Source organism: Streptomyces sp. DvalAA-14 (assembly GCF_900091855.1).
Lineage (GTDB): Bacteria > Actinomycetota > Actinomycetes > Streptomycetales > Streptomycetaceae > Actinacidiphila.
Window position 1 is genome coordinate 1 of sequence record NZ_FMCH01000068.1, and the last position, 40,824, is coordinate 40,824.

The 40,824-nt window shown below is 72.9% G+C and carries 39 protein-coding genes and 1 pseudogene; 23 read left to right on the forward strand and 17 right to left on the reverse strand.

The annotated features are described in order from the left end of the window. Nucleotides 1–281: 281 nt before the first annotated feature. From GA0115240_RS03305 to GA0115240_RS03330, 6 genes are all read right to left on the reverse strand, one after another. The gene (locus GA0115240_RS03305) at nt 282–1,601 is read right to left on the reverse strand and encodes an acyltransferase family protein (protein WP_093735133.1); all 1,320 of its coding nucleotides are present in this window, start codon (nt 1,599–1,601) and stop codon (nt 282–284) included. Between the two features lie 117 nt (nt 1,602–1,718). Next, nucleotides 1,719–3,431 (reverse strand): dipeptide ABC transporter ATP-binding protein, encoded by a 1,713-nt coding sequence (locus tag GA0115240_RS03310; protein WP_093735134.1) that lies wholly within the window; start codon nt 3,429–3,431, stop codon nt 1,719–1,721. Beyond that, nucleotides 3,428–4,348 carry an ABC transporter permease gene (locus GA0115240_RS03315; RefSeq protein ID WP_093735135.1) on the reverse strand — a complete coding sequence of 307 codons (921 nt, stop codon included), beginning with the start codon at nt 4,346–4,348 and terminating at the stop codon, nt 3,428–3,430. The genes GA0115240_RS03310 and GA0115240_RS03315 overlap by 4 nt, the downstream gene beginning before the upstream one ends. Further along, complete coding sequence (locus GA0115240_RS03320; RefSeq protein ID WP_093735136.1) at nt 4,345–5,301, reverse strand: ABC transporter permease; 957 nt, start codon at nt 5,299–5,301, stop codon at nt 4,345–4,347. The genes GA0115240_RS03315 and GA0115240_RS03320 overlap by 4 nt, the downstream gene beginning before the upstream one ends. Nucleotides 5,302–5,385: 84 nt before the next feature. Then, on the reverse strand, nt 5,386–6,999 hold the full coding sequence (locus GA0115240_RS03325; protein ID WP_093735137.1) for an ABC transporter substrate-binding protein: 1,614 nt from the start codon (nt 6,997–6,999) through the stop codon (nt 5,386–5,388). A gap of 120 nt (nt 7,000–7,119) precedes the next feature. Beyond that, nucleotides 7,120–7,806, reverse strand: a complete 687-nt coding sequence (locus GA0115240_RS03330) for a response regulator transcription factor (protein ID WP_093735138.1) — start codon at nt 7,804–7,806, stop codon at nt 7,120–7,122. A gap of 468 nt (nt 7,807–8,274) precedes the next feature. Here GA0115240_RS03330 and GA0115240_RS03335 point away from each other — a divergent pair, with 468 nt between their 5' ends. From GA0115240_RS03335 to GA0115240_RS03400, 14 genes and pseudogenes are all read left to right on the forward strand, one after another. Then, nucleotides 8,275–9,768, forward strand: coding sequence for an FAD-dependent monooxygenase (locus GA0115240_RS03335; protein ID WP_093735139.1), 1,494 nt, complete (start codon nt 8,275–8,277; stop codon nt 9,766–9,768). 2 nt (nt 9,769–9,770) lie between these two features. Continuing rightward, nucleotides 9,771–10,097: a TcmI family type II polyketide cyclase gene (locus GA0115240_RS03340; protein WP_093735140.1), complete on the forward strand. Its 327-nt coding sequence runs from the start codon at nt 9,771–9,773 to the stop codon at nt 10,095–10,097. Continuing rightward, nucleotides 10,094–11,374 (forward strand): beta-ketoacyl-[acyl-carrier-protein] synthase family protein, encoded by a 1,281-nt coding sequence (locus tag GA0115240_RS03345; protein ID WP_093735141.1) that lies wholly within the window; start codon nt 10,094–10,096, stop codon nt 11,372–11,374. The genes GA0115240_RS03340 and GA0115240_RS03345 overlap by 4 nt, the downstream gene beginning before the upstream one ends. After that, a complete protein-coding gene (locus GA0115240_RS03350; protein WP_093735142.1) occupies nt 11,371–12,591 on the forward strand; it encodes a ketosynthase chain-length factor in 1,221 nt (406 codons plus the stop codon). The genes GA0115240_RS03345 and GA0115240_RS03350 overlap by 4 nt, the downstream gene beginning before the upstream one ends. Nucleotides 12,592–12,646: 55 nt before the next feature. After that, nucleotides 12,647–12,919: an acyl carrier protein gene (locus GA0115240_RS03355; protein ID WP_093735143.1), complete on the forward strand. Its 273-nt coding sequence runs from the start codon at nt 12,647–12,649 to the stop codon at nt 12,917–12,919. 10 nt (nt 12,920–12,929) lie between these two features. After that, complete coding sequence (gene fabG, locus GA0115240_RS03360) at nt 12,930–13,715, forward strand: 3-oxoacyl-ACP reductase FabG (protein ID WP_093735144.1); 786 nt, start codon at nt 12,930–12,932, stop codon at nt 13,713–13,715. Nucleotides 13,716–13,760: 45 nt separating this feature from the next. After that, nucleotides 13,761–14,699 carry an aromatase/cyclase gene (locus tag GA0115240_RS03365; RefSeq protein ID WP_093735145.1) on the forward strand — a complete coding sequence of 313 codons (939 nt, stop codon included), beginning with the start codon at nt 13,761–13,763 and terminating at the stop codon, nt 14,697–14,699. 2 nt (nt 14,700–14,701) lie between these two features. Next, a pseudogene (locus GA0115240_RS38990) lies at nt 14,702–16,710 on the forward strand (SDR family oxidoreductase). Between the two features lie 61 nt (nt 16,711–16,771). After that, nucleotides 16,772–18,343: an acyl-CoA carboxylase subunit beta gene (locus GA0115240_RS03375; protein ID WP_093735146.1), complete on the forward strand. Its 1,572-nt coding sequence runs from the start codon at nt 16,772–16,774 to the stop codon at nt 18,341–18,343. A gap of 13 nt (nt 18,344–18,356) precedes the next feature. Beyond that, nucleotides 18,357–19,319 (forward strand): LLM class flavin-dependent oxidoreductase, encoded by a 963-nt coding sequence (locus GA0115240_RS03380; RefSeq protein ID WP_093735147.1) that lies wholly within the window; start codon nt 18,357–18,359, stop codon nt 19,317–19,319. A 253-nt stretch (nt 19,320–19,572) separates the two neighbouring features. Further along, a complete protein-coding gene (locus GA0115240_RS03385) occupies nt 19,573–20,730 on the forward strand; it encodes an MFS transporter (protein ID WP_256069522.1) in 1,158 nt (385 codons plus the stop codon). Beyond that, the gene (locus GA0115240_RS03390) at nt 20,727–21,320 is read left to right on the forward strand and encodes an NADPH-dependent FMN reductase (RefSeq protein WP_093735148.1); all 594 of its coding nucleotides are present in this window, start codon (nt 20,727–20,729) and stop codon (nt 21,318–21,320) included. Before GA0115240_RS03385 ends, GA0115240_RS03390 begins: the two co-directional genes overlap by 4 nt. A 12-nt stretch (nt 21,321–21,332) precedes the next feature. Beyond that, entirely contained in the window at nt 21,333–21,977 is a 645-nt protein-coding gene (locus GA0115240_RS03395) for an antibiotic biosynthesis monooxygenase (RefSeq protein ID WP_093735149.1), read from the forward strand. A gap of 36 nt (nt 21,978–22,013) precedes the next feature. Further along, on the forward strand, nt 22,014–23,192 hold the full coding sequence (locus GA0115240_RS03400; protein WP_093735150.1) for an acyl-CoA dehydrogenase family protein: 1,179 nt from the start codon (nt 22,014–22,016) through the stop codon (nt 23,190–23,192). A gap of 79 nt (nt 23,193–23,271) precedes the next feature. On the opposite strand, the gene GA0115240_RS03405 is transcribed toward GA0115240_RS03400, so the two are convergent. Then, complete coding sequence (locus GA0115240_RS03405) at nt 23,272–23,955, reverse strand: response regulator transcription factor (protein WP_093735151.1); 684 nt, start codon at nt 23,953–23,955, stop codon at nt 23,272–23,274. Nucleotides 23,956–24,176: 221 nt separating this feature from the next. After that, a complete protein-coding gene (locus GA0115240_RS03410; protein ID WP_093735152.1) occupies nt 24,177–24,875 on the reverse strand; it encodes a TetR/AcrR family transcriptional regulator in 699 nt (232 codons plus the stop codon). 136 nt (nt 24,876–25,011) lie between these two features. On the opposite strand from GA0115240_RS03410, the gene GA0115240_RS03415 reads away from it, so the two are divergent. From GA0115240_RS03415 to GA0115240_RS03425, 3 genes are all read left to right on the forward strand, one after another. Further along, complete coding sequence (locus GA0115240_RS03415; RefSeq protein WP_093735153.1) at nt 25,012–26,496, forward strand: DHA2 family efflux MFS transporter permease subunit; 1,485 nt, start codon at nt 25,012–25,014, stop codon at nt 26,494–26,496. Then, on the forward strand, nt 26,493–27,350 hold the full coding sequence (locus GA0115240_RS03420; RefSeq protein ID WP_093735154.1) for an SDR family NAD(P)-dependent oxidoreductase: 858 nt from the start codon (nt 26,493–26,495) through the stop codon (nt 27,348–27,350). Before GA0115240_RS03415 ends, GA0115240_RS03420 begins: the two co-directional genes overlap by 4 nt. A gap of 143 nt (nt 27,351–27,493) precedes the next feature. Further along, on the forward strand, nt 27,494–28,153 hold the full coding sequence (locus tag GA0115240_RS03425; protein ID WP_093735155.1) for a hypothetical protein: 660 nt from the start codon (nt 27,494–27,496) through the stop codon (nt 28,151–28,153). A 52-nt stretch (nt 28,154–28,205) separates the two neighbouring features. On the opposite strand, the gene GA0115240_RS03430 is transcribed toward GA0115240_RS03425, so the two are convergent. The 4 genes from GA0115240_RS03430 to GA0115240_RS03445 form a co-directional block, all read right to left on the reverse strand. Beyond that, nucleotides 28,206–28,430, reverse strand: a complete 225-nt coding sequence (locus GA0115240_RS03430; protein ID WP_093735156.1) for an acyl-CoA carboxylase subunit epsilon — start codon at nt 28,428–28,430, stop codon at nt 28,206–28,208. A 242-nt stretch (nt 28,431–28,672) separates the two neighbouring features. Further along, nucleotides 28,673–29,605 (reverse strand): lysophospholipid acyltransferase family protein, encoded by a 933-nt coding sequence (locus tag GA0115240_RS03435; protein ID WP_093735157.1) that lies wholly within the window; start codon nt 29,603–29,605, stop codon nt 28,673–28,675. Continuing rightward, nucleotides 29,602–30,345, reverse strand: coding sequence for a GNAT family N-acetyltransferase (locus GA0115240_RS03440; protein ID WP_093735158.1), 744 nt, complete (start codon nt 30,343–30,345; stop codon nt 29,602–29,604). The genes GA0115240_RS03435 and GA0115240_RS03440 overlap by 4 nt, the downstream gene beginning before the upstream one ends. Nucleotides 30,346–30,587: 242 nt before the next feature. Further along, a complete protein-coding gene (locus GA0115240_RS03445; RefSeq protein ID WP_093735159.1) occupies nt 30,588–31,568 on the reverse strand; it encodes a helix-turn-helix transcriptional regulator in 981 nt (326 codons plus the stop codon). Nucleotides 31,569–31,867: 299 nt separating this feature from the next. On the opposite strand from GA0115240_RS03445, the gene GA0115240_RS03450 reads away from it, so the two are divergent. Beyond that, entirely contained in the window at nt 31,868–32,347 is a 480-nt protein-coding gene (locus GA0115240_RS03450; RefSeq protein WP_237554570.1) for a DinB family protein, read from the forward strand. A gap of 63 nt (nt 32,348–32,410) precedes the next feature. Here the strand turns inward: GA0115240_RS03450 and GA0115240_RS03455 are convergent, their stop codons facing one another. From GA0115240_RS03455 to GA0115240_RS03470, 4 genes are all read right to left on the reverse strand, one after another. Then, a complete protein-coding gene (locus GA0115240_RS03455; protein WP_237554565.1) occupies nt 32,411–33,298 on the reverse strand; it encodes a DUF427 domain-containing protein in 888 nt (295 codons plus the stop codon). A 22-nt stretch (nt 33,299–33,320) separates the two neighbouring features. Beyond that, nucleotides 33,321–34,091, reverse strand: coding sequence for an SDR family oxidoreductase (locus GA0115240_RS03460; protein WP_093735162.1), 771 nt, complete (start codon nt 34,089–34,091; stop codon nt 33,321–33,323). A gap of 47 nt (nt 34,092–34,138) precedes the next feature. Further along, nucleotides 34,139–34,993, reverse strand: coding sequence for an alpha/beta fold hydrolase (locus GA0115240_RS03465; RefSeq protein ID WP_093735163.1), 855 nt, complete (start codon nt 34,991–34,993; stop codon nt 34,139–34,141). A gap of 125 nt (nt 34,994–35,118) precedes the next feature. Continuing rightward, entirely contained in the window at nt 35,119–35,817 is a 699-nt protein-coding gene (locus tag GA0115240_RS03470; protein ID WP_093735164.1) for an alpha/beta fold hydrolase, read from the reverse strand. 169 nt (nt 35,818–35,986) lie between these two features. Between GA0115240_RS03470 and GA0115240_RS03475 the strand changes: the two genes are divergently transcribed. Further along, nucleotides 35,987–36,658: a CGNR zinc finger domain-containing protein gene (locus GA0115240_RS03475; protein ID WP_093735165.1), complete on the forward strand. Its 672-nt coding sequence runs from the start codon at nt 35,987–35,989 to the stop codon at nt 36,656–36,658. Nucleotides 36,659–36,756: 98 nt separating this feature from the next. Here the strand turns inward: GA0115240_RS03475 and GA0115240_RS03480 are convergent, their stop codons facing one another. Beyond that, entirely contained in the window at nt 36,757–37,026 is a 270-nt protein-coding gene (locus tag GA0115240_RS03480) for a hypothetical protein (protein ID WP_141708706.1), read from the reverse strand. A 232-nt stretch (nt 37,027–37,258) separates the two neighbouring features. On the opposite strand from GA0115240_RS03480, the gene GA0115240_RS03485 reads away from it, so the two are divergent. The 4 genes from GA0115240_RS03485 to GA0115240_RS03500 all read left to right on the forward strand — a co-directional run bounded on the left by GA0115240_RS03485 (nt 37,259) and on the right by GA0115240_RS03500 (nt 40,555). After that, complete coding sequence (locus GA0115240_RS03485; protein ID WP_093735167.1) at nt 37,259–38,329, forward strand: acyl-CoA dehydrogenase; 1,071 nt, start codon at nt 37,259–37,261, stop codon at nt 38,327–38,329. A 110-nt stretch (nt 38,330–38,439) separates the two neighbouring features. After that, entirely contained in the window at nt 38,440–39,168 is a 729-nt protein-coding gene (locus GA0115240_RS03490) for a PIG-L deacetylase family protein (RefSeq protein ID WP_256069524.1), read from the forward strand. After that, entirely contained in the window at nt 39,165–39,842 is a 678-nt protein-coding gene (locus GA0115240_RS03495) for a class I SAM-dependent methyltransferase (RefSeq protein WP_093735168.1), read from the forward strand. Before GA0115240_RS03490 ends, GA0115240_RS03495 begins: the two co-directional genes overlap by 4 nt. Continuing rightward, nucleotides 39,839–40,555 carry a glycosyltransferase gene (locus GA0115240_RS03500; protein WP_093735169.1) on the forward strand — a complete coding sequence of 239 codons (717 nt, stop codon included), beginning with the start codon at nt 39,839–39,841 and terminating at the stop codon, nt 40,553–40,555. Before GA0115240_RS03495 ends, GA0115240_RS03500 begins: the two co-directional genes overlap by 4 nt. Nucleotides 40,556–40,824: the final 269 nt, after the last annotated feature.

The window sequence follows — 40,824 nt, forward strand, 5'->3', positions numbered from 1 at the left end:
CGGCGACGAGGAAGCGCCTGCGGGGCATCGCGGTTCCATCAGCCATGGTGGTCCTCACCTGTGAGGCAGCGTCGAGCCGCTGCGTCGGACGGTCCCGGCCTGCCGGAGGGCATGGCCGGCGTTCGCTGATGTCCAGGGCCGGACGGGTCGTCACCAGAGGGGACCTGATCACTGCGCAGTGAGGCTAACCAGTCCTATTGATGCGCGCAAGAGATCGAAAGGAGGGCGTAACGAGCATCATCGATCATTTTCCGGCCGGTTCGGATCGCGGTGAGCCGCTGTCAGGCGGCCTCGCGCACCGCCTCGTCGAGCCTCTCGGGGCGTGGGCGCGCCGCCCTCCGACCGACACACATCACCAGCGCGGTACCCACCGCCAGACCCAGCGCGGGCGCCACCGGGAACCGGCCGCCGTACGCGAACCCGTGCACGGCGAAGCGGCTCAGCGCCGCCACGGCCACCGCGACACCGGGCCACAACAACCACGGGCGGCGCGGGCCGTCGTCCGGCCGGGTCCGCTCGTACACCCGGGCCAGCCCGCGCTCCAACGGCCGCAGCGCCCTGACGACACCGGCCAGCACCGCGGCGAGCAGCAGCAGCCAGGGCGCCCGCAGCCCCCACCAGCCGGCGGACCCGAACGCCGGCTCGGGCGCGAGCCCGGTCAGGTAGAAAGCAGCGGCGAGGACCAGCACCGGCAGCATGTGCCAGAGGTAGAGCGTCATGCTGGCACCCCCCACGGGGCGCACCGCCCGCCACACCCACCCGCGGTCCAGCAGCCGCCGTACCGCCGGCGCGAGCAGCAGACACAGCCCTATTTGGGCCACCGCCCACGCCAGCATCGCCGCCGACGGGGGATCGGTGTTGCTGGGATGCTGCCCGGTCACCAGGATCAGCCCGACCGGGAAGGGCCCGAAGGTGACCAGCGCCGCGAAGGCCAGCCCGCCGCCCGCCGCCATCGCGGCCGGTACCGCCCGGCGGCCGGTCAGCAGGCCGTCCCGCCAGCAGAAGCCCAACTGGTAGGCCACCCCCCACACCAGCGCGTAGTCGAGCAGCCCGACGTACCGCGCGTGCACCGTCACCACCAGCGCGTCGGCCGCCACCGCGAGAACGCCCATCGCCACCGGGACGAGCAGGCCCCAGCGCCGGTGCGCGGCGTGCAGCGCCGGCGTCAGCGCACTGAGCACCAGATACACCGGCAGGAACCAGAACTGCATCCCCATCGCCCATCCGGCCAGCGCCAGGGTGTCCCGGTCCACGCCGGCGGCCGAGCAGATCGCGACGGCGGTCAGCACCAGCGCGCTGTACACGGCTGCCGGAAGCAGCAGCCGCTGCGCCCGCCGCGCCACCCACCCCGCGGCCCCGCCGCCCGCGGCCCGGCCCCGCGCCCAGGAGCCGCCCGCCGCGTACCCCCCGGCCAGGAAGAACAGCGGCATGATCTGGAAGCCCAGGGTCAGCCACTGGGTCCAGGGAACGACCGCCAGCAGCTCCGGGGCGGTGATCTCCCCGCCGGGTGCCCGCACGAGAGCGGTGATCATCCAGTGGCCGAGCACCACCAGCACGATCGCCCAGGCGCGCAGGAAGTCCACGTAGCGGTCTCTGCTCATGCGTCGTCATGTTTCCGCAAGGTGTGCGGATTCGGGGCGCGGCGACGATGCCGCAACCGATTCGTGGCCGGTACGACATCGGCGCCGCACCGCGCGCGGCCGGCGGGACGCGGGCGCTCAGCGGGCCGGGCCGCCCGGGACGGAGGCCAGGAGCTCCTCGGTGTACGGATGGGCGGGCGAGCCGAAGACCTGTTCCACCGGGCCGGTCTCCACGATTCGTCCGCCGCGCATCACACCGACCCGGGCGGCGATCCGGCGGACGACCGCCAAGTCGTGCGAGATGAACAGGTAGCTCAGCCCCCGCGCGTCCTGGAGATCCGCCAGCAGGTCCAGGATCCGGGCCTGGGACGACACATCGAGGGCGGAGACGGGCTCGTCGCACACCACCAGGTCCGGGTCGAGCGCCAGCGCGCGGGCGATGGCGACGCGTTGGCGCTGGCCGCCGGACAGTTCGGCGGCCCGCCGGCCCAGCAGCGCGGCGGGCAGACGCACCTGGTCGAGCAGTTCGGCCGCCCGCCGGCCGCGTTCGGCGCGGCCGCCGATCCGGAAGGCGCGCAGCGGCTCCGCGATGATCTCGGCGACGGACAGCCGGGGGGACAGCGAGGCGTAGGGACTCTGGTGGACGATCTGCATCCGGCGCCGCAGCCGCCGCAGTTCGCCGCCGCCCAGCCGGGTGATGTCCTGCCCGTCGAAGGCGATCCGGCCGGAGGTCGGCTCGGTCAGGCGTACCAGCATCCGGGCGGTGGTGGACTTGCCCGACCCCGACTCGCCGACCAGGGCCAGCGTCTCGCCGCGTCCGATCCGCAGACCGACCCCGTCGACCGCCCGCGGCCCGGGGTGCCGCTCGCCCCGGTGGGCGGGATACTCCTTGACGAGATCCTCGGCCACGACCAGGTCCCCGGCGCCGGCTGCCGGAACCCGGGCGGCGGCGGCAGCGGGAGCACCGGCAACAGCGGCGGCAGTACCGGCAGTCGCGGCGCGGGCGGGCGGACGGACCGGCTCGGCCGCCGGCCTGCCCGTGCCCCTCGCCCGGGGCCCGGAAAGGCTCGGCGCCGCCGCCAGCAGGGCCCGGGTGTACGGGTGGGACGGGGTGTCGAGGATCCGCCGCACCGGACCGGTCTCCACGATCTCGCCGCGCGACATGACGGCCACCCGGTGCGCCCGGTCCGCGGCGACCGCGAGGTCGTGGGTGATCAGCAGGACGGCGACGCCGAGTTCGGCGGTCAGTGCCCCGATGTGGTCGAGGATCTTCCGCTGGACGGTGACATCCAGTGCGCTGGTGGGCTCGTCGGCGATGATCAGCCGGGGGCGGGCGGCGAGGGCGATGGCGATCAGCACCCGCTGCCGCATGCCTCCGGACAGTTCGTGGGGGTACTGGCGGGCGACCCGGTCCGGGTCGGGGAGTCCCGCCTCGCCGAGCAGTTCCCGGGCACGACGGTCCGCCGCCGGCCGGTCGGCGAGCCGGTGGATGAGCAGCACCTCGGCCACCTGGCGTCCCACCCGCTGCACCGGGTTGAGCGAGACCATCGGGTCCTGCGGGACCAGGCCGATCTCGCGGCCCCGCAGCCCGCGCAGGGCGCCCTGGCCGGCGCGGGCCAGATCGGCGCCCCCGAACAGGATCGAGCCCCCGTCCAGCGAGCCGCCGCGCGGCAGCAGGCCCGTCACCGCGTGCGCCGCCGTGCTCTTCCCGGAACCCGACTCGCCGACCAGGGCCAGCACCTCGCCCGGCAGCACGGTCAGGTCGATGTCCCGTACGGCGGGCACGGCGCCGGCCCGGGTCCGGTAGGAGATCCGCAGCCGGCGGATGTCCAGCAGCGGTGCGTCGGTCATCGGGTCTCCATGTCTTCACCGTCCAGGGAGCGGGCGATGCGGTTGGCGGCGAGCACGGTGGCGGCGATGACGAGCCCCGGCAGGGTGGTGAGCCACCACGCCGTGGCCAGGTAGTTGCGGCCGTCCGAGACGAGCGAGCCCCATTCGGGGGCCGGCGGCCGCGCGCCGTAGCCGAGGAAGGACAGCGAGGAGACCTGGAGGATCACCGCGCCGAAGTCGACGGCCGCGTAGACCAGTACGGGGCCGGCGGCATTGGGCAGCACATGCCGCAGCAGCACCGGCAGCCACCGGGTGCCGCAGGCCCGCGCCGCCTCCACGTAGGCCGACCGGCCGACTTTCATCACCTCGGCGCGCATGATCCTGGCGAAGGTCGACACGCTCGTCACCCCGACGGCGATCGCCACCTTGACGGTGCCGAAGCCCAGCGCGGTCACCAGTGCCAGCGACAGCAGCAGGCCGGGGATGGAGAGCAGCACGTCGGTCAGCCGCATCAGCACGTCGTCCACGGCGCCGCCGCGGTAGCCGGCGATCAGCCCCGCCAGCGAGCCCGCGACCAGGCCGACCCCCACCGCCAGCGCGGCCGCCTGCAAGGTGAGCAGGCAGCCGTGCACGACGCGGGCGAACAGGTCGCGGCCCAACTCGTCGGTGCCGAAGGGGTGGCCCGCGCCGGGCGGCAGCAGCTTGTCCCGCGGCGCCGCGGCCAGGGGATCGCGCGCGGTGAGCAGGTCCGGGAAGAACGCGGCCAGCAGCAGCGCCGCGACCAGCAGCACGGACAGCGCCAGGCCCGGCCGCCGCAGCCAGAACCGGACCTGGCGGCGGATCCGGGGCCGGCTGCCCGGCAGCGGCGCGGCGCCCGGTCGCGGAGCGTCCTGGCCGGGCCCCGGGACGCCGGCGCCGGGGATGCCCACATCGGTCATGCCCGTACCGCCGGCCGTGTCGTCGTGGTGATCCGCGGATCCAGCAGCGGATGGACCAGGTCGACGGCGAGGGTGGTCAGGACGAAGGTGACCGCGCCGAGGACGACCACCCCCTGGACGACCGGGATGTCCTGCGCGGTCACGGCGGCCGCCGTCTCGCGGCCGATGCCGGCTCGCGCGAAGACGGTCTCGACGACCACCGCGCCGGCCAGGACGTTGCCCGCCATGATGCCGACCAGGGTCAGCGGCGGAACCGCCGCGTTGCGCAGCGCGTGCCCGAACAGGACCCGGCGCCGGCTCGCGCCCTTGGCCAGCGCGGTCTGGACGTACGGCTCGGCCAGCGCGGTCCGCAGGCTCTTGGCGAGCACCTGCGCGATCAGCGCCGCGCCCGGCAGCGCAAGCGTGACCGCCGGCAGCACCAGTGCGGCAACTCCCCGGTCGCCGAAGGCCGGAAAGACGTGCCATCGGAACGACAGGAGCTGCACCAGCACCAGACCGACCCAGAAGGTCGGCGCCGACACCCCCAGCGACGGCAGCGACAGCAGGAGCTGACGCAGCCAGCCGCGCCGGGTCCAGCTGCCCAGCAGGGCGACGCCGCTGCCCAGCGCCACCGCCAGCAGCATCGCGGCGGTGGCGAGTTGGACGGTCGCCGGCAGGGCCCGCGCGAGCAGCCGGGTGACCGGGACGCCGCTCTGCACGGACCGTCCGAGATCGCCGTGGGCCGCGTGCAGCAACCGGGTGCCGTACTGCTCGGCGAGCGGCTGGTCGAGCCCGTACTGGTGGCGCAGCGCATCGGTCTGCGCCGGGGTGACGGTGCTGGCGTCGCCCCCGCCCGCGGCCATGATGGTCGCGGGGTCGCTGGGCAGCAGGTACAGCACGCCGAAGGACACCGTGTAGGCGGCCCACAGTACGAACACGGCCTGGAGCAGCCGCCGCAGGAGATAGGTCCTCATCTTCGCCTTCGGAACGCCGGGTCGGGACGAGGGCGGGGGCAGGGGGCAGGGGACGGGGTGGAGCCGGCACGACGGGCGGGCCGGTCAGGACAGCCAGGCGTCGTGGAACTGCGCCTGCGAGGAGGAACCGAGGGTGACGCCGTGCACCCTGCTGCTGAGCGCGAACACGCTGGTCATCTCGAACACCGGTATCTGGTAGGCCTGTTCGAGCACCCGGCGCTGCGCCGCGGCGACGACCGCGGCGCGCTTGGCCGGGTCGGCCGCGGCGGCCTGCGCGTCCAGCAGGCTCTCCAGCCCCGGATCCTGGATGCGGGAGAGGTTGAGCAGCTTGCTGGAGAAGGCGGTGCGCAGGATGTCGGGGTCGGCGCGGGTGCCGTTGCCCCAGGCGAGGTCGTAGTCGCCGCTCTTCTGGGCCAGTTGGTAGTCGGCGATGGTCAGGACCTTGAGCGTGAGGCCGATGCCGGCCTTCTTCAGCTGCTGCTGGATGAGCTCCAGCACCGACTGGTTGGGGCCGAAGTTGGGCGCGAGAATGACCTTCAGGTCCAGCCGCACGCCGTTCTTGGCGCGGATGCCGTCCGGACCGGTGGTCCAGCCGGCCGCGTCCAGGATCCGGCCGGCGGCCGCGGGGTCGTAGGCGAGGAGTTTCGCGTTGTCCCGGTAGTCGTCGGTGGTGCTGGACAGCGAGCTGGTGGCCGGGCGGTAGCTGCCGCTCAACACGGTGTCGACGACCTCCTTGCGGTCGACGGCGATCTCCAGCGCCCGGCGCACGGCGATGTCGCCGGACTCCGGGCGTGCGGCGTTGGCGCTCAGCGCCACCGGTACGCCGGGGTTCGGCCGGGACAGCAGCTTCTCGCCCTGGCCGGCGATTCCCGCCTCGTCCTGCGGTGCGACACCGGAGATGGCGTCGACCTGCCCGGACTCCAGGCTGCCGGTGCGTACTCCGGACTCCGGGACGACCGTGAAGGTGATCTTGTCCAGGTAGGCGGGGCCGGTGTGTCTCCACAGGGCCGAGCCGCCCTTGTAGTCCGCGCGCCGGCTCAGTTCGACCGATCGGCCCGGCGTGTAGCTGTCCAGGGTGAAGGGGCCGGAGCCGATCAGCGGTCCGGTGCACAGGCTCTGGGCGGACCGCTGGAGGCTGGCGGGGGCCAGCAGGCCGAGGGTGGTGGTGGACGTGGCCTGCAGGAACTGGGCGTTGGGGTGGTCGAAGGTGACTTCGGCGGTGTGGGCGTCGAGGACCTCGGTGCCGCGGTAGCCGCTGAGATAGCCGGAACCGAAGATCGACCTGGCGCCGAGTTTCACCACGGCGTCGAAGTTGTCCTTGACCGACCGCGCGTCGACGGGGGCGCCGTTGCTGAAGGTCAGGCCGTCGCGCAGGTGGAAGGTGAAGGCCGACGCGTCCGGGCTGACATCCCAGGAGGAGGCGAGCCAGGGGACGATCTTCCCGGTCGCGGGGTCCTGGTCGGTCAGCGAGTCCACCAGCCCGCGCGCGGCGTAGACCGCGTCGTTGGTGGCCGCCTGGTGCGGGTCGACGCAGATCGGGTCGGAGCCCAGCGCGAGGGTCAGGTGGCCGCCCGCGTGCGGCGCGGCGGCGGCCCCGCCGGCCGTCCGGGCGGGGGAGGCCGAGGAGCAGGCCGCCAGCGTCAGCGACAGGGCGACGGCGGAGGTGAGCAGGCTGGCGTGATGACGTGAGCCACGCATGGGGGTAGGCCTTTCCGGGCGAGGGGTGGTGGGCACTGGTGGGCCCGGGCAGGACCCGCCGCACCTCCCGGGGAGGTGGGCCGGTCAGGGGGTCGGCGGCCGTCCGGTCGCGGGAGCCGCTCAGCCGTGTCCCATCCGGAACCCGATCCCGCGCAGCGTGACGATCCAGCTCGGGTCGCCCAGCTTCTTGCGCAGCGCGCTGACATGGGTGTCGATGGTGCGGCTGGCCTTGATGCCCAGCGGCCGGCCGTCGTGCTGGTAGCCCCAGACGTCGGCCATCAACCGGTCGCGGGAGAACACGGTCTGCGGCTGCGAGGCGAGCTGGTGCAGCAGGCAGTACTCGATGCGGGTCAGCTCGATCAGCCGGCCGTTGATCCGCACCTCCCGGGTGTCCGGATCGATGCACAGGGAGCCGATCACGATCGGCTGCGACCGCAGCAGGGTGGCTGTGGCCGAGTTGGAGCGCCGCAGGACGGCCTCGATACGGGCGAGGAGTTCGCGAAATCCGAACGGCTTGGCCATGCAGTCGTCGCAGCCCGCCTGCAGGCACAGGATCCGGTCGAGATCGGTGCCGGGATCCGTAAAAGCGATGATGGGTATGTCACTCACGGCGCGCAGTAATCGGCAAACCTCCAGACCGTCCATGTCGGGCAGCGCGAGGTCGATCAGGAAGAAGTCGAACTTCGGGTACTTCGCCAGTGCCTCTGCCCCGGTGCCGCACTGCTCGGTATCGAATCCGTGGCGGTGCAGCGCGGCACTCAGGCTGTCGACCCCAATCGTGTCGGAATCCGCTACCAGTACCTGCATGACTCCCAAGCCTCTGTAGCCTCTGTGAAGATCCCTCGAATTTCCTTAGGCAGGTTAGCGGCCTCCCGACGCTGTTCAAAGATCCATCGGGACATTTCACACTCCTGCAAGGTTCCCGCAACCATCAGGCACATCAACCCAGTTGAGCGGGCTGACGGGTCGCGAAGCGTCAAGAAATCTGTAGTTCCCCTGACAATTCCTTAAGACTTCCGCCGTTCTCGGCGCGAGTCCCGGCGCGGGCCGCCGCAGGGGTGTGTCAAGTCCCGCCCGGGTCGGCTTGACGCTTCCCTGACAGGCATTTTCAGATAACCTTGACTTTTTTGCTTGAATTCTGCATGGGCGGTGCCGGAAGATATTCGTGTCCCACTGGAAATTCGGGCGGATCTTTCCAGGCCCCCGCCGGCCGCCGCGAACAGCAGTTCCCAGGAAGAGTTCGCACGCAATTGCCGCTTCAGACGGGAGAGGTGCATGAGCGCTTCGGTCATTATTACGGGAGCCGGGCCGGCCGGGCTCGCACTCGCCGGTGAACTTCGATTGGCGGGCATCGGCGTCGTCGTCCTGGAACGCCTTTCCGGACGGACCGCGGAATCACGCGGAATCGGATTGACGATCCGCACCGTCGAGACACTCGCCCAGCGCGGGCTGGTGCGCCGCTTCGGCGATCTGCACACCAGCGAGCAGGGGCACTTCGGCGGTGTCCCGCTCGACCTCGCGGTCCTGGACGGCGCGTACCGGTCCGCGAAGACCGTCCCCCAGTCCGTCACCGAGACCGTCCTGGAGAACTGGGCACGGGAACTGGGAGCCGACATCCGGCGCGGCCACGAGTTCCGCTCCTACCAGGACGACGGATCGTCCGTCGCCGTACGCGTCACGACACCCGCCGGGGAGCGGACCTTGCGGGCGGACTACCTCGTCGGCGCCGACGGCGGGCGCAGCAGCGTCCGCAAGGCCGGCGGCTTCGACTTCCCCGGCACCGCGGCCACCACCGAACTGCTGCTCGCCGACATCCGGGGCATCGAAGTGGCGCCCCGGATGACCGGCGAGCTGCTGTCCGGCGGAATGGTGATGTCCGCCCCGCTCGCCGGCGGTGTCCACCGCGTCATCGTCGGCGAGCGCGGCGCCCCACCGCGCCGGCGCGGCGGCCCGCCCTCCTACCAGGAGGTCGCCGACACCTGGAAACGGCTCACCGGGGACGACATCTCGCACGCCGAACCGGTGTGGGTCAGCGCCTTCACCGACGCCGCCCGCCAGGTCACCGACTACCGCCGCGGCCGCGTCCTGCTCACCGGCGACGCCGCCCACATCCACCTGCCGGCCGGCGGCCAGGGCATGAACACCGGCATCCAGGACTCGGTGAACCTCGGCTGGAAGCTCGCCTCGGTACTGCGCGGCGCCGCGCCGGAGTCCCTGCTGGACACCTACCACGGCGAGCGGCACCCGGTGGGCAGGGAACTGCTCGCCAACACCGCCGCCCAGAGCCAGCTGATCCTCGGCGGCGCCGAGGCGCAGCCGCTGCGCGACGTGCTGGCCGAGCTGATCCGCTACGAGGACGTCAGCCGCCACCTGGCGGCCAAGGTCAGCGGCCTGGCGATCCGATACGACGTCGGCCCCGGCCCCAACCCCCTGCTCGGCGCCCGGATGCCGCACCTGGAACTCACCGTCCCGGGGCGTGCGGGCCGTCCCACCAGCACGACCGCCCTGCTCCACGCCGGACGCGGCGTCCTGCTCGACCTGGCGGACAACCCGTATCCGCGCCGCCGCGCGGCCGGCTGGCGCGAGCGGATCGACATCGTCACCGCCACGCCCCGCGGCGACGGACGGGCCCGGCTCGACGGCACCACCGCGGTGCTGATCCGCCCCGACGGCTATGTCGCCTGGGCCGCACCCGGCAGCCACCACGACCTTCCCACGGCACTCGACCGCTGGTTCGGTCCCGTCCGACGCGCAACCCGAGAGAGGTAGACATGCACAGCACCCTGATCGTCGCCCGCATGCAACCGGGCTCCGCCCAGGAGGTGGCCGGCATCTTCGGCGCCTTCGACGGCACCGACATGCCGCACCTCATGGGCACGCGCCGCCGCGAGCTCTTCTCCTACCGCGGCCTGTACTTCCACCTCCAGGACTTCGACGAGGACAGCGGCGGCGAGCGGATCCGGACCGCCCGGACCGACCCCCGCTTCATCAAGATCAGCGACGACCTCAAGCCGTACATCGAGGCCTACGACCCGGCGACCTGGCGTTCGCCGGCCGACGCGATGGCCCAGCGCTTCTACCACTGGAGCGCGTCGTGAGCCAGCCGGCCAGCCGCCGGGTGGTGATCACCGGCGTCGGGGTGACCGCCCCCGGCGGTATCGGGGTCAAGGACTTCTGGCAGTTGCTGGCCGACGGACGCACCGCCACCCGGCGGATCTCGTTCTTCGACCCCGCACCGTTCCGCTCCCAGATCGCGGCCGAGGCCGATTTCGACGCCGAGCTGTCCGGCCTGTCCCCGCAGGAGATCCGCCGGATGGACCGCGCCGCCCAGTTCGCGGTGGTCACCGCCCGGGAGGCGGTCGCCGACAGCGGACTGGACTTCGCCGCCCTGGACCCGCACCGCGTAGGGGTGACCATCGGCAGCGCCGTCGGTGCGACCACCGGACTGGACCAGGAGTACCGCGCGGTCAGCGACGGCGGCCGGCTGGACCTCGTCGACCACCAGTACGCCGTGCCCCACCTGTACAACTTCCTGGTCCCCAGCTCCTTCGCCACCGAAGTCGCCTGGGCCGTCGGCGCGGAGGGCCCCGGCACCGTCGTGTCCACCGGGTGCACCTCCGGCCTGGACGCCGTCGGCTACGCCACCGACCTGATCAGGGACGGGGCCGCCGACGTGATCGTGGCCGGGGCCAGCGACGCCCCGATCTCCCCCATCACCGTCGCCTGCTTCGACGCGATCAAGGCCACCACCGCGCGCAACGACGACCCGGAGCACGCCTCGCGGCCGTTCGACGCCAGCCGCACCGGTTTCGTCCTCGGCGAAGGCGCTGCCGTGTTCGTCCTGGAGGAACTGGACAGCGCCCGCCGCCGGGGCGCCCACATCTACGCCGAGGTGGCCGGCTACGCGACCCGCTCCAATGCCTTCCACATGACCGGACTGCGCCCGGACGGCACCGAGATGGCCGAGGCGATCCGGGTGGCGCTCGACGAGGCCCGGCTCGCCCCGCAGGAGATCGACTACATCAACGCGCACGGCTCCGGCACCAAGCAGAACGACCGGCACGAGACCGCCGCCTTCAAGCGCAGCCTCGGCGACCACGCCTACCGGACACCGGTCAGCTCGATCAAGTCGATGGTGGGCCACTCGCTGGGCGCCATCGGATCGATAGAGATAGCGGCCTCCGTGCTGGCGATGGAGCACGGCGTGGTGCCGCCCACCGCCAATCTGCACACCCCCGACCCGGAGTGCGACCTCGACTACGTGCCGCTGACCGCGCGCGACTGGCGCACCGACGCGGTGCTGTCGGTCGGCAGCGGCTTCGGCGGATTCCAGAGCGCCGTGGTGCTCGCCCGGCCCGATCGCGGTGCCCGATGAACGCCCACCCGGTGGTGACCGGGCTCGGTGTCGCCGCCCCCAACGGCCTCGGCCTGGAGCAGTACTGGGCCGCCACGCTCGCCGGCCGCAGCGGCATCGGCCGGATCACCCGCTTCGACCCCTCGCACTACCCGTCGCGCCTCGCCGGTGAGATCGACGGATTCACCGCTGGCGAGCACCTGCCCAGCCGGCTGCTGCCGCAGACCGACCGGATGACCCAACTGGCCCTGGTCAGCGCGGACTGGTCCCTGCGCGACGCCGGGATCGACCCGGCCGAACTGCCCGACTACGCGGCCGGGGTGATCACCGCCGGCCACTCCGGCGGCTTCGAGTTCGGCCAGAACGAACTCAAGGCGCTGTGGAGCAAGGGCGGCCGGTATGTCTCCGCCTACCAGTCCTTCGCCTGGTTCTACGCCGTCAACAGCGGGCAGATCTCGATCCGGCACGGGCTGCGCGGTCCCAGCAGCGTGGTCATCAGCGACCAGGCCGGCGGCCTGGACGCACTCGCGCAGGCCCGGCGCCAGGTCCGCAAGGGGACCTCGCTGGTGGTGGCCGGCGCCGTCGACGCGTCCATCTGCTCCTGGGGATGGGTGGCCCAGTTGGCGAGCGGCCGGCTGGCCGCCGGGGACGACGCGGAACGCGCCTACCTGCCCTTCGACGTCGCCGCCCGCGGCCATGTCCCGGGCGAAGGTGGCGCGTTGCTCGTCGTCGAGGACGCGGAGCACGCACACGCGCGCGGCGCGCGGAAGATCTACGGCGAACTGGCGGGACACGCCGCCACCATGGATCCCCGGCCGGGCAGCGGACGGGCGCCGGGCATCGAGCGGGCGATCGACGGAGCACTGCGGGACGCCGGGATCGGCCCCGCCGACGTGGACGTGGTCTTCGCCGACGCCGCCGCCGTTCCCGAACTCGACCGCGTCGAGGCCGAAGCCATCACCACGACGTTCGGACCGCGGGGCGTCCCGGTGACGGCCCCCAAGACCATGACCGGCCGCCTCTACTCGGGCGCCGCGCCGCTGGATGTCGCCGCCGCCCTGCTCAGCATCCGCGACGGCGTCGTCCCGCCGACCATCGGCAGCGCGCCGGCCGAGGGGCTCGACATCGACCTGGTGACCGGCGCCCCGCGGCCGGCCCGGGTGCGCACCGCGCTGGTCCTGGCCCGCGGCCAGGGCGGATTCAACTCCGCGCTGGTGGTACGCGCCGCCGACCGCTGACGCCGGCCTGCGGAGCCCCGCCCCCGACACCACCCCTTCCACGAAAGGCCAGGACGTGCCCACCACCAGCCTGTTCACCCTCGACGACCTCCGCCGCATCCTGCTCGAGGCGGCCGGCGCCGACGAGGGCGTCGACCTGAGCGGCGACATCATCGACACCGAGTTCGAGGCCCTCGGCTACGAATCCCTCGCGCTGCTGGAGACCGGCAGCCGGATCGAGCGCGAGTACGACATCTCCCTGGACGACTCCGCCCTGACCGACGCGGTCACCCCCCGCGGCCTGATCGACACCGTCAACACGCAGCTGTCCGCTGCGACGAGCGCCTGAGGAGAAGGCCATGGCAGACAACGCCGGACGGGTCGCCCTGGTGACAGGTGCGACCAGCGGTATCGGACTGGCGGTCGCCCGGCAGCTGGCCGGCCAGGACCACCGGGTGTTCATCGGCGCCCGCAACGCCGAGAACGTCGCCGCGACCGTCAAGGAACTGCGCGGAGAGGGCCTCGACGTCCAGGGCGCGGCCGTCGACATCCGCGACGACGAGGAGGTCCGGTCGTTCGTCCGGGCCGCCGTCGACCGCTTCGGCACCATCGACGTGCTCGTCAACAACGCGGGGCGCAGCGGCGGCGGAGTGACCGCCGACCTCACCGACGAGCTGTGGTACGACGTGATCGAGACCAACCTCAACAGCGTCTTCCGGGTCACCCGGGAGGTACTGAACGCCGGCGGCCTGCGGACGAAGAGCCGCGGCCGGATCATCAACATCGCCTCCACCGCCGGCAAGCAGGGCGTGGTGCTGGGCGCCCCGTACTCGGCCTCCAAGCACGGCGTCGTCGGCTTCACCAAGGCGCTCGGCAACGAACTGGCCCCCACCGGGATCACCGTCAACGCCGTCTGCCCCGGCTACGTCGAGACACCGATGGCCCAGCGGGTGCGCCAGGGCTACGCGGCGGCGTACGACACCAGCGAGGAAGCGATCCGGGCGAAGTTCGAGGCCAAGATCCCGCTCGGCCGCTACTCCTCCGCCGAGGAGGTGGCCGGCCTGGTCGGCTACCTCGCCTCCGACACCGCCGCCTCCATCACCTCGCAGGCGCTCAACGTCTGCGGCGGCCTCGGGAACTTCTGACCGCCCGAGGCCCCGTGCCCCTCCCACCCCGATCGGAGCTGTGACATGACGACCCGTGAGGTCGAACACGAGATCACCGTGCGGGCGGACGCCGCCGACGTCTACCGGCTGCTCGCCGACGTCGAGAACTGGCCGAGGCTCTTCCCCCCGTCCGTCTACGTCGACTACCTCGAACGCGACGGGAACGAGGAACGCATCCGGATCTGGGCCACCGCCAACGGCGAGGCCAAGAACTGGAGTTCCCGGCGGACGCTGGATCCCGACGCGCTGCGCATCCGCTTCTGGCAGGAGGTCTCGGCGCCGCCGGTGGCCGAGATGACCGGAACCTGGATCATCGAACGGCTCGGTGCGCAGGAGTCGCGGGTGCGCCTGCTGCACTCCTACCGCGCGATCGACGACGACCCCGAGGGCCTGCGCTGGATCGACGAGGCGGTGGACCGCAACAGCAGGGCCGAACTGCCCGGCCTGAAGACCAATCTGGAACTGTCGGCCGACGACGCCGGACTCAGCCTGTCCTTCGAGGACAGCGTCCAGGTGCACGGCGCCGCCAAGGACGCCTACGACTTCGTCAACGAGGCGCAGCTGTGGACCGAGCGGCTGCCGCACGTCGCCGAGGTCGAGCTCACCGAGCACACCCCGGGCCTGCAGACGCTGCGGATGGACACCCTGACCAAGGACGGCGCCACCCACACCACGGAGTCGGTCCGGGTCTGCTTCCCGCACCACAAGATCGCCTACAAGCAGACCACGCTGCCCGCCCTGCTGGCACTGCACACCGGCTACTGGACCTTCGAGGAGGGCCCCGACGGCGTCACCACCGCCACCTCCCAGCACACCGTCGTGCTCAACGCCGACAGCATCGGCACGGTGCTCGGCCCGCAGGCGGGCATCCCCGAGGCACGCCGCTTCATCCGGGACGCGCTCGGCGGCAACAGCCGGGCCACGCTGGACCACGCCAAGCAGTACGCGCAAGAGCGGCGCTGACCGTGACGGGCCCACGGGACACCGACGTCATCGTGGTGGGGGCCGGCCCGGTCGGGCTGCTGCTCGCCGGTGAACTGCGGCTGGGCGGCGCCCGGGTGACCGTGCTGGAGCAGCTGACCGAGGCGACCACCGAGTCCCGGGCATCCACGTTGCACACCCGCACGATGGAGATCCTCGCCGAACGCGGGCTGCTGGAGCGTCTCGGCCCGCTGCCCAGCGGCGGGCCCGGCCACTTCGGCGGTATGCCGCTGGACCTGACGGCGGCGGCACCCGGCCACCGCTGGGCAGGCCAGTGGAAGTGCCCGCAGGCGCGACTCGAAGCCGCGTTGTACGACTGGGCGACGGAACTGGGCGCGCGGGTGCTGCGGGGGCACGCGGTGACCGGCCTGTGCTCCCGCCCGGACCGCGTGGAGGCCGGCTTCATCGAACTCGGCGCCGCGCCGGCCGTCTTGACCGCCGCCTACCTGGTCGGCTGCGACGGCGAGCGGAGCACCGTACGGCAGCTGGCCGGCTTCGAGCTGGCCGGCGAGGACGGCGCCGTGGAGATGCTCCGGGCCGACCTGGCGGGCATCGATGTGCCGAACCGGCGCTTCGAGCGGCACCCGCACGGGCTGGCCACCGCCTTCCGCTGGCCCGACGGCACCACCCGGGTCATGGTCCACGTGCACGGCAGCCGGCCGCAGCGGCGGACTCGTCCGCCGGGCCTGGACGAAGTGGCGGCGGCCTGGGCCCGGGTGACCGGCGAGGACATCGGCGCCGGCACCCCGGTCTGGCTCAACTCCTTCGACAACACCCGGCTCCAGGCCACCCGGTACGTCAAAGGCCGGGTCCTGCTCGCGGGGGACGCGGCCCACGTGCAGATGCCGGTCGGCGGACAGGCCCTCAACCTGGGGCTGCAGGACGCGGCCGACCTCGGCCGCAAGCTCGCCGAACACGTCACCGGGGACGCCGGGAGCGACCCCGCCGACGGGCCCGGCGGCGCCCCCCTGCTCGACAGCTACCACGACACCCGCCACCGGATCGGCGCCGCGACGCTGACCAACATCCAGGCCCAGGCCCGGCTGCTGCTCGGCGGCCCGGAGGTGGACGGACTGCGGTCGGTCTTCGGCGAACTGCTGGAGATCGGCTCGGCCCGGCGCCACCTGGCACGCGCCATCAGCGGACTCGGGCCGCCCGAGCCCGGCTGACCGCGCGTGCCCCCACCCGACCTGACCCCATTCGACGGCACTTGAGGAGAGGCACCATGAGCAGGCTCATCGGCAAGACCGCACTCGTCACCGGCTCCAGCCGCGGCATCGGCCGCGCCACCGCCGTACGGCTGGCGCGCGAGGGCGCGCTGGTCGCCGTGCACTACGCCGCCAACGAGGCCGCCGCCCGGGAAACCGTGCAGCTGATCGAGAAGGACGGCGGCCACGCCTTCCCGGTCCGCGCCGAGCTGGGCGTGCCCGGCGACGTGCACCAACTGTTCCTCGGCCTGGAGGCCGGCCTCAAGGAGCGGACCGGCGCCACCACCCTCGACATCCTGGTGAACAACGCGGGGGAGGCCACCGCGAGCGGCATCGCCCCCGAGGACGTCACCCCCGAGCAGCTCGACCGCTTCTTCGCGGTGAACGCCAAGGCGCCGTACCTCATCGTGCAGCGCGCGCTGGCGCAGATCCCCGAGGGCGGGCGCGTGATCAACATCTCGTCCGGTCTGACCCGGGTCGCCAACCCCGACCAGGTCGCCTACGCGATGACCAAGGGCGCGATCGAGCAGCTCACCTTGCACCTCGCCCGGCATCTGGCGCCGCGCGGCATCACCGTCAACAGCGTCGCCCCCGGGATCACCGACAACGGCAGCGCCGTCTTCGACATCCCCGAGGCGGTGCAGCAGATGGCGCAGCTCTCGGCCTTCAAGCGGGTGGGCACGGCCGGCGATGTCGCCGACGTGGTCACCTTCCTGGCCACCGACGAGGCGCGCTGGATCACCGGCGCCTTCATCGACGCCACCGGCGGCACCCTGCTGGGCTGAGCCGCCGCGGGCGACACCGCATCCAACCCATCAGATCGCACAGGACTGGAGGTGGCTCGGCATGCCGACGGCGGAAGTCTCCGGCAGCGTCCCGCGACGCATCGCGGAACTCGGCGCGCTGAAGGAACTGGTCCAGCGGGGGCCGGACCCGCAGGCCACCGAACGACAGCACGCACGCGGCAAGCTCACCGCCCGGGAGCGCATCGAACTCCTGCTGGACAAGGGGAGTTTCACCGAGGTCGAAAGTCTGCGGCGGCACCGGGCCACCGGCTTCGGCCTGGAGGCGAAGAAGCCGCACACCGACGGGGTGGTGACCGGCTGGGGCACCGTCGAAGGGCGCACGGTGTTCGTGTACGCGCACGACTTCCGGATCTTCGGCGGCGCGCTGGGCGAGGCGCACGCCGAGAAGATCCACAAGGTGATGGATCTCGCGATCGCCGCCGGGGCGCCGCTGGTCTCGCTCAACGACGGGGCCGGCGCCCGGATCCAGGAAGGCGTCCAGGCGCTGGCCGGCTACGGCGGGATCTTCCGGCGCAACACCCGCGCCTCGGGCGTCATCCCGCAGATCAGCGTGATGCTCGGCCCGTGCGCGGGCGGCGCGGCTTACAGCCCGGCGCTGACCGACTTCGTGTTCATGGTCCGGGAGACCTCGCAGATGTTCATCACCGGCCCGGACGTGGTGCAGGCCGTGACCGGCGAGGAGATCACCCACAACGGCCTGGGCGGCGCGGACGTGCACGCCGGCACCTCCGGAGTGGCGCACTTCGTCCACGACGACGAGGAGACCTGCCTGGCCGAAGTCCGCTATCTGCTGTCCCTGCTGCCCGCCAACAACCGCGAACTGCCGCCCAGGACGGTCACCGCGGACCCGCCCGACCGCGAGTCGCGGGCGCTGCTGGACCTGGTGCCCGCGGACGGCAACCGGTCCTACGACGTCCGGGGCGTGATCGAGGAGATCGTCGACGACGGCGAGTTCCTGGAGGTGCACGCCGCCTTCGCCCCCAACCTGCTGTGCGCGCTGGCCCGGTTGGAGGGCCGGGTGGTGGGCCTGGTGGCCAACCAGCCCGCCGCGCTGGCCGGCGTGCTGGACATCGACGCCAGCGAGAAGGGCGCCCGGTTCGTCCAGTTCTGCGACGCGTTCAACATCCCGCTGGTCACCCTGGTCGACGTGCCCGGCTTCCTGCCCGGCGTGGCCCAGGAGCACGGCGGCGTCATCCGGCACGGCGCCAAGCTGCTCTACGCCTACTGCAACGCCACCGTGCCGCGCGTCTCGCTGATCCTGCGCAAGGCGTACGGCGGCGCGTACATCGTGATGGACTCCCGCTCGATCGGCGCCGACCTCGCCTTCGCCTGGCCCGGCAACGAGATCGCGGTGATGGGCGCCGAGGGCGCCGCCAACGTGGTCTTCCGCCGGGAGATCGCCGCCGCCGCGGACCCCGTCGCGATGCGCGCCCAGAAGATCGCCGAGTACCGCAGCGAACTCGTCCACCCCTACTACGCGGCCGAGCGCGGCCTGGTCGACGACGTCATCGACCCGCGCCGCACCCGGCCCCTGCTCTGCCGCGCGCTGACCATGCTCACCGCCAAAGCCGCCGATCTGCCGCACCGCAAGCACGGCAACCCGCCCCAGTGAAAAGGATGGCGCCATGGACGTGGGACTTCTCTTCGACCTGCGCAACCCCCGGCAGTGGCACCGGCCGTGGGCCGACCACTACGCGCGGACCCTGGAGTTCTGCGAGGAGGCCGACCGGCGCGGCGCCGGCGGCCTGTGGTTCACCGAGCACCACCTCTTCGAGGACGGCTACCTGCCGCAGCCGCTGACCTTCGCCGCCGCCGCGGCCGCGCGCACCCGCCGGGCCCGGATCGGCACCTCGGTGGTCCTGCCCGCCCTGCACAACCCCGTCGACATCGCCGAGCAGGCCGCTCTGGTGGACCTCATCAGCGGCGGCCGGCTCGAACTCGGCCTCGGCGCCGGCTACCGGCTGCCCGAATACCGGCTGCTCGGCGCCGACTTCGGCCGCCGGTTCGCCGGCACCGAGCGGAACATCCGCGAGATCCTGCGCCTGTGGGAGGACCGGGCCGTCTCACCGCTGCCGATCCAGGACCCGCCGCCGGTCTGGGGCGGCTTCTACGGGCCGCGCGGCGCGCGGATCGCCGGCCGTCTCGGCATCGGGCTGCTGCACATCTCGCGTCCCGCCTTCGAGCACTACCGGCAAGGACTGGTCGAAGGCGGCCACGACCCGCGGTCTGCGCGGGTCAGCGACCTGCTGCCCATCATCCTGGCCGAGGACCCCGAAGCGGCCTGGCAGCGGGTGGCACCCCACCTCGCCCACCAGGTGAACTCCTACCGGCAGGGATCGGTGGAAGGCACCGACCGGACCGTGCCGCTGCTCACCGCCGAGGACCTCCGCGACCCCGACGCGGCGGACACCCGGGGTCTGCTGGACATCCTCACCCCCGAGGACGCGGCGGTCCGCATCGAGGAGCTGACCAAGGACCTGCCCGTCGAGCACCTCATCTTCTGGGCGAGCATCGCCGGCATGCCGGACGACATCGTCACCGAGAACATCCGGCTCGTCACCGAGAAACTGCCCCCGCTGCTGCGCTGAGGCACCCGTGGCACCGACGGCTGAACCGACGGCTACACCGACCCCGACCCCGACGCCGATTCCCTCACCGACCCTGGCGGCCACCCATGACAGCCTCCTCCCGGCCCGCATCCTCCACCGCCCCGCCCCCGTCCCCCCTGCCCGTCCGCCCCTCCCGTCCCCCCTGCCGTCCGCTGCCGCCTCCGTCGATTCCGCCGGCGGCCCCGCCGGACCGGCGGCCGAAGCGACGCGCTGGGACGCACGCCAGTGGGCCGTGCTGTTCCTCCTGTCCGCCAACATGATCCTCGACGCGATCGAGGTCTCGCTGGTGCTCGTCGCCCTGCCGTCCATCGGCACCGCGCTGGGGCTGGGCCTGTGGACCGTGCAGTGGCTGATGAGCGGCTTCGCGCTCGGCTTCGCCGCCCTGCTTCTGCTCGGGCCGGCACTCAACGCCCGGCTGGGCCGCAAACGCGTCTACCTCGCCGCGATGCTGCTCTTCGCCGCCGCCTCCGTGGGCGGCGGACTCACCGACAGCGCCTGGCTGCTGATCGCCACCCGGGTGGTCAAAGGGCTCAGCGCGGCGCTCACCGCGCCCACCGGCCTGGCCATCATCGCCGCCACCTTCCGCGGCGGGCCGCAGCAGCGGCGGGCGGTCTCCACCTACTCGCTGTTCGGCGCGGCCGGCTTCACCGTGGGGCTGCTGCTGTCCGGCGCGCTCCTGACCGGGAGCTGGCGCTGGACGTTCCTCTTCCCGGCGCCGGCGGCCCTGGTGCTGCTGGTTTTCGGCCTGCGGCTCATCCCGCCCGACCAGGGGCGCACCCCGGCCCCGCGGATCGCGCCCGGGCTGCTGCGCAACGGCTCCCTGCTGCGCTCCGCCGTGGGGGCGGCCACCCTCAACGGCACCTACCAGAGCCTGCTGCTGCTGCTCGTCTTCCAGACCCAGCGCCAACTGGCCTGGCCACCCTGGCAGTCGGCGCTCGCTCTGCTGCCGGCCTGTGTGCCGCTCGCCGTGACCGTGCCGTTCGCCGGCGCCATGACCGCGCGCTGGGGCACCGACCGGCTGATCGCCCTCGGCGCCGCCACCCCGGTCCTGGGCTACGCCCTCTACCTGTGGCGGCCCACCACCGGCTCGTACCTGACCGGGATGCTGCCGACACTGCTGCTGGTCGCCGCCGGCTTCGTGCTGTCGTTCGCCGCCCTCAACCTGCAGGCCACCGGGGCCCTGCCGGCCGCCGAGCGGGCGGCGGCGGTCCCGCTCTACCAGACCGCCGTCCAGCTCGGCGCCGCGGCGATGCTGCCGGTCACCGCCCGGCTGCTCGGCTCGCACCACGGCTACCGCCCCGCGCTGTCGTTCGTCACCGCCGTCGGCGCGGCCGGCCTGCTCACCGCGCTGACCGGACTCCGCCCCACTCACAGACAGGTCGCAGCATGACCGACGAACCGCTTTCCCTCGCCGTCATCACCGCCAGTGTCCGGGACGGACGGCTCGGGCCGGCCGTGGCCGACTGGTTCCTGACCCAGGTCAAGGAGCGCCCCGAATTCGCCGTGCAGGGCGTCGACCTGATCGACCATCCGCTGCCGCTGATCCTGCCCGAACCGGGCGGGACACTGCCGATCGAGGCGGCCCGGATCCGCGAGTCGCTGCGCTCCGTACTCGCCCGGGCCGACGCCTTCGTGGTGGTCACGCCCGAGTACAACCACAGCTTCCCGGCCGCCCTGAAGAACACCGTCGACTGGTTCTACCAGGAGTGGGCGGCCAAGCCGGTCGGCTTCGTGTCCTACGGCGGGCTCAGCGGCGGCATCCGCGCCGTCGAGCAGTTGCGGCAGGTCTTCGCCGAGGTGCACGCGCTGACCGTCCGGGAGAACGTCGCCCTTCCCCTCGCCGGCAAGCGCTTCGACGCGCAAGGCCGGCTGGACGATCCGGAGCCCAGTGCCCTGTCGGCCGGCCTGCTCCTGGACCAGGTCGGCTGGTGGGGCCGGGCGCTGCGCACCGCTCGCGGCCAGTCCCCCTACCCGCGCTGAAGGGGGACGGCCATGCCCCAGCGGACCGCGTCCGCACCGCCGGACATCCGCCGCGCCGACAGCACCGCCGCACACGTGGCCCAGTGGTACGTGCCCGACCGCCAAGCCGGCGTCGAAGCGCTGAAGACGGCCGCGGAGCAGTGGCGCGCCACGCCCTGGCCCGCCGGGATCCTGTCCTTCAGCGCCTACCTCAGCACCGGCTTCGACACGGCGCTGACCTATGTCCAGACGGCCGATGCCGGAGCGCACCGCGCCTTCACCGCCGGCCTGTCCGGCCTGGCCGGAGCCGCGACCGTCCAGTACGCCCTGCACCGCGCGATCGTGCTGGACCCGGGAGCGCCGGCGCCGGCCAGCTTTGTCGTCGCGAGTTTCGACGTCGACGGCCCCGATCCGCAGCAGCGCGTCGTCGCCTCCATCGCCGGCGCCCTCGAACAGGCCCCGGCCGGAGCGCACCCCGGCATGATCTCGGCCAACTTCCATCTCAGCGCCGACGGCAGCCGGGTGCTCAACTACGCCGAGTGGACCACCGACGAGGCCCACGTGGCGTTCCTGGACGGCGCCACCCGGGCGGCGACCCTGCGCGCCACCCACGACACGCCCGGCGTCCGCCCGATCGGCTTCAAGCGCTTCCACCTGCTGCACGGCCTGACGGCCTGACCGACCGCCCTTCCCGCCCACCGAGAGGAATCCACCATGCCAACCGCCGTGCCGACCCGTGACGATCTCGTCGAGAGCGCGGCGAAACTCGTGCCGCTGCTGCGCTCCCGGGCGCTGTGGATCGACGAGAATCGCCGGCTGCCGCCGGACGTCATCGAGGCGATCGAGGCATCCGGACTGCTCAGGATGCAGGCGCCCGCCCAGTACGGCGGATACGAATCGGACGCGCGCACCTTCATCGACGTACTGGCCGAGATCGCCCGGGGCAACAGCTCGGTCGCCTTCGTGATGTCCATCTACGCCTCGCTGACCTGGATGGTCGGTCTGTGGCCGGACGAGACGCTGGACGAGGTGTTCGCCGATCCCCATGTCCGGGTGACCGGCACCACGGCCGCGTCGGGAAAGGCGACCCGTGTCGACGGCGGGTACCTGCTCAACGGGAGCTGGGGCTTCAACAGCGGTGTGCTGCACGGCCACTGGAAGATCACCGCCGCGATGCCCGAGGGGCCGGCGGGGGAGACCTTCCCGGTCTTCTGCCTCGTCCCGGTGTCCGAGCTGGAGATCGTCGACGACTGGCACACCCATGGTCTGCAGGGCTCGGGCAGTGTGACCACACTGGCGAAGGACGTCTTCGTACCGGACCGCCGGGTGATCTCCGGCGCCGACTTCTACCAGAACGTCTCGAAGTCGCGCGTCAACGCGGCCAAGGGCGGCTACCGGGTGCCGATGCTGGTCACCGCGACGGCGATGCAGACCGGGCAGCTCGTCGGCGCGGCCAAGTACGCGCTGTCCAGTTTCCTCGAGCGGCTCCCCGGCCGGCCGCTGACGTACACCGACTACCCCAGCCAGCGGGACGCGCCGATCACCCATCTGCAGATCGGTGAGGCGGCCCTGCTGATCGAGGACGCCGAGGCGCGGGCGCACCGGTTCGCCGACCTGCTGGCCGCGAAGATCGAGCGGGACGAGCCGTGGTCCCAGCAGGACCGGGTCTTCTCCCGGGTGCAGATCGGCTGGATCGCCCAGCAGGCCAAGCAGGCCGTGGAGATCCTGGCCGCGGCCGGCGGCGGCTCCTCGATCTTCCGGGACGTGCCGATCACCCGGATCCGGCGCGATGTCCACGCGACGTCCCTGCACTCCCTGATCACGCCGGCCACCAACATCGAGCTCTACGGCAGGTCGCTGGCCGGCCTGGAGCCCAACACGGTGTACCTGTGATCCGCCGGCGCCGGCGCCGGCGCCGGCGCCCGTGACCGGGCCGCGCCGTACGCGGCGGCCCGGCCACGGCCGGGCCGGGTCAGCCGACGCCGACCCGGAATCCGACCCCGCGGACCGTGACGATCCAGCTGCTGCACCCCAGCTTGCTGCGCAGCGAGCTGACATGGGTGTCGACCGTGCGGCTCGCCTGGGCGCCCAGCGCCCGCACCATCGGGATCTCCCAGATCTCCGCCATCAACCGCTGGCGGGTGACGACCATCTCGGGATGCCGGGCCAGGTAGTACAGCAGGTCGAACTCCTTGCGGGTCAGCTCCACCGGCTTCTCGTGCACCTGCACCTCGCGGGAGGCGGCATCGATGCGCAGGGCGCCGATCGAGACCGTCGTCTTCGGCGCGGGCGCCGGCCGGCGCGGCTCCCGGCGGCGCATCACGGCCTCCATGCGGGCCGCCAACTCGCGTATCTCATAGGGCTTGTCGAGGCAGTCGTCGGCGCCCGCGCGCAGCCCGAGGACCCGGTCGAGCTCGGTGCCGCCGCCGGCGAACGCGATCATGGGGACGCCGCCGGTCTCCCGGAGCATGCGGCAGACCGCCAGGCCGTCGATGTCCGGCAGATCGAGATCGAGCAGGACGAAGTCCGCCTGCCGGTGGTGCTCCACCGCGGCGGTGCCGGAATCGACGATCGTGACGTCGTGGCCGTACCGCTCCAGATTGCGGGCCAGCGTCAGCGCTTCGTGCTTGTGAGCCTCCACCACGAGGATGCGCACGATATCTCCCTTGGAGTTGCGCGGGCCGAAGGGGCATTCACAGCCGCAAGCTCCATTGCCTGCCTCCCTGTCCACCGGAACCCTGCCGTCGGGGGCCGATCCGCAGGATCAAGATTCCCGAACCGCTGTCGCCGGTTCGGGCCAGGGTGTTCCTACGCGTTCACAGGGGCGGTGCCCGTCCGGCTTCGGACAGGTCGACGGTGCCGGGGAAAGTCCGGAACTCAGCGAGCGGCCGCCGGCGCGGCGGGGCTCAGGTGATCGGCTCGGAACGCCCGCAGGAACGTGCCCACCGCGGCGTCCGCCACCGTGCGCAGTTCGGTTTCCGGGACGGGGCGGGTGCCGAGCTGCGACCGGGCCTCCATGGGACCGGTGAGCAGGGCGAGGAACTGCTCGGCCGCCTCCACCGGATCGCAGGCGCGCAACTGGCCGGCCAGCGAGATCCGGGCCATCCGGTCGGCGAGGGTCTGCCGGAGCCGGTCGGCGCCGCGCCCCCAGACGACCTCCAGCAGGTCGGGGAAGCGGGTGATCTCCGCGTAGAGCAGCCGGCGCAGCGCCCAGGAGCGGGCGTCGCAACACTGCAGCAGCAGGCGGTGGGCCACGTCCTCCAGACAGGACCGGAGCGGATCGGGGCCTTCGCCGCGCTCGGGGGCCAGGCGCTCGGCCACGGCCAGGTTCTCGGCCATCACGGCGTTTCCGGTCGCCTCCATCGCGGCGTGGAAGAGGTTCTCCTTGTCGCCGAGGTGGTTGTAGACGGTGTGCTTGGCAACGCCCGCCACCTCGGCGATCTCCTCCATGCACGCCCGGGCGTAGCCCCGGTTGGCGAACACGGTGAAGGCCGCGTCCAAGATCGCCTGCCGCTTGTCGATGCGTCCTCGGGAGGTCGCCCGGTTGGTAGTTGCCGATGTCGCAGTTCCGCCCACCGGGTCAGCATAGCTGGCCGGGCGTCAATTTTGAACTGGCGGGTGCAGTTGATTGGTCGCACCGTTGCCATCGGTCCGACCGGTGCCCTAATCTGCACTGCCGAGTGCAATTCCCCTGATGCCAACGGAGAGACTCATGGCGCACCCATCGGACGAAGGCCTGGATCCCGCGCTGCGGCGGCTGATCGGCGTGATCCTCTTAGGCGGGATCATGGGGATCCTCGACGGCTCGATGATCGCCGTCGCCGCCGACACCCTGGTGAAGAACTTCCACACCTCGCTCAGCGCGGTCAGCTGGGTGTCCACCAGCTACCTGCTGGCTCTGACCGTGAGCATCCCGGTCACCACCTGGGCCGTCGACCGGTTCGGCGGCCGCCGCCTGTGGCTGCTCGGCCTGGTGGTGTTCCTGGCCGGGTCCATCAGCGCGGGGCTGGCCTGGAACATCGGCAGCCTGATCACCTTCCGCGTCGTGCAGGGCCTGGGCGCGGGCCTGCTCGATCCGCTGATGCTCACCTTGCTGGCCCGCTCGGCCGGCCCGAGCCGCATCGGCCGGGTGATGGGCCTGATGGGCGTGGTCGGCTCCAGCGGCCCGGTGTTCGGCCCGGTCGTCGGCGGGCTCATCCTGCAAGGCGCCTCCTGGCGCTGGATGTTCCTGGTCAACGTACCCATCGGCCTGGCCGCCCTGGTGCTGGCGCTGCGGGTGGTCCCGGACGACAAGCCGGTCGGCGAGCACACCGCGGGCAAGCTCGATGTCGTGGGCCTGGCGCTGATCGGCCCGGGTGTCGCGACCGCCGTACTGACCCTGTCCCAGTACGCCGAACGCACCGAGTTCCTCACCTGGCGGGTGCTCGTCCCGCTCGCCGCCGCGGTCGTGCTGCTGGGCGGCTACGGCGCGCACGCACTGCGCGCGCGGCGCGCGCCGCTGATCGACCTGCGGCTGTTCAGGTCGCGCGGCTTCTCGGCCAGCGTCACCGTCGGCGCACTCGTCGGCCTGGCGACCTTCGCCAGCCTGTTCGCGCTCCCGCTGTACTACCAGCAGGTGCGCGGCCACGACACCTTCGCGTCCGCGCTGCTGCTCGCCCCGCTCGGCGTGGGTTCGGCGCTGTCCATGCCGCTGACCGGCCGGCTGTCCGACCGGCTCGGCTCACGGCGACTGGTGCTCGGCGGCGCCGTGCTCGCCGGGCTGAGCGCGCTCGGTTTCACCCAGCTCGCCGCCGGCACCTCCCAGGTCTGGTCGGCCGCTTTGGCGTTCACGATCGGCCTCGGCCTCGGCAGTGTCGGCGCGCCCACCATCGCCTCGCTGTACCGCACGCTCCCCGGCCACCTCGTGCCGCAGGGCAGTACGGTGCTCTACATGCTCAACCAGCTGGGCGCCGCGATCGGCATCGCCCTGGTCGCCCTGCTGGTCCAGAGCGCCGGCAGCGGGGACGCCCTCGGCGGCTTCCAGGCCGCGTACTGGGGGGTGACCGGGGCCCTGGTGCTCGTCGTCCTGGCCGCGACCCAGCTGCCGGGCCGGCCCGCGCCGCGGGAGACCGCCCACGAGCTGCCGGCCGAGGACGGGCTCGACGACCGCACCGCGCAGGCGCCCGCCTCGCTGGCCGCCCAGGGGGACAGCAAGTGAAGACCATCGTGATCGCCGGCGGCACCGACGGCATCGGGAAGGCGCTCGCCGCCACCCGCCTCAGCGGCGGCGACACCGTCGTCGTCATCGGCCGCAACGAGGTCAAGGGCAAGGAGTTCCTGGACTCCGCCCAAGCACGCGGCGCCGGGGCGCGGGCCTTCTTCGTCCGGGCCGACCTCAGCCTGCTGGCGGAGAACGAGCGGGCCGTCACAGCGGTCAAGGCCCAGTTCCCCACGCTGGACGCCCTGGTGCTGTGCGCCCGGCACTACCGCAGCGCGCGCACCGAGACGACCGACGGACTGGAGGAGAACTTCGCGCTGTTCTACCTCAGCCGCTATCTGTTCGGCCACGCCCTGGCGGACTCGCTGGCGGCGGCCGAACAGGGCGTGGTGGTGAACGTGGCGGGCCCCGGCGCCGGTCTGGGTCTGGTGCGCTTCGGCGACCTGGAACTTCGGCGCGGCTACCACGGCGGCGCCGCGCTCGGGCAGGGCGGAAAGCTCAACGACCTGCTCGGGGTCAGCTTCGCCGAGCGGTACGGCGAGCGCGGGATCCGGTACGTACTGATCCACCCGGGCGTCACCGCGACCAGCTTCTCCGGCGTGTACGACCAGGAGACCCGCCGGCAGATCGCCGCGATGCGGGCGTACGCCAAGCCGGTGGAATCGGCCCTGCCGCCGATCGTGGCGGCCGTCGACTCGCCCCCCGCGCAGCCGTTGAGCGCCTTTGTGGAGGGACGGCGGATCAGGGTGGACGACGAATCCTTCGACCGGGACGCGGCCCGGCGACTGGAGGCCGCCACCGAGCGGATTCTGCTGGAGCACCGGGGGCAGACCGGCGTCCTGCCAAGGAATTGACCGGGCCTGAAAAGGAATTGAGGTTCCTTTCACAACCCTGAGCCGGGGTTTGCGGGCGCGGGTGACAGCTGGTCGGAGAATGTTCCGTACCACGCCGTGGCCCGCGTCTTTCGTGGCGCCACCCCGTCCCGAGGAGTCGAAGAATGTCCGATGCGTCCACCGCGCGGCCCGTTGTCGACAATCCGCACAGCGACATCGTGCTCGTCGGGACGGTGCCGACCGACAGCGGGCGGCAACGGGAAACAGCCGAAGCCGTCGTCGCGCACTGGCAGTCCAGCGCCTGGCCCCCGGAGTTGCTGTCGCTCACGGCCTACACCAGCAGCGACGGGGAGTCGGTGCTCACCTACGCGCAATGGTCCTCGCAGGAGGCGCTGCACACCTCGCTGGCGGACCGGGGCGGCATCAGCGACACCGCCGCCGCGGCGGCCGGGGCCGAAACGCCGGTGCCCTTCCGGCTGTACCGCGCCGTGCGCGGCAGCGCCGTCGCCGACCCGGCTCCCGTCGCCGAGTCCTTCCCGGTGGCCTTCTTCGCCGCGGACAACCAGCAGGCCGCCCGGGAGTGGGTCGACAACCTCCTGGCGGGCGAGGAGGCGAGTGAGGGCGACGACCGCGACTACCCCGGCGGGATATCCGCCAACATGCACATCAGCGTGGACGGTACGAGCATCCTCAGCTTCTCGGAGTGGGTGACGGAGGCCAACGCCGTCGCCCACATCGAGGCGGTCTGGGAGCCGGTGCTGAAGGAACTGGGCGGCACCGGCCTGCTGTACCGGCACTTCCGCAGTCTGTTCCCGGCGGCCTGAGGGCCCCTCCGGCCGCCCGCCCGGGGTCCGGGGGCCGGCCGGAGGGGCCGGGTCAGTCGCCGACGCGTTGGTACGCCCGCCAGACCCGGGGCGCGTCGAAGAGGTGCACCCGCTCCGGGCGGCGCCACCGGGGCGCCGGTGCCCGGTCGGCGGCGGCCGGCGGCCGCTCACCGACGGCGGTCCGGCCGAGCAGGGCGGTGATCAGCGCGGCCAGCTCCTCGGCGGAGGGGTTGCCGCGCTCCACGCGGAGCAGGCGAAGATCGTTCGACTCGGTCATCACTACGTCCTCGTGTCGGGGATGGTCGTCGGGATCGGCGCTCGGCGTCGGGACAGGCGGTCGGGGTCGGCCGGGCGGCCGGACGGTCGGCGTGGCGGCTGAGCCGGCCGCGGGTGCGCAAGGCGCGCGTCCCTGCCTCCAGGGTCCAGGTGGACCGGTCACCGTTCAAGGCGCCCTGTTTCAGGACTCGGTCAGATTCGGCAAGTCCAGTGCGCTCGTGTGCAGCAACTGCCCGTCGGAGGTCAGACCGCCGTCATCGGGTGGGTCTCCTGTCCGTCGCGCCGCCCCGGACGTCCCCCGAGGAGCCCGAAGGCCTCGTCGGGACCGGCCGCCGATGCGCGGGAGTGCGGCCCGGGCGTCCTCGGCGCGGGGCCGGCCTGCCGCGCGTCCGACACGGCGGCGTGCGCCAGCGCCGCCAGCGAGCGGCGGTCGTGGCCCCGCGGATCCAGGGCGGGGTGCGGGGTGAGCCGGACCGTCAGGCCGCGCGTCGCGGCGACGCGGCGCAGGGACGCCGCGAAGGTCCCCGCCCCGACGTAGGCGGGGAGCGTGGTGGGGACCCCGTGGCGGGCATAGCTGACGGTGACCGGGCGGACCGGGGCGCCCGCGTCGAGGGCCGCCTGGAAGGTGGCCCGGCGGAACTGGCCGCCCGGCACCGAGCACCAGGTCGTGCCCTCCGGAAAGACGATCACCGACTCCCCGGCGCGCAGCAGCGCGCCCAGTTCCCGTACGGTCTCCGGCAGGCCGCGCAGGCCCTCGCGGTCGATGAACCGCGTTCCCGCGCGCCGTACCAGCGTTCCGACCAGCGGCCACTGGCCCACTTCGCGCTTGGCCAGCAGCGTGGCCGGCTGCGCCGCCAGCAGCGCGAGCACGTCCAGCCAGGAGATGTGGTTGGCCACGACGAGCGTGCCGGTCCCGGCTCCGGCCACCGGCACCGCGAGACCGTCGGACGGGCACGACAGACCGACGCCGAGGTCGGCCAGCAACGAGCCGGCCCGCGCCCGCAGTTCGGCCGGCTCCCCGAGCCGGTCGCCGGCCGCCGCCGCTCCGGCGAGGGTCGCCAGGAAGCCGGCGTACCGCCGTGCGGTGACCGCCCGGCCCGCCTTGGCCTGCGGCGGATCGTCGGTGACGCATGCCGCCGTGCAGGGCGAGACCGCCGCCCAGGCGCTCCCGCTCACCGTTTCTCGCCCAGGAAGTACCGTCTGTACCGCTCGTTCATCCGCTCCAGGTCCAGCAGGACGAAGAAGTCCGCGTCGCCGAAGTCCCGGTCGTGCGCGGGCGCCCCGCACATCCAGGCCCCGACCCGCAGATAGCCGCGCAGCAGCGGCGGCAGCGAGGCGGCGTTCGGCTCGGCGGTCAGCAGCCGCGGCGGGGTCCAGGGATCGCGCGGCCGCACGCGCAGATCGGGCGGGCAGGCGTACTTCGTGGTGCTCAGCAGCCAGGCGTTGGCCGCGGCCCGGCCGCCGTCGTCCAGCGGCACCGAGGCGCAGCCGGCGAGGTAGCGGTGGCCGGAGAGCAGCACATAGCGGGCCAGCCCGGACCACATCAGATTGATGACGGTCCCGTCCCGGTGGTCGGGGTGCACACACGCCCGGCCCGTCTCGACCATGGAGTTCCGCAGGCCCTGCACCGCGCCGAGGTCGAACTCGCCGTCCGAGTACAGGCGCGTGGAGCGTCCGGGCGGCAGCAGCCGGTAGGTGCCGACGACGTCACCGCTGGTGCGCTCGGTGACGATCAGGTGGTCGACGAACTCGTCGAACTCGTCGATGTCATGACCGGGGAGCGGGGTGCGCAGCACGGCGCCCTTCTCCTCGGCGAAGATCTGGTAGCGCAGCCGCTGCGCGGCGCGGATCTCCTCCTGCGTGGAGGCGATGGAGGTGACATAGGAACGGGTCGGCACAGCAGATGCCGTGTACATGACAGGCAGTTTCCGTTCGTCCGGCGCCAGCACGGCTGGCGGAATCACGTGGGGCTCGCGCCCATTGATGCCCGGGCCCGGTGCCCGCCCGCTGTCCGTCCGATGAACGCCGAAAGGGCGCTGGCCGTCGAAAACGGGGCGCCGCCGCCGCGTCCGCCACGGCCCGATCCGGGTGCCATGCCGCCCCCGGATTCCGCCGCCGGCGGGATGCGGGCCTCAGCCCGTGCGCAGGCCGGTCGCGGTCAGCGCGCCGCTTCCGGCTCCGGGCCCCGGGCCCGGTGGAATCGGGCACCCCAGCGAGTGATCCGGTCGAACAGCTCGGGCGGGCCGAGCACGCGGAAGTCCGCGTCGAGCCCGCCCAGCGCCATGATCGGCCAGTCCAGCGAGTCGGCGGTCATCCGCACCCGGCAGTGCCCGGCGTCGACCTCCTCGACCGTGCTCCACCGCCCGATCCGCTCGCGTACCGCTTCCGCCCCGGCGTCGACCAGGACCTCGACCCGGTACGGCTGCGGAGCACCGGCCGGCCCGGCCCGGACGAAGGCGGCGGCGTCGGCGGCCGGCAGGTCGCGGGGCCCGAACCGGGCACCGGTGCCGTGCGGCGCGCCGAGCCGGTCGACCCGGAACGTGCGCCAGTCGTGCCGGGTGAGGTCGTAGGCGACCAGGTACCAGCGGCGGTCCAGACAGACCAGCCGGTGCGGTTCGACGTGCCGCTCGGTGGGCTGCCCGGCGGCGGCCGTGTAGGAAAAGCGCAGGCGCTCGCTGTCCCGGCAGGTCAGCGCGAGCGTGGTGAGCGCGCCCAGATCGATCTCCGCCGCGCCCGGGACGCCCCATTCGGCGGGCACCGTCATCGCGTGCAGCGCCTCGACCCGGCGCCGCAGCCTGGCCGGCATCACCTGCACCACCTTGGCCAGCGCGCGGACGGAGGACTCGGCGATCCCCTCCACCGCGCTCCGGGCGCCGGCCTGCAGACCCACCGCCAGCGCGACCGCCTCCTCGTCGCTGATCACCAGCGGCGGCAGCGCCGCCCCCGCGCCGAGCTGGTAGCCGCCGTCGACGCCTCGGTGCGCCTCGACCGGGTAGCCCAGCTCGCGCAGCCGCTCGATGTCGCGGCGCAGCGTACGGGCGGACACGCCCAGCCGCTCGGCCAGGTCGGCACCGGACCAGTACCGGTTCGTCTGGAGCAGGGACAGCAGCCGCAGCGTGCGTGAGCCGGTGTTCGCCATGCCTGCGATTCTTCGGCAATTCAGGTCGGAAAGTGACCGGAATGGCCCCTAGCGTTGCCTTCCACGACCACGGCGCGGCCGTTCCGGCCTGTCGGAACCGGCCCATCGGAACCGGCCTGTCGGAACCGGCCCGTGGGAACCAGCTCGTGGAAACCGAACAGCACAGACGGAAGGCGGAAACCATGACCGTTGACGAGACCCCCCGCGACCCGGCCGGCGCCGCGGAGGGAGCAGCGGTCCCGGCGCAAGCCCAGGCCCCGGCCCAGGACCTGGCCGGCGAGCGCGCCGACCTGCTGGCCATGCTGGCGAAGCACCGGCACTTCCTGCGGTTCACCACCCGCGACCTCACCGACGAGCAGGCCGGACGGCGCACCACCGCGAGCGAACTGTGCCTGGGCGGCCTGATCAAGCACGTCGCCTCGGTCGAGCGGGGCTGGGCGGACTTCATCGTGGAGAGTCCGGCGGCGATGGGGGACGCCAGCGACATGACGGAGGCGGACCTCGCCCGGCGGGCCGACGAGTTCCGGCTGCTGCCCGGTGAGACCCTGGCCGGGGTGCTGGCCGACTACGCCGAGGTGGCCCGCCGGACCGACGACCTGGTCGCCACCCTGCCCGACCTGAACGCCAGCCGTCCGCTGCCCATCGCCCCCTGGTTCGAGCCCGGCGCGCGCTGGTCGGCCCGGCGGGTGCTGATGCACATCATCGCGGAGACGGCCCAGCACGCCGGCCACGCCGACATCCTCCGCGAGTCCCTGGACGGCGCCAAGACCATGGGCTGACCGGCCGGTCGACCGCGGCCCGGCCCGGGGCGCCACCCCGCGCCCGGCCCCGGGCCGCGGCCTTCACGGTGTCCGGAGTTCCTCGACGTCCAGGCCGCGGTCGATGCCGTGCGGGACGACTCCCTGCCCGGGTTCGGGTGCGAGCCGCTCGCCGTCCAGGAGGACGGTCACCACGTCCGGCTCGAAGGAGACCATGTCCGACACGGCGCGCACCTCGCGATAGGCGTCCCGGTACGACCACGCGGCCTTCGCGGCATCGCCGATGTCGTAGTAGCTGGCCAGGCCCTTGAACGGGCAGAAGGTCTGCCCCTCGACCGGGGTGAGGGCGCTGGGGTCCACGTCGTCGCGCGGAACGTACCAGCGGGGGGCGAAACCGGACTCGTACAGGACGGCCGGATGGTCGGAGCGGGCCACCAACCGGTCGCCGTGGCGCACCTCCAGCTCGCGCGAGGTCGGCCGGATGTCGATCCGGTGGTACGCGTCCGCGGCGTGTCCGAGGATGCGCTGGTCCTCCTCGTAGAAGGCGTCCATCGCCCGCCAGGCGAAGGCCACGCGTCCTTCGAGTTCCCTGGCGTGGCCGGGCAGCTCGACGTGCTGCCAGGCGGCCCGGTCGCGGTGCTGCTGCCCCTGGCGCGCGCTGAACCAGGAGGTGCTGCCCAGGTCGCGGTGCCGGGTGACATGGCCGGCCGGCTGGAGCGCGTCCGGCTTGACGTCCTGCAGCGGGAAGTACGCCACCGGATACCGGTCCGGTTCGTGCAGGACCACGACGTTCTCACTGTCGGCGATCCACTCGCCGCCGAACCGGACCCGCATCCTGCGGCGCAGGCGCTCGGCGAACAGCAGCCGATCGGGAAGCGGAGCGGGTGTCAGAAACCTGCCGATCGCGCCGTGCGCGAGCGGACCCTGCTGCCATGCCAGACCCATGATCTCTCGTCCCTCTCGTACGGGCATGCCGCCGCTGTCACCTGCCGGATCAGACGGACTTGACCTCGCCGCCGTCCATACGGACCGTCGAGCCGGTCATCCAGTGCGCGGCCGGCGAGACCAGGAACGCCATCAGCTCGGCGATCTCCTCGGGCCGCCCGTAGCGCTCGATGCCGGCCTCCTGCGGGAAGTGCGCGGTCGCCTCCTCGACGGTCATGCCGTGCAGGGGCGCCCAGTGTTCGAGGTACGAGCGGCGGCGGCCCGTCATGACCGCGCCGGGCATCACGCTGTTGACCTGGACGCCGTCGGCGATGCCGCGGTCGGAGAAGGCCTTGGCGAGGGCGGCGATCGCGGCGTTGATGGTACCGACCGCCGCGTAGGGCGACTTGGGGAAGATGGCGGAGTTGCCGGACATCAGCACCACGGAGCCCTTCGCCTCGCTCAGCGCCGGCCATGCCTCGATCGTCAGGCGCCGGGCACCGTGCAGCTTGAGCTCCATGCCCGCGTCCCACTGCTCGTCCGTCATCTCGAACAGGTCGATCTGCGGCACCGCGCCCGCGATGTTGACCAGGGCGTCGATGCGGCCGAACGCCCCCAGGGCCTGCTCGACCACGGCCGCGGCCGCGGAGCGCTCGGTGAGGTCCAGGGCGACGACGAGGGCCTCGGCCCCGGCCGCCCGCACCTCGGAGGCGGTCTCCTCCAGGTGGGGCCGGTCGCGGGCGACGAGCACCAGCGCGCGGAAGTCCCGCGCCAGCCGGATCGCCGTGGAGCGACCGATACCCTGACTGGCCCCGGTGACCACTGCTACGGGATTCGGCATCAACTTCTCCTTCGCTGGAAATGAGGTGGGGGCACGATCGGGACCGGCTACGCGCCGAGGAACTGCCGGATCGCGCCCGCGATCTCGCCGGCGTGGGTCTCCAGCGCGAAATGGCCGGTGTCGAGGAGGCGGACATCGGCGTCGGGGAGATCGCGCTTGAAGGCCTCGGCCCCGGCCGGCAGGAAGAACGGGTCGTTCTTGCCCCAGATGGCCAGCAGCGGCGGCTTGCTGGTGCGGAAGTACTCCTGGAAGCGCGGGTACAGCGCGACGTTGCTCGCGTAGTCGAGGAACAGGTCGAGCTGGATCTCCTCGGCGCCCTCGCGCGTCATGTAGTAGTTGTCCAGCCCGTAGCCGTCCGGGCTCACCCGCGTCTCGTCCGGCACGCCGTGGGTGTACTGCCACACGGTGGTCTCCGGCTGCACGAGCTTGCGGATCCCCTCCCGGTTGGCCGCCGAGGGCTCCTTCCAGTACGCCTGGACCGGCGCCCAGCCCTCGCTCAGCCCGTCGTCGTAGGCGTTGCCGTTCTGCGAGACGATCGCGGTGATCCGCTCCGGGTGCCGGGTGGCGATGCGGAAACCGACCGGGGCGCCGTAGTCGAAGACGTACAGCGCGAAGCGGTCCAGGCCCAGCACCTCGGTCAGGCGGTCGGTCACGTCGGTGAGGTGCTCGAAGGTGTAGTCGAAGTCGCCGCGCGCGGGCAGGTCCGTCCGGCCGAAGCCGGGCAGGTCCGGGGCCACGACGTGGAACCGGTCGGCGAGCAGCGGGATCAGCTCGCGGAACATGTGGCTCGAGGACGGGAATCCGTGCAGCAGGAGCAGCGTCGGCGCGTCGGGAGCCCCGGCCTCACGGTAGAACACCTTCAATCCGTCCACGTCCGCCGTGCGGTATGCGATGTCGGTCATGACAGGTCACCTTGCTTTCTGGAACGTTTCTCGATCGGCGTGCGTAACTTTCCCAAGCCTCATTGAGCGGTTACGGGTGGCGGATGTCCGCGCCGGTCGCAGCGGCCTCAGCGGCCTCAGCGGCGTCAGCGACCGGACTCGACCTCGCGCACCGCTTCCAGCACGATGTCGACGACCGCGGTCGTCGCCGTGAGCATGGGCAGGTGGTCGGCGGGAACCGTGCGCACCCGCGCCTTCATCCGCTCGGCCATGAAACGCTGGTTCGCCGCCGGGATCATCCGGTCCTCCTCGGCCACCAGGAACCAGCTCGGCCGGTCCTTCCACGCCGGACGGCCCACCGGGACCCCGATGCTCCCCGCGGTGAGCGGCCGCTGGGTGGCCGCCAGCAGTGCCTGCTCCTCGGGCGAGGCGTGCTGGGCGAAGGCCCGGGCGAAGGCCTCTTCGGGCAGCCAGATCAACTCGTGCGGGTCCGGGGCGAGTTGTGGGGCCAGCGGGTGCGGTTCGGTGCGGTAGAAGATGTCGGTCACCGTCTCGCCCTCGTCCGGGGCGAGCGCGGTGACGTACACCAGCGAGGCCACCTTCTCGTCGCTCGTCGACGCGATGACCGCGCCGGCGTAGGCGTGCCCCACCAGTACGACCGGGCCGTCCACCCGCTCCAGGGTCCAGGTGAGCGCGGCGACGTCGTCGGCCAGCGAGGTGAGGGGCAGCGGTGCGGCCAGGGCCTTCACGCCCTCGGACCGCAGCCCCGCGATCACCTTGTTCCAGCTCGACCCGTCGGCCCAGGCGCCGTGCGCCAGCACCACCTTGACGTTGTTCTCCGACATCCCCTGCTCCTCACGCGACACTCCGGCTCAGGCAGCGGGACTCCGGATGAGTAACCGCCCTGACGCCATTAGCGAGGTTATGAACGAGATGGATAACTTGTCAAGGAGGCTCAAGGCGGTTACTGTCAGGGGGGGAACGAAACGACCCGTACCGGGAGGGACTTCAAGGATGGTCCAACACGCTCCGGCCCTGTTCCTCGCCGACACGCCCGGCCTGGACTTCCTCAACTCGATCGCCACACCGGTGGACACCCGGATCGACTGGATCGAGGACGGCGAGGGCCTGCTGGCGTGGCTGGAGCAGGCGGGACTGGTGCCGCCGCGCACCCTCGCCGAGCTGCGGGAGCAGGCCATGCCCGGCGAGCTCGACGCGGTCGCCGCTCAGGCGCGCGGCCTGCGCGAGACGTTCCGGACCTTCGTCCAGGAACACCGGGGCGCACCGCTCACCGCCGAAGCCCTGCCGGAACTGGCACCGCTGAACCGGCTGCTCGCCCGCGACGAGGGGTTCCTGCAGCTGGGTGTCGCCGAGGACACGACCGGGGACACGGCCGGGGATGCGGCCGGGGATGCGGCCGGGGACCGGGCGACGGCCGGCCTCCGGATACGGACGATGCGGCGCTGGCGCTCACCGGACTCGCTGCTGCTGCCCATCGGCGAAGCGCTGGCGGGACTCGTCAGCGAGGAGGATTTCACGGACGTCAAGGCATGCGAAGGCCCGGCATGCACCCTGATGTTCGTCGACCGCACGCGCGGGCGCGTCCGCAGGTGGTGCAGCATGGCGATCTGCGGAAACCGCGCGAAGCAGGCCGCCCACCGCAGCCGGCTAAAGAACAGCGGCTGAGCGCTCGGTCCGGCCCGGGATTCGGTCCGACCCGGAACTTGAGCCCGCCCGGAACTCGAACCGGCCCGAGCCCGGTCCGGCTGCGGATCCGGACCGGCTCAGGACTCCGTCCGGCGGGGCGCCGGCCCGTAGCCGCCGGCCGGCTGTTCGCAGTCCCGGCGGTCCCGGAACTCTCGCAGCCGGGTGGTGAGGAGCCGGAGCACGGGAGTGCGGGCCCGGTGGCGGCGCTCGTACCGGAGCACGAGTTCCACCTGCTCCCGGTCCAGATCCGGCAGGCGGCCCTCCACCTCCCGCCGGGGAAGGTGGTTGTACTCGGCTATCGGAAGTTCGCCCGTGGCCGGGCCCGGCGCACTGTCGTCGAACGGCACCACTGAAGTCACCCCATACGTCGCCCCGCAGGTCACCCGAAGGTCAACGGTACGGATGCCCGGCCGACCCGGCACAAAACGCCGCTCCCGCGCGGGGCCGCTCTTCCGCCGCCCGCCGCACGGGACGCTGCGTAAGACCCTGCCCGTGGGGCATGCGGATGCGTACGCGCTTGTGCCGAGTGAAGGTGATGGCGTGGATCGGGGGCCGTCGTACGGGCAAGGAGCACCACGGATGTACAGCGCAGGGCGCCAACGGGACGTTTTCTCCTCGCCGGCGCAGGAGGCTCCGGGCGCGACGGGGGACGGGTTCTCCGCGCGGCGGGCCCAGCAGGAGGCCGCGGCCGGGTTCGCCGGTTACGTGGCGGAGCTGTGGTCCGGTGCCGCCGTCTGCCCGCCCCCGGGCGCCGGCCGGACCGCCGAGCGGTTCGCGGCCCTGACCGCGGTCGCCGAGCGTGATCTGAGCGTGGCGCGGCTGGTGGAGGGCCATGTCGACGCCCTCTCGATCCTCGCCGAACTCGGCGGGCCGCAGCCGGTGCCAGGACAGCGCTGGGGCGTATGGGCGGCCGAGCCGCCGGGGGAGGGGCTCACCGCCGAGCAGACCGGGCAGGACTGGTCGCTGAGCGGTCTCAAGCAGTACTGCTCCGGCGCGCACAGCTGCACCCACGCGCTGGTGACCGCGGCCACGGACCGCGGCCGCCGGCTCTTCGCGGTCGCTACCGGGGCCGGGGACGGTGCGGACGTTCCCGGATACCGTCCGGTCGAGGGCACCTGGCAGGCCATCGGCATGGCCGGCAGTGACACGCCGGACGTGCGCTTCGACGCCGTGCCCGCGGTACCGGTCGGGGACGTCGGCGGATACCTGACCCGTCCCGGTTTCCAGCACGGCGGCATCGGCGTGGCGGCCTGCTGGCTCGGCGGCGCCCGCGCGGTGGCCGAGGTGCTGCTGCGGGCGGCGGCCCAGCGGGGCCCCGAACCGCTCACCGACGCCCACCTGGGGGCGGTCGACATGCGGCTGCACGCGGCCGGCGTCGTGCTGCGGCAGGCCGCCGACGAGATCGACGACGACCCGGCCGATCTCCGCGGCACCGCCCGTGTCCGCAGCCTGCGGGTGCGCGGCTTCATCGAATCGGTCTGCGCCGATGTCCTGACGCACGTCGGCCGCGCCACCGGCGCCGGACCGCTGTGCCACGACGAACGGCACGCCCGCAACGCCGCCGACCTGGCGGTCTACATCCGGCAGCACCATGCCGAACGCAATCTGGCCGAGCTGGGTGCACTCGTCGGCCGCAAGGAGTCGTCGTGACGCAGCACGCGGGGGAGCCGTACGTGAAGCAAGCGGGGGAGGCGTACCCGGGGGGCGTTGGGGAGGCGTACCCGGGGGACGCCGGGAAGCCGCCTTCCTACGCCGACCCCATCCAGGCCCCGGGCACGGACGAGGCCCACTGGCGGGCCTGGGACGGCTGGCACAAACTGCCCGAACTGCGGCTTCCCACCGCGGGGCGGGTCGTGGTGGTGGCCGCGCACCCGGACGACGAGGTGCTGGGGGCCGGCGGCACGATGGCGCTGCTCGCGGACGCCGGCGTGTCCGTCACGGTCGTGTCGATCACCGACGGCGAAGCCTCCCACGCCGGCAGCAAAATCGTCACGCCCGACCGGCTCGCCGACCTGCGGGCCGGCGAACTCCGCGACGCGCTGGCCGAGTTGGGCGCGGGCACGGCCGACATCGTCCGGCTGAAGGTGCCGGACACCGAGGCCGCCGGCCACGAGGAGGAAGTGGCCGCGGCCCTCGCCCCGCTGCTGCACGGCGCGCAGCTGTGCCTGGCCCCGTGGATCGGCGATGTCCACGGCGATCACGAGGCCGCGGGCCGGGCCGCGCTGGCCGCCGCCCGCACCGCGTCGGTGGCGTGCCTGATGTACCCGGTGTGGATGTGGCACTGGGCCCGGCCGGACGACCCCCGCGTGCCGTGGCCGTCCGCCCGCCGCGTACGCCTGCCGGAGCCGGTGCTGGCCCGCAAACGAGCCGCCGTCGAGCGGTTCGGCAGCCAGATCCGCCCGCTGGGCCCCGCGCCGGAGGACGCCGCGATCCTGCCGCCGGAAGAGATCGCGCACCACCTGCGCGACGTCGAAGTGGTGTTCGCATGACCACCGCCCGGCCGGGCGGCGCCCAGGAAGGTGCCCAGCCGGCCGCGCCGACCGGGGAAAGCACGCCCGCTGCCTACTTCGAGGCCCAGTACCGGCGCGGGCCCGATCCCTGGCACCTGGCGGAACGCTGGTACGAGCAGCGCAAGTACGACCTCACCGCGGCCGCCCTGCCGCGGCCCCGTTACCGCAGCGCGTTCGAGCCCGGCTGCTCGGTCGGCGAACTGACCCGGCGGCTGGCCGGCCGCTGCGACGCCCTGCTGGCCGCCGACCGCGTCGCCTCCGCGGTGGAAACCACCCGGCAGCGCACCGCCGGACTCCCGGGTGTGACGGTCCGCCGGCTCACGCTGCCGGACCAGTGGCCGGACGGCAGCTTCGATCTGATCGTGCTGTCCGAACTCCTCTACTACTTCGACGCGCCCACCGTCGACCACCTCGTGGCACGCGCCACCGCGTCGCTGGAACCGGGCGGCACCCTGGTCACCGTGCACTGGAACCACCCGGTGCCCGAGCACTTGGGCACCGGCGACGACATCGCCGAACGGCTCGCCCGCGTGGCGGATCTCCACCTGCTGGCCGACCACCGCGAGGACGACTTCGTGCTGCAGATCCACGCGCGCGCCCTTCCCGACGGCCGCCGACCGGTGACACCGGCCGAACGGGAAGGACTGGTGTGAACATCGAGGCCGTCGCGGTCGTGATCCCGGCCCACGACGAGGAGGCCCTGCTGCCGGCCGCGCTGGCCGCGGTGGCCGCCGCCGGCCGGCACCCCGACCTCACCGGTGTCCGGCTGCTGACCGTGGTCGTCGCGGATTCCTGCCGGGACCGCACCGCGGAGGTCGCCCGGCGGTCGGGGGCCGTCGTCGTCACCGCGAACTGCGGCAATCCCGGTCTCGCCCGCGCGACCGGGACGGAGTGGGCGCTGCGCGAACTCGCCTCGCCCGTGCGCACCACGTGGATCGCGATCACCGACGCCGACAGCGTCGTCCCCGCCGACTGGCTCGCCTACCACCGCGCCCGGGCCGCCGAGGGCTGGGAAGCCGTCGTCGGAACCGTCGCGCTGCCGGCGACCGCGGCGTCCTCCCTGGTGGCGCGCCATCACACCCACTACGAGGCCACCCGCCCGTCGGACGGATCCCCCTGGCGCCACCCGCACATCCACGGCGCCAACCTCGGCCTGACCGCCGCCGCCTACCGCGCCGTCGGCGGCTTCCCGCCCCTCGACGTCGGCGAGGACCGCGCCCTGGTCGCCGCCCTGGACGCCGCCGCCCACCGCGTCCTGCGCACCCCGGACTGCCCCGTCCTGACCTCCCCCCGCCTACGATCCCGCACCCGCGGCGGCTTCGCCGACCACCTGGCAGCCCTGCCCGACCGCGAGGCGGCCAGCTGACCCGAAGCGCCATCCGGCTTCGCCGGGGCACCTGTCCGCCGACCCCCACCGCCCGCGCCCCGCACACCGGGCGACTGCCCGAACCCGGCCGGGGCCCGGTTCCCCGGGGCACCCGGCACACCCCGGTCAGCCGACCCGGACCGGCGTCCGGCTTCGCCGGGACACCTTGCGCACCCGGGCCCGCGCCGTCCCGGCCTCCGCGGCCGGGCGCCCGTCGCGGCTTCGCCGGGTTGACGGCCGGTCAACCGGTGAGCCGACCCGCGGGCCGG

Excerpts from the sequence above, each read along its gene's own strand:
- GA0115240_RS03305 (WP_093735133.1), bottom strand. The coding sequence starts at position 1,601 with ATGAGCAGAGACCGCTACGTGGACTTCCTGCGCGCCTGGGCGATCGTG.
- GA0115240_RS03310 (WP_093735134.1), bottom strand. The coding sequence starts at position 3,431 with ATGACCGACGCACCGCTGCTGGACATCCGCCGGCTGCGGATCTCCTAC.
- GA0115240_RS03315 (WP_093735135.1), bottom strand. The coding sequence starts at position 4,348 with ATGACCGATGTGGGCATCCCCGGCGCCGGCGTCCCGGGGCCCGGCCAG.
- GA0115240_RS03320 (WP_093735136.1), bottom strand. The coding sequence starts at position 5,301 with ATGAGGACCTATCTCCTGCGGCGGCTGCTCCAGGCCGTGTTCGTACTG.
- GA0115240_RS03325 (WP_093735137.1), bottom strand. The coding sequence starts at position 6,999 with ATGCGTGGCTCACGTCATCACGCCAGCCTGCTCACCTCCGCCGTCGCC.
- GA0115240_RS03330 (WP_093735138.1), bottom strand. The coding sequence starts at position 7,806 with ATGCAGGTACTGGTAGCGGATTCCGACACGATTGGGGTCGACAGCCTG.
- GA0115240_RS03335 (WP_093735139.1), top strand. The coding sequence starts at position 8,275 with ATGAGCGCTTCGGTCATTATTACGGGAGCCGGGCCGGCCGGGCTCGCA.
- GA0115240_RS03340 (WP_093735140.1), top strand. The coding sequence starts at position 9,771 with ATGCACAGCACCCTGATCGTCGCCCGCATGCAACCGGGCTCCGCCCAG.
- GA0115240_RS03350 (WP_093735142.1), top strand. The coding sequence starts at position 11,371 with ATGAACGCCCACCCGGTGGTGACCGGGCTCGGTGTCGCCGCCCCCAAC.
- fabG (WP_093735144.1), top strand. The coding sequence starts at position 12,930 with ATGGCAGACAACGCCGGACGGGTCGCCCTGGTGACAGGTGCGACCAGC.
- GA0115240_RS03365 (WP_093735145.1), top strand. The coding sequence starts at position 13,761 with ATGACGACCCGTGAGGTCGAACACGAGATCACCGTGCGGGCGGACGCC.
- GA0115240_RS03375 (WP_093735146.1), top strand. The coding sequence starts at position 16,772 with ATGCCGACGGCGGAAGTCTCCGGCAGCGTCCCGCGACGCATCGCGGAA.
- GA0115240_RS03380 (WP_093735147.1), top strand. The coding sequence starts at position 18,357 with ATGGACGTGGGACTTCTCTTCGACCTGCGCAACCCCCGGCAGTGGCAC.
- GA0115240_RS03390 (WP_093735148.1), top strand. The coding sequence starts at position 20,727 with ATGACCGACGAACCGCTTTCCCTCGCCGTCATCACCGCCAGTGTCCGG.
- GA0115240_RS03395 (WP_093735149.1), top strand. The coding sequence starts at position 21,333 with ATGCCCCAGCGGACCGCGTCCGCACCGCCGGACATCCGCCGCGCCGAC.
- GA0115240_RS03400 (WP_093735150.1), top strand. The coding sequence starts at position 22,014 with ATGCCAACCGCCGTGCCGACCCGTGACGATCTCGTCGAGAGCGCGGCG.
- GA0115240_RS03415 (WP_093735153.1), top strand. The coding sequence starts at position 25,012 with ATGGCGCACCCATCGGACGAAGGCCTGGATCCCGCGCTGCGGCGGCTG.
- GA0115240_RS03425 (WP_093735155.1), top strand. The coding sequence starts at position 27,494 with ATGTCCGATGCGTCCACCGCGCGGCCCGTTGTCGACAATCCGCACAGC.
- GA0115240_RS03430 (WP_093735156.1), bottom strand. The coding sequence starts at position 28,430 with ATGACCGAGTCGAACGATCTTCGCCTGCTCCGCGTGGAGCGCGGCAAC.
- GA0115240_RS03440 (WP_093735158.1), bottom strand. The coding sequence starts at position 30,345 with ATGTACACGGCATCTGCTGTGCCGACCCGTTCCTATGTCACCTCCATC.
- GA0115240_RS03445 (WP_093735159.1), bottom strand. The coding sequence starts at position 31,568 with ATGGCGAACACCGGCTCACGCACGCTGCGGCTGCTGTCCCTGCTCCAG.
- GA0115240_RS03450 (WP_237554570.1), top strand. The coding sequence starts at position 31,868 with ATGCTGGCGAAGCACCGGCACTTCCTGCGGTTCACCACCCGCGACCTC.
- GA0115240_RS03455 (WP_237554565.1), bottom strand. The coding sequence starts at position 33,298 with ATGCCCGTACGAGAGGGACGAGAGATCATGGGTCTGGCATGGCAGCAG.
- GA0115240_RS03460 (WP_093735162.1), bottom strand. The coding sequence starts at position 34,091 with ATGCCGAATCCCGTAGCAGTGGTCACCGGGGCCAGTCAGGGTATCGGT.
- GA0115240_RS03465 (WP_093735163.1), bottom strand. The coding sequence starts at position 34,993 with ATGACCGACATCGCATACCGCACGGCGGACGTGGACGGATTGAAGGTG.
- GA0115240_RS03470 (WP_093735164.1), bottom strand. The coding sequence starts at position 35,817 with ATGTCGGAGAACAACGTCAAGGTGGTGCTGGCGCACGGCGCCTGGGCC.
- GA0115240_RS03475 (WP_093735165.1), top strand. The coding sequence starts at position 35,987 with ATGGTCCAACACGCTCCGGCCCTGTTCCTCGCCGACACGCCCGGCCTG.
- GA0115240_RS03485 (WP_093735167.1), top strand. The coding sequence starts at position 37,259 with ATGTACAGCGCAGGGCGCCAACGGGACGTTTTCTCCTCGCCGGCGCAG.
- GA0115240_RS03495 (WP_093735168.1), top strand. The coding sequence starts at position 39,165 with ATGACCACCGCCCGGCCGGGCGGCGCCCAGGAAGGTGCCCAGCCGGCC.